The organism is Massilia terrae, assembly GCF_024753145.1.
Taxonomy (GTDB): domain Bacteria; phylum Pseudomonadota; class Gammaproteobacteria; order Burkholderiales; family Burkholderiaceae_D; genus Telluria; species Telluria terrae.
The window spans coordinates 1-57671 of the sequence record NZ_JANUGU010000010.1 but is presented as its reverse complement, the minus strand read 5'-3'; the positions used below and the strand labels follow the sequence as shown (position 1 = coordinate 57671).

Here is a 57671-nt window from a genome sequence, read left to right as displayed (position 1 = left end):
CGATGAAACCGTCGAACGCGGGCGTGACTTTCGGCCTGAAACTGCCGAGCGGCCGCACGACGATCGCCAACGCGGCCGGCGCCGAGGCCGAACGCAGCATGCAGCCGGGCACCGGCACCACCGACCTGATCGTGGGCGCCTTCTACCACCAGACCCTGATGGAGAGCGATGCCTCGTGGTTCGCGCAGACCCAATACCAGCACGCGCTGAACAGCCACGACGGCTACAAGGCCGGCGGCCAGTTCACGGCCGACGTGGGCTACCGCCACGGCTTCGGGGAGCGCTTCGGCGCGATGGTGCAATTGAATCTGGTCCATAAAGCGGCCGACAGCGGCGTCAATGCCGAGCCTGCCGACAGCGGCAGCCGCTTCGTCTACCTGAGCCCGGGCCTGACCTATGCGGTGACGAGCAATGTGCAGGTGTACGGCTTCGTCCAGCAGGCACTGTATCGCCACGTGACCGGCGTGCAGCTGACGGCGGACCGCGCGTTCATGGTGGGGGTGACCGGCCGGTTCTGACCCGCGCACGGTTGGCGGCGCTCAAGGATCGCCGCGCCGGAAGGCGCACCATGGCGCGAGTCCCGCACTCGCCAGGAGCCCCATGAGCCTCGCCGTCCTCCGCAGCCGCGCCCTCGCCGGCATGGAAGCGCCCGCCGTCAGCGTCGAGGTGCATCTCGCCAACGGCCTGCCCTGCCTGACCATCGTCGGCTTGCCCGATGCCGAGGTGCGTGAAGCCAAGGACCGGGTCAAGGCAGCCCTGCAAAATGCAGGCTTCGACATCCCCGCGCGGCGCATCACGATCAACCTCGCGCCGGCCGAATTGCCCAAGGAGTCCGGCCGCTTCGACCTGCCGATCGCGCTCGGCATCCTGGCCGCCTCGCGCCAGATCCCGTCCAAGGAGCTGGGCCGTTACGAATTCGCGGGCGAGCTGTCGCTGTCGGGCGAATTGCGTCCGGTTCGCGGCGCACTGGCGATGGCCTTTGCGATGCAGCGCGGCGCCGTTTCCGCGCCGTCCTTCATCCTGCCGCTGGCGAATGCGGACGAGGCGGCGCTGGTCGCCGATGCCGCGATCTATCCCGCGCGCACACTGCTGGAGGTGTGCGCCCACTTCGCCGCGCACGACGAGAACGGGCGGCTCGCACGCCACCGGCGCCGCACCGACATCACGCACCGCAGCTACGCCGACTTCGCGGACGTGAAGGGCCAGCTGCACGCCAAGCGCGCGCTGGAGGTGGCCGCCGCCGGCCTGCATGCGGTGTTGCTGATCGGCCCGCCCGGCACCGGCAAGAGCATGCTGGCCTCGCGCTTTCCCGCCCTGCTGCCGCCGATGAACGACGAGCAGGCGCTGGAATCTGCCGCCGTGCAATCGCTCGCGGGCAGCTTCTCGGCGGAACAATGGAAGCAGCGGCCATTTCGCAGTCCGCATCACACCTCGTCCGGAGTAGCGCTGGTCGGCGGCGGCGCCCTTCCACGCCCGGGCGAAATCTCATTGGCGCATCACGGCGTGCTCTTCCTTGACGAGCTTATCGTTAGGTGCAGTTCCACTGTCTGTCTGCAAGCATGCAGAGTTAGGAGAGTTCCGCCTCTAAAGCCTGACCTTCTTGACATGCGCATTCAAAACGCTTCGCCAAGCGGCCCTTACTCAAGATGGCGCTCGCCGTTGAGAAGCGTCTGCTCCACAGCTGCGAGTACGTCCGGTTCAAAGCCACGACTTGGCGAACCGTTCAACGGATCTAATTCGACGTCGATAAGCCGCATGAACAGCCCCGGCCGGTGGCCGAGCCGCTCGAACGCTTCCCAGAGCGGAGTCACATCGATGGGTTTCAAGTGCGGGAATGACTGCTCAACCAGGTTGACGACATTCGTAACGAATTGCCGATCCAGCAGCGGCATGCGTGTGATCGCCGATCCGTAAAATGGCGCTGCGTTTGAGGTCACCAAGCGTTGCAGCTTGTCGCGATCGGAGCCGGACATGATGACCAGGAGTCGGCCTTTGCGTTCCATGTTGAGCTGGTCGCGCGCGGACTTCAGCGCCGTCAGCGTCTTTTCCCCTTCATCGCTGATCAGCGATTGCTGCGCTTCGTCGATGATCAGGGCCACCGGCTTCTTTGATGTGCTAGCCAGTGCGTTCAGCGCCTGGGCAAGTGTAAGCCCATCCAAAGTGCCAATTTTGGTCGTGTCGACCGTCAGCAATCCTAAGGCGATGTCAGTTTCTTGACTAGAGGCCTTCGCCACCTTATTCACATTGTCCAGATGCTTGCTCAGCTCGACGCCGATCGCGTCGGCGATAAGCGTCCCTGGGTTACACTTCCTATCGCACCATAGATCGATGTACACGACGACATATCCCGCCGACTCGAGCTTGGGTCGCAGATCATTGATCAGAAAAGTGGACTTGCCGGTACCTCGCGGCGCAGCTAGAAAAAGGCCGTTCGGCGCATCACTGAACTGGTTTATACCCGTCAGGTCGTCCACCAGCTTTTGGGCCAAGGCTGCACGCTTGAAATAAAAAACCATCTCGCTATCCTAGCAATTCGGCACGAAAAAAATCCCTCCAGCACGAGAAGAAGGTCAGAAAACCGAAGACCGGTTTCAGTCTACCTTCTGCTCCAAACATCAACAGTTTTCAGCGCTATCCGAACGAGTTTAAACTGTTAAGCGACTCGAAGTATTTTTTTGTATGGTGCTTGGCTAAGTTGCATTGGTTGCAAAGTGTTACGCCATTGGCATACGTAGTCTTGCCTTCGTCCACAAATGCCTTTATGTGATCCACTTCCAGGTGCAACCCGAGTTTCGCTAATGTGCCGCGGTCACGTAGACAACTTTGACATCGATATCCGTCCCGTTCAAAAATAATTTCCCGCAACTGTCCTGGAAAGCATCGAGAAGCGTACACCTTATTTCTGAACAAGCTTATTCTCTGAACCAGACTGACCTGAGTTCTGTCGTTCTTTTCTCGTTCAGCGTTACTCTGCTCCAGTCGATCGAGGAAATACATTGGTACGTCTACTTCTCTATATTCGGCGAATTGGTTTTTGAGACTTCCCTCGCGCAGCCCAATATAGAACTTGGCACGTATTCGCTCCATACCATCCTGCTGCAACTGCTTATGACGACGTAGTTTGACATCGGCCCATCGTGCTTTCCGGAAGCATGAGATGGTGTGCCTAAGATCGAGAACAGCGCCGTCCCTGCCTTTTTTATTCAGTATGATAAAAACCTGCATGCCAAAGTCGGCGCCGGCGCATAAGAGAAGATGGGAATTGTCCAATTCCGAAGCATGTCGCTGCTCATGAGCGAACGCAGATGCCAAATACCGAGGGAGACCCACTTGTTACTTTGCCAAACTGGAGGGTAGGTACGAAAAGGAATAGCTCTTCGCCGAAAATTCCCAATATACTGGGAAGACTGTATGGTACAGCAACGCCATGATTCTGCCAATATATTGGGAGATCACGGTTGGATCCTGGGATCGCTTTTGGCATCGTTCTGCGGAGGGCACGGAAAGAGGCGAAGCTCACGCAAGAGGCACTCGCGTTAGAAGCAGGGGTCGAGCGAAATTTCGTCAGCTTGCTCGAACGAGGCGCAAATCAGCCAACCATTCGAGTTCTCTTCAAGCTCGCTGCAGCGCTTCAGACGCCCCCATCCACGCTCGTCAAACTCACGGAAGAGATGGCCGAAAGTCAATGACCCTGCGATGGCCGCGACGCTGCAACTAAACTCCGTTACCCACGCCAAACACATGTGCCATCGACTTGTATGAGAAGTGTTCATATCGGTCGAGCGTGAGCGTTGACGGCCAGATGCATATCTTTTTCGGAAACTCGGCCTTTGGGAGAAGATAAATTTGCGCGACGTGATCATTGAGCTCGTCCATTCTTACCAAGATAACGAAGTCGACCGGTAGCGTATGCACGAGCCCACGCACCGGCAAGGATGGCTACGTTCGTACCGGCACCTAGTACACAGCATACGCAAGACAACTCCATTCATTCGATAGGTCCGATGCGTAAGCTGGTCGAGTTGGGCGCCGGCGGCTATCGCGCAACGCTCCATCTTGGCCAACATGTCTTTAGTGATGCACCTCAGTCTGAACCGAGTGATAGTGGAACGGGAAAGCGATGGCCCAGATACCCCTGCAGCTTCTTATGCTGCGACCAAGCCACGAAAACGCAACGCATAAGACTTTGCGGCAGGAAGACCGCTCCCATTGATCAGCTCTGGCGTAACTTTGCCATGCTCAACTAGTAAATCAGGCGGCGGCATCGGTTAGGCTATCAGCAACGTGGACGTTGCGCAAACGCAATGAAAGTTGTAGCATCAACACGGCTATTGCCTACGATCCCGTCTCTTCTTGTCGAGAAAATGCCCCAGCGATATTCCGTCACCCCGCACCCCATCGACACAATCCTGACATGGGTCAAGTCTGGGGAAATTGCGATACCTGAGATCCAGCGGCCCTTCGTGTGGGAGGCGACCAAGGTACGCAACCTACTCGACTCGCTCTATCAGGGCTACCCAGTAGGCTACCTCATCGCGTGGCGCAACCCGACAGTAAAGCTCAAGGATGGCACCTCGTCCGCCGGCAAGCGGGTCCTTATCGACGGCCAGCAGCGCGTCACCGCCCTGATGGCGTCAATTCTTGGACGAGAAGTCCTCAACAAGGACTACGAAACCGTGCGTATCAGAATTGCCTTCAATCCGCTGCGCGAAGAATTCGAGGTATCGAATCCTGCCAAGACGAACTCAAACGAATGGATTGACGACGTATCGTCGGTGTTTGCCTCGGGCTCCAGCCTCTTTCGTCTGGCCGAGGCATACGAACGCGCCAATCCGGGCTGCGACAAGGAACAGATATATCCGGTCTTGGAGCGACTGCGAAGCGTCACCAACAACCACGTGGGCATCATCGAGCTGGATCATGACCTGGACATCGAAACCGTCACCGAAGTCTTCATCCGCGTGAACTCGGCGGGCGCGTCGCTGAGCCAAGCTGATTTCGCGATGTCGAAGATTGCTGCCAACGAAAGTTATGGCGGCAATCTGCTGCGCAAGGCGATCGATTATTTCTGCCATATGTCGGTGGCGCCCGATTTCCACGCCAAGATCAAGCATGGCGACCCGGTTTTCGCGAGCTCGGAATTTTTCTCCAAAATGTCTTGGCTGAAGGACGTGAACGATGACATTTACGACCCGTCCTATACCGATATGCTGCGCGTCGCGTTCACCTCCCGGTTCAACCGCGGCAAGCTGCAAGACCTGGTCGCTCTGCTGTCCGGGCGCAATTTCGAAACAAAGCAGTTCGAAGAAGCGATCGCTGAACAATCTTTCGGACAGCTGAAGGCGGGAATTCTCGACTTCGTCAGCCAGACGCATTTCGAGAGGTTCACGATGATCCTTCGCTCCGCGGGGTTTGTCGCCAGCTCGCTGATGAGCAGTCAGAACGTCGTGAATTTCGCCTACGTGGTCTACCTTAAGGGTCGCGCCGCCGGTGTCCCACCGGCGGAACTGGAGCGAACCGTTCGCCGCTGGTTCGTGATGACTGTCCTGACGGCCCGGTACTCCGGTAGTGCGGAGACGAAATTCGACGAGGACGTGCGTGCTATGGCCGCACAAGGCATCACGGCGTACGCCGATGCCGTCATCGCATCGCAGCTTTCCGAAAGTTACTGGTCGGGACTACTGCCGCGCAACCTGGAGACATCGTCGGCATCGAGTCCCTACTTCCTCGCGTATCAGGCCGCTCAGGTAAAGCTCGGCGACAAGGGCTTTTTATCGCGGGACATCACTGCGCTCGACCTCATCCTGAACCGCTGCGATGTGCATCATCTTTACCCGCGCAACCATCTGAAGGGACAAGGCTTAAGCAAGGGAAAGTACAACCAGATCGCCAACTTCGTGCTCACGCAAACGGAGATCAATATCGCGATCGGCGACAAGGCCCCGGAGCGCTATTTCGCAGAGCTGCTAACGCAATGCAAGGGCGGCGACAAAAAATACGGTGGGATCGACAATCTCGACGAGATGCGTGCCAACCTGCGCGCCAACTGTGTTCCCGAGTCGATGCTTGATGGCGAGATCCCGGCGTTCGAAGACTATCTCGAGCAACGGCGCAAATTGATGGCAGCCAAAATTCGCGCCTACTTCGAAAAGCTGTAGCCGTTAAGAACGAAAGCGGAGCCGCGGCTCCGCTTTCATGGGTAGACCGGCTCCGTGCGCTTGCAACGGACACCTACGACGTCCAAAAAGATTCAAGTGGCCATTGTTTCGTCCAAATAAAGCCTTGAATAGGATGTCAACGAAAACAAAGACTTACCGGCGATAGCAAGGCATGATCCTGACTGCAATTCCTTGAACAGGATGCGCGACAAGCGGAGTCTTACTCTACCAAAATAATAAACTCTTGAACAAACTGGATAACCGCCGAGGCAATCCAAAAGATCCGTCGGGGCTGAACAACTCGACAAGTTTGCGTCCCTCGGCGTCCTTACTGGCTTTGTACGAATTGGGATGGACGGTCATCTGAACGACCGTTTCTGGCCGTCGGAAGGTCTTCGTAGCTCAGCGAACGGCGTTGCCGCTCGAAAGACAAGCAAGAGGTTTTGTTAGGCGTTCTTAGAACGCCTAACAAAACCCCTTTGGCTCACACGGCAAGATGCCATGTGCTGAGTCTTTATAGGAAACGGACGGTAGTCTATGCACGTTGCCACTCCTCAACCAAGGTACGCATCAGCTCCGCTGCCGGCAACTCTCTCGCAAGTGGTGCCGCTTGTCCTGCCCAATGCGCGGCGAACTCATGGTTGTCTAACTTGGACGCTGCTGCGTGGAGTTGCTTAGCGGCGTCATACGCAACAGGATACGCGGCAGGAAGTGCGCTGCCTTCGATTGCCCCGTGAGTGATCAGGCGATTTACGATGCCCCGCGCGGGTCTGCCGGATATTGCCGTTGTTATACGTGTGCTCGCTGCGCGCTCACTCTTCAAATTTGCGCGATAGCCTGCGTTTGCCGAGCTTTCCGGACACAGGATAAATGCGGTCCCAAGCTGCGCCGCTACTGCACCTAAGTCAAGTGCGGCCTTGATCCCTTGACCGTCCATGATGCCGCCGGCCGCAATGATCGGAAGCTGAACTCGTTCCAAAAGCAGGCGCACAAGCACTGATGTGCTGAGTTGTTCGTCAACTTCTTCCGGGTTGAACATTCCGCGATGCCCCCCCGCTTCAAAACCTTGGGCAACGATGGCATCGATCCCTGCGTTTTGTATTAGGCGTGCTTCCGGCAAGTTCGTCGCCGTTGCCATCATGTATATGCCGGCTTGACGCAGCGCGGCAATGTGCTCTGCCGACGGCAATCCAAAGTGGAAGCTAACAACCGCCGGCCTCGTTTCAAGGAGTAAGCGGTAAGTATCCTCATCAGCAACGAAACTTTTATAGATTTCCTCCAGCTGCTCCGGCGCTGGCAAGCCCACCTCCGCGAATAACGGAGCAAGGTGCGCCAGCCAGGCGGCCTCACGCTCGGCATCGCGTTCGGCCGGTGCATGGCAGAAGACATTGACATTGAAGGGTTGGTCGGTCAGACCACGGGTCTTCTCGATCATCTGCCGAGACTGTCCCACCGAGCTCGCTCCCAGACCGATTGATCCGAGCCCCCCTGCATTCGAGACTGCTGCTGCTAGTTCAGGTGTTGAGACACCAGCCATTGGCGCCTGGATGATCGGGTACTGCAATCCAAGTCGCTCCAAAAATTGCTTGGTCGAGTTCATAACGGCCCCCTTTCGTCTGATGAGAGATGATTCTTACATTGAGAACTATTTTATAGTATCATTCTTTACGGAGGAATGATATGGATTCTGAGTCTCTCAAGATTTTTTGCGCTGTAGCTGCAGAGCTAAGCATCACCCAAGCTGCGTTGGCCTTGGGGCGTGTACCGTCCAATGTTACAACCCGGATCCAACAGTTGGAGTCTGACGTCGGCGTTGAGTTGTTTGTCCGTACAGGCAAGCGGATGGCACTGTCCAGTGCAGGAGAGCGCTTTCTCGACTACGCAAGGCGCCTGCTGGCTCTTGAAGAAGAGGCGAGACACGTCGTAACTGGCGGTGTCAGCGGCGGGGCACTTCGTATCGGAAGCATGGAGAGCACCGCAGCAAGTCGGCTCCTACCGGTATTAGCCGACTATCACACAAAACATCCAAACACGCGTGTCGACATCATTACCGGGCCAACGCGGCATCTGATCGAGCAGGTACGTACCGGCACGATTGACTGCGCTTTCGTCGCGGTTCCGTTGGCCCGGAAAGAGTCTCTTGCGGAGTCAGGTATCCAGCAACAATTAGTATGGCCGGAAGAACTCGTCCTGCTACTCCCGACAAGTGACGCTGGCGCCCGTAATGCGGCTGAGATTCGAACCCGAAACTTGGCGGCCTTTGCACTAGGATGCACCTACCGTCATCTGGCCGAGGAGTGGCTGAGTATTGCCGAGTCGACAGACTGGAAGATCAATGTGGTGGGTTCTTATCACGCGATGGTCGCCTGCGTTGCAGCTGGCTCATGTGTGACGCTTTTGCCAGAGAGCGTATTGAAGCTGACCAGTGCGCCGCCAGCGTTAAGAACACTACATGTCGGACATGCCGATACCTATCTGATCTGGCGCCAGGGTTTCAACGTGCCAGCATTCCAAAACCTGCTCGCCCGGCTTTCTGAGGAAAGATGATGATGACTGCAAGTATTGCCACCAAGCATCAGCGACGTTCTGCCTTGGATGCAGCCGTCATCCTCATCATCGGCATGGGATTCGGCCGTTTTGCGTTCACCGCTGTCTATCCCCACATGGTCGAAGAAGGCCTGTTGAGTCTTGGCGAAGGAAGTTGGGCTGCGTCCGCAAATTACGCTGGCTACCTATTGGGAGCGATTCTGGGCATCCGTGTTCAGGCTCACAACGCTCATCGTCTATGTCTGGCTGCTACTGCAGGCACTGTTTTATGTCTCGGTTTTCTGGGCGCCCTGGACTCGTCGAGCATTGTCATCGTGGTCCGTGGGATAGCCGGCATATTTAGCTCGTTGGCAATGGTTTCGGCATCCTTATGGTTGCTCGAACACCGCCGCCATGCGCGCGGCGCGCCCATGCTGTTTGGAGGTGTCGGGATCGGCATTGCTCTGTCGGCCGAACTGCTCGTGCTGGGTTCACGCGCGGGTCTGCACAGCCATGGGCTATGGCTGCTGCTCGCCGTGGTAAGTCTCTTGCTCGCGCTCTCGGCAGTACCAGGCTTGACTGCAGAAGGTACCGATACGTTGGCGTCGACAAGTGGTGGCGCGAGGGCAAAATCGACCATCGGAGCGTGGCCGTTGACTGCAATCTACGGACTTGCCGGATTTGGATACATCGTCACGGCGACATATCTTCCCTTACTCGTGAAAACTGCTTTGCCAGATGTAAATTCCGCTCATGTGTGGGCCGTATTTGGATTGGGTGCGGCGCCCTCTTGCTTACTATGGCACCGTGTGGACAACCGCATGGGTACCCGCAAATCGCTTCTCATCAATCTCACGGTTCAAGCAATTGGAGTCGCTCTGCCGGTGGTTATCCCCAACGCAGCAGGCTACCTCATCAGTGCCTTGTTGGTCGGCGCAACCTTCATGGGAACCGTGACGATCGCAATGCCAGCCGGGCAGCGCCTTGCCAAGGCGAGCGGTGCAAATTTGATGGCCAAGATGACTGTTGTGTACAGCGTGGGCCAGATAGCCGGACCACTCGTCGCTAACGGCTTTTATGCGCGCACGCATAGTTTTTCATGGTCCCTCATCACTGCTGCTGTTGCTCTCGTTTGCGGTGCACTCATCAGTGTGTCAGCACCTAAAACATGAGCTTTCTTACGTATCTTTAATTCATTTTTTTAGGAGCCAATCATGCCCTTGCTAAAATTCGACCTGATCGAAGGTCGCGACGAAAACCAACTTCGCACGCTGCTTGACGCGGCTCACAGTGCGATGGTGCAAGCCTTTAATGTCCCGTCAAGTGACCGCTATCAATGCGTTACACAGCATCGCCCTGGCGAGTTGATCCTCGAGGATACAGGACTTGGCTTTCAACGTTCCAAGAATGTCGTCTTGCTTACCGTAGTATCCAGGCCTCGATCCGAAAAAGAGAAGATCGACTTCTACCGTCTATTGGCAGAAGGACTTCAAAATTACTGTGACTTATCTCCGAGTGATCTCATCGTTTCACTGATTGAAAATACCGACGCTGACTGGTCTTTCGGTCAAGGGCGGGCGCAGTTCCTGACAGGAGAGCTCGAAGCTATTAAACGTGCTGAACAATATGGTGCGGACAAGGTAGCGGAAATGCTTGTCGGTTATCCATGAAGGGCTGCTCCACAACCGCCTCGAGCCTACGGGCGATGTCGATGTCCGTATTCGTCCGTAAGCTCTGCCGCGAGAGGCGGGTTTCGCGTCGATAGTAGACCCACACCGCAGCAGTTCGCGTATTAAGATGAGGGCCTGTTCGCAGACGGACTGATGCCATGGCCCAAGCACTTCTTCCCGAAGACCTTTGGTCGCTCATAGCAACTCATCTCCCGACCCATCGCAAATCGCCGAAAGGCGGACGGCCACGTCTCGACGATCGCGCGACCCTGACCGGGATTTTGTTTGTGCTGAAGACCGGGATACCGTGGGAATATTTGCCGCGCGAACTCGGCTGCGGCAGTGGAATGACTTGTTGGCGCCGGCTCCACGAATGGATGAAAGCTGGCGTTTGGCAGCGAGTCCACGAGGCGGTGCTCCGACGGCTGCGCGAGTATGACCAGATCATGTGGGATCGAGCCAACGTCGACGCTGCAAGCGTGCCAGCACCGGCCGGTGGCGAGCATACTGGCCGAAATCCGACCGATCGTGGCAAGCTCGGCTGCAAACACCATGTGCTCGTGGATCAACGTGGGTTGCCGCTGGTAGCCCAGATCTCAGGCGCTCATGTGCACGACTCGCGTTTTCTTATCCCACTCGTAGAAGCCATCCCAGCTGTTAAGGGACTTTGCGGCCGTGCGCGTAAGCGTCCAGGTAAGCTGCACGCTGATCGAGCATACGCTTCACGAGTACATCGCGTTTGGCTGCGTCAACGAGGTATTGCAGCACGTATCGCGCGATACGGCGTGGATTCGCGTGAAAGACTCGGCCGATGGCGTTGGGTAGTTGAGCGCACGTTAGGATGGCTACACCGCTTTCGCAGACTGCGCATTCGGCACGAGCGGAGAGCAGACATTCATCAGGCGTTCCTTTCACTCGCTTGCTCGCTCATCTGTTGGCGATATGTCGAGAGGTTTTGTTAGGCGTTCTTAGGCCTATGTTCTCGCTGGTTATATGTCGCGACAACGAAATCCACGAAAGCGATTGCTGACGCGACAGCCAGTCTTGCATGCCTCGGCTGAAGTCCCCGATGTTGCCCATCGCGGCCATGTCCCGTCCCATAGAGGCCTCGCAGCTGAGCAAGATTGTTAGTCAGTTGCGTAAGGTTGCGCAATACGAGGCGGATGTTGTCGGCACCCTTGGTCTCATCGGTTATACCCTCGGGAACCAAATGAAGCTCCTTTGTCAGCTTCTTGGTGAGCTCCCCAAGATCCTCCGACTTCGTAAACGGGATGTTGCGCCTAGTGAGGATGGTCTTGCAGCACGTCTCTACGAGCTCCTTCGCTGTACCGATGGCTAGAGCAGGATCACGTTCTACCGCGCTCTCAAGGCGTTCTATTTCCATTGCCATCCAGCCAGCATCTAATGCGTCCGCGACCGTCCGGCCTCGAGATACAGATCGATCGGCATTCTTCGGAATGCGCCGGTACCAGTACCGAGGTCTTCCAGCGATTCTCTCCTCCTCGAACAATTCCCACTTGCATTGGCGCAACTGGTCGTTAAACTGCGTCACCAGCTTCTTTACTTCGTCCTGCTCCTGTCGAACAACCGGGTGAACTACTTCGCAAAGGAAGCGAAGGAACATGTCTGCCGGACCATCGATGAGCTGAAAACGCTCGTCGTCGTACACCCAGTCACGCTCCCAATCATCGTTGTTGATGCGATGCTGCCAAATATCTCCTGCAGCGTCCTTGAATCTGCTATCCCCTGAGGGAAGCGTCTGGAGATCGTATAGCCTGCCCAAGAAATCTACGTCGTCGAGCCGACCGCTCCAGTCAACGTTTTCAAGACGCATACCATCAAAAATGTTGATTCGCGCTTGACGCGGTAGGGAAAACTCCTGGACACGCCAGTCGTGGCTCGTAACCTTCGCTGGCACGAGCTTTGCCGCGTAAGAGTGCTGATTGTCGTGCTCAAGGACGATCCGGAATTTTTCACTGATCTGTTCCTCTAGGACAGTCCGGCTTGTTCCGAGACGCGAGAATTCGGCGACGGGGAGCGCAAAGTAGACATCCCAAAACTCCGTTCCGCCGTTCCAGTTGTCGTACCCCGTCTGTTCTGCCTGTGCAGAATACTCGCGTACGATTTTCGCAGCATCGTGCTGTGCGTCCGCCTGCAACATGGCGTGAGCGGTTGCCAGCAATTGTTCCAAGTCTTCTTTGTCCACGTTTCACCTTACGCCACAGAACTGCGATGGGTCTCAACCCTCCATGTCCTGCGCGAAAATTAGTAATATATCCAGTCTGGACCAAATGCTATCTTCCTAACTAGTGCAGCAGTCGACCCGAAGCGCGCGTTCATGCTCTTCCTTGAATTTGCGATATGCGCCGGGTCGTCGTCGTTTTGGGACGTCCAAAACTGGCCCATAGTAAATTGTGCTGAGATCTATTTCTCGCTGTCTGTCTTTCACCATAGGAAGCTAGACCAAGAGCGATCCCTCGACTGCTTTAGGTACAGGACGGGCTAAGTTGCTATATTAGCTGTTGCGGCCAAATTAGCTGTACAGCTAACTTGGCCACAAACCCTAGCTGAGAGCCAAATAACTATATCGCGTGTCCGCTAGGTATCGCCATGGAAGAGCTATCGCTGCGAGAGAGTCCGTTTTGAATCGAACAAAGAGATGTCTGCATCGAAAAGTCGCTTCGTTGCCACAACCGATTTCTCTTCGCATACGGCAAACTGATGCGCGAATCTGATTCTATAGTCCTTTCGGTACCTCTCTATCTCGGCGGACAAGAAACCTCTATTCTTAATGCTGTCGCTCTCGGGCATCGTTACCTCAAACGTTACCTAAAACCATGGTCGTGTTGAACAACGGAGTACTTTATCAAGAAAGGAAGAACGGCGACGCCAGTGGTCGGGGCGAGACCCACGCAGTCTCGCGCGCGCTCATGCTCGCAGCATCAAATATGTCTGGCATATGACGTATCTGGTTAGCATCCATAAGTCCTAAAGAAGCTGGCTAGCGAAACGTCGGCTTATGGCCCAGGCCGTGTAAAAACGTTGGGTAAGGTAAACGGGATCGGCCGGGTAAACGTTGAGTTAATATCTCATCGATATGGATGCCCCATGAAGCGTTTTATCGAAGGCCAGGATCGCGGGCAAGGTTCGCTGCTTCCCGAGCATCTGGACGACTACGTGGACGAGGAGAATCCGGTGCGCGTGGTCGACATCTTTGTCGATGAGCTCGATCTTGCCAGGCTTGGATTCGGACGTGTGCAGCCGGCAAAAACAGGCCGCCCGGCATATCACCCAACCGTGCTTATCAAGCTCTACATTTATGGCTACCTCAATCGCATCCAGTCGAGCCGCCGGCTCGAGCGCGAAGCCCAGCGCAATGTGGAGCTGATGTGGCTGACGCGGCGCTTGAGCCCCGACTACAAGACGATCGCCAACTTCCGCAAGGACAACGGCAAGGCCATCCGCAATGTGTGCCGCCAGTTCGTGGTCGTGTGCCAGCAGCTGGATCTGTTTTCGGACGCGGTCGTGGCGATCGATGGCAGCAAGTTCAAGGCCGTTAACAGCAGTGATCGGAACTTCACCGATGCCAAGCTCAAGCGCAGGATGCAGGAGATCGAGGCGAACATCGGCCGTTACCTGGCCGAGCTCGACACGGCCGACCGCCAGGAGCCTGGCGCCGCCCAATCGAAAAGCGTGCGTCTCAACGACAAGATCGCGGCATTGAAATCCCAGTTGGGCGCGCTTAAGCAGATCGAGGCCAGGCTGGAAGAGACGGGCGAGACGCAGATTTTCTTGAGCGATCCGGATTCGCGCTCGATGATGACGCGCGGTAGCGGCATGGTCGGCTACAACGTGCAGACGGCCGTCGACGCCAAACACCACCTGATCGTCGAGCACGAGGTGACGAACAATGGCAGCGACCGCGACCAGTTGTCCGGCATGGCCGGCAAGGCGCGCACCGCGATCGGCACCCCGACCATGACCGCGATCGCCGACCGCGGCTACTTCAAGGGTGAGGAAATCCTGGCCTGTCGGGAAGCTGGTATCACTGCCCTAGTGCCGAATACGAAGACGTCCAACGCCAAGGCCGACGGCCTATTCAACAAGGCCGATTTCATCTACGACCGGGACAAGAACGAATACCGCTGTCCAGCCGGCCAATCGCTAATCTATCGCTTTACGACCATCGAAAACGGGATGACGAATCGCCGGTACTGGAGCTCGAACTGCAAGGGTTGCGCGCTCAAGGACCGCTGCACGCCGAGCCAGAATAGACGGGTGACCCGCTGGGAGCATCAGGACGTGCTCGACGAGATGCAGGCCCGCCTCGACGAAAATCCCGACGTGATGCGCATCCGTCGCTCGTCAGCTGAGCATCCGTACGGCACGATCAAGGCCCGGATGGGCGCCACGCACTTCCTGACGAAAGGACTGGAACGCGTGAAGACCGAGATGAGCCTGCATGTTCTGGCCTATAACTTCCGACGTTTGCTGGCACTGCTGGGCATGGCGGACATGATAAAGGCGATCAGGGCTTACGCCCGAATTTTGCGCCGATATGCAACCGTTTGGGACGCGATGTTGCTGGCTCTGTCGAAAAGGTCGACCGCAATTTTCGCAAGTCTGCGAGGCGCCACAGCGCGCTTCTCAATTGGCCTTGGCTACTTTGCAGGCGCCCTCAATCCGTAGTTTTGTGTTTTTCCACAGCCTGGACTAGGAGCGGCCGTTGCCAGGCTCATCCATGGTAGTCGATGTCGCTGCATGTCCCGTCTATATCTTGAACAAGGTCGACAGGTGGCTTTTGAGAGAGAGAAGTACTTTCGTGGCATACGCAGAGTGAAAGAAGGGCCCCCAGAACCGGCACAAACAGGATCATCGCGCCCTGCGCCACAAATTGATGCGTTTCGTACAGTTCTGAGACATATATCTTGCGTATGGCATAGGCATCCAGGCAAAGGGTCGCTGTGCCTAAAGCCAGTAGTATCCAAGCTGCCATGGTCATCTAGCTCACCTTCTGCTTAACGAGCCCCTGTCAGGTCGCGGAGCTATTAGATTAGCACAGTGCGAGATAGCTGCTTTGAGGTTTGGGATTGATCGTTCAGGCCGCAGGAACCTCAAGCCGCAAGTAAAGTGCGACTTAGTTGAGCGGCTTAAACTGAACGCATGACCCGTCAGTAGAAAGGAGGCTTCGGACTAGACCAACAGTGCTGAAGCTTGCAGTCGGCCCTTTGAGCACGCCAACGCTGGTCAGTGCCATCATTTACGGTTGTTGTGGCCGAGCACGTGCTGCCCAACGTTAGGCCGATGTCACCGCCCGTGATGACGGCGGCCAAGCATGACTAGGCCGTTGCGCTCGTCCAGCTCGACATCTCAAGTGAGCACCACTGGCGCGCACGTCCCTGATGCGTTGCGAACGGTCGGTCACTTGTCGTAAACTTTTCCTAATGCGCTCAAAGGGCTTCGCATGTCTTGCCGACAGTCTCTTTGGAGACAGCGCATGTTCCGGCGCGCTCCGCGGATGCAAAGTGAGACCTATGCCAACAGATTACTTTGTTGCTGATGACCTCCACGGTTTTTCCCTAGACGCGATTTTGGCTCGCGCGCACGCGCGAGGCAAGCTGTTTGTTTGCTTGTTTGCTAATGGACTGGAAGACGGCGGGGGTTCAACAGAATGCAAGCCGCCACCGCAGCCGCTCAGATGGCGCGGCGCGCGAGCGCAGAGGTCGTCGGGGCCCGTGCAGCGCTCGTGGATCTGTTTGAGCGCAAATCCATTGCCGCAGCACTTTCAACAACGAAGGCCTTCTCGTGTGTATTTCTCGTACGAAATAAACAATTGTTCAACGATTCCTATATCTGGAACAAACACAAGTCCACAGATAGCAAGAAGACCTTTTATCACAACATGAAGCCTGTCCCAGAAGAAGGCAGCTACCGAAATTCCGGCTAGCCACACCAGACACAATAACAGCAGACGCAATCGATAGCGGAGATACTGATTTCTTGACATCTTCGGCGGAGGTGGAAAGTGTTTGAAGAGCATGACGTTGTTCCTATTGAGGACATATTACCCAAGGGCTCACAAATGATCCGGCCAATGCGCCCGTCGCAAAGGCGCCCTTTACAAGGACCGAGGTGGCGACAGAAGTCATTGCCGCGGCCGTGTAAGCGTTAGCCGCCAAGTTCGTACCAGCATAGGCGGCGGCCTGGCCCCAAGAGAGGCCACCGATGAGGGGCGCAACGCCGCCGGCTGATAAAGTCACCATAGGGTTTGCGCCCGGTATATTCGTCCAACTTGGAGAAGCTGCGTCCATTGTCGTGTTGTAGTTGTCCATGACCCTTTTCAGGTAGCTCTTGTTCGTATTAGTACACCTCGAATCGAAAAATGAAATCGGCGCGGGCCGTGGTTGCACTTGCCGCGGCTGGGGCAGCGGCGGAGGAGACGCAGCCGGTGAAGGCGGTGGAGGCGGTGGAGGCGGCGGCCGCTTTGCCGTAATCGTGACTGTTTGGATCGGTTCCTCATCTCGCCCATCAGGATCAACATACCCAAAGGGATTCTGGCGTGCATATCCGAATCGATTAAAGCCGTCGCCGGTGTTCGCATCCGTCGTCACCGGATCAATGCTCAAGAACCGTCCCGCCACCGGATCATAGTACCGCTGCTGCATGTACGTCAGCCCCGTATCGGCGTCGTTCACGTGGCCCGTGAACCCGATGTCCGGTGTTGCGCCCGACGAGACATACCCGTAAGGCTCATAAGTCGTGCGGCTGATCAGGTTGCCCGAGGCGTCGGTGCGTGCCACTGGACTGCCCAAGGCATCGGTATGAATATAGGTCACGCTGCTGCTTGACGGCTGCGTGGTCGTCATCGTCTCCGAATACGTCGCGGTGCCGCCACTACCGGACGCGGTCCAGGTGCAGCTCGACGGGTAGCCCACCCAGGCCGACGATGGCGTGATCGAACGCGAACCGCTGACCGCTACCGACTCGTTCACGCTATAACCGGTGCCCGAGGCGGTGCAAACGTGCGTCAACGAAGTCGCGTTGGTCGTACTCCAGCTTTGCGTAACAGTCTGCCCCGCCACAAGCGCAGGCGTCGAGACACTGATCGTCGGCTGCGGCGTCGGCGCAGTCGTCGTCATCGTCTCGCTGTAGGTCGTGGTGCCGCCGCTGCCGGTCGCGGTCCAGGTGCAGCTCGATGGGTAGCCCACCCAGGCCGACGATGGGGTGATCGAACGCGAACCGTTCACTGCGACTGACTCGTTGACGTTATAGCCGGTGCCCGAGGCAGTGCACACGTGTGTCAGCGAGGTAGCATTTGTCGTGTTCCAGCTTTGGGTAACAGTCTGTCCGGCCACTAGCGCAGGCGTCGAAACACTGATGGTCGGCTGCGGTGTCCCGGCTGCCGTTGTCATCGTCTCGTTATAGGTCGTGGTTCCGCCGGGCCCGGTCGCAGTCCAGGTGCAGCTAGACGGGTAGCCGACCCAGGCTGACGATGGCGTGATCGAACGCGAACTGTTCACCGCGAGCGACTCGTTCACGTTGTAGCCGGTGCCGGCAGCAGTACACACGTGCGTCAGCGAGGTCGCATTGGACGTGGTCCAGCTTTGCGTGACAGTCTGCCCGGCCACCAGCGCGGGCGTCGAGACACTGATGGTCGGCTTCGCGACGACAGTCACTGTCGTATTGGTGGTGCCACCGAACCTGAAGTTGTACTCCCAAAGCATGCCCCAGTCGAACAGGTAGCTGCCTCCTGTGGTGGGGGCGGTGACCTGGAAGTTGAAGGTCGTGCTGGACCCTGGGGCCACCGTGGAAACCGGCATTTCGACCCGCTTTAGGCCCCATGTAAGGTTATCATCCGGACTGGTCGAACCAAGACGATAACCGCTAGCCTGGCTCCAGGTTACGTTACCCGTGTTTTGCAGGGTCACCGATACGTTATAGGTGGAACCGGGATTCATCGAGGCTGGAATGCTTAGCCCCGTAATCTGCGCGTTGTACACCGGAGTTGGCTGCGAAACCGTCACAGCAAGATTTACTTGACTACCGAACCGTTCCCAGCCTTCCGCCAACATTCCCCAAGTAAAGTAATAAGTGCCGGCCGTCGAAGGTGCCGTCACCTGGAATGAGAAGGTCCACATGTCGCCGGGATAAACAACGGCACCATTCAGGAGAACTCGATTGAGGCCCCAAGTGTAGCTATCGTCAGCATTTGCGAGCCGATAGGGATATACCGTGTCTTCAGACCACGTCGTATCACCTGTGTTTTTCATCGTCACCGAAACCGTATAGCTACTGCCTGCCTGCATGCTGGTTGGCACGGAATAACTAACAACGGACGCCTGGTTGCCACTTCCGGGAGGTGGAACCGGCGGCGCAACCGGCGTGGTCTGGGCGCTGGCCAGCCTGCTCAAGAAGATCAGCGAAATCAGCAGACCGATCAGCAAGGCAGCATGCAATGTCCGACTCAGGTGGCTATAAGCACGCGCGCTCGTGCGCATCAGTAATCGCATGGCGAAGGCACTCATTATTTAACCTCCGCAATCACGTGATTATCGAGATAGATAAATTTGGTTGGCGATGCAGTACCGGCGGTTGTGTATAACAATTGACCCACCCGACTGTAGACCTGCACCCGAGTTTGTCCGTCGGTACCTACAACAGTTGAGCGACGCCCCCATCCGTCGTAGGTGTAAGTCGCGCGACCTGGCGCTGCGGACATGCGGTTTCCGAGGTCGAAGGTATAGCTTTGAGCACCACGGGTCGTAATATTGCCTCGGGCATCATATTGATAAGCAAAGTTAAAGGCTGCCGGTCCGTTCGTAGTACTACTTAAAAGGTTCGTGGTTGGATCGAAATTGTGATTGAGCGTACGTGCCGAGGATCCAGTGGTAATGGTGGTCGAGGTAAGATTGTCCAGGCCATCGTAGGTATAGCTTGCCGTTCCCCACATGCTCGGTGCGCTGACCGTCTTGAGCCGATCCAGCCCGTCATAAAGCATGGTCCGAGTAGACAAGCTTTGAAGCTGGTCGCTAATTCCCGAAACGTTAGCGTTCTCGTCATAGGTATATTGGTCCTTGATGACGTTTGTGTCCGTGACCAAGCCCGGTAAGCCGCGCGCGTTCTGGGTCGTCGAATGGGCGATGCCATTACCATAGGTAAAGGTCGCGACAGCCCCGTTCGGATAGCGAGTGATTCCGGTAGCATAGGTACCGACCTGGGTTGGCTCACCCAGGGCGTTGGGTGCGTATGTCACCTTCAGACCATCCACCGGATAAGTCAGTTGGGACACTGAACCGTTCGCGTCGTATTGGCGGTCGATGTTGTAGGTAGCGCTGCCATATACGAGGCTTTCGCGTTCGTTCAGCCGGCGCTTGTTGTAGGTGTAGGTCCAGACAGCTCCGTTGGATGAGACCGTGTAGGGCAACCCGTCGCCGGTGTAGTTGATCGAGATCGATGGGCTATTGTCACCATACGTCGTCGAGGTAAGCTGATTAACGGCGTTGTAGCCATAAGTTATTTTGCTCGCGGCGGGAACCGAACTTGTATCGCAACTGGTAGTCGACAGGAGATTCTGTCCCGGTGCACGCCACTGGACATTATTCGCCCCATCATAATCTTGGATCGTGGCCTTGGTTTCCGGCTCGATCGTCTTGCACAAGCGCTGATACCCGTCGTAGACATAATTCTTCGTCTCGGTTTTCGTCCCGTCCGTGCGGGTGATCGAAAGCGCCTTGCCGAATACATCTCTGGAAATATTGACGTTAACGTTTTCTTCGGACTGGATCGACGTGATCGCATCGGTTACCGGTTGATCAAACGCCTGATAGCCATACGCCGTATGGTGGCTGCGGTTATCGGTATGGCTGCTCTGGAAACCGCTATTGTATGAATACGAAGAAGTGAGCGTACCGAGCTCGCTATCGCTGCTAACCGTCAGCGGGCGGGACAAGGCATCGAAGGTAGATGCAACACCAGTCGTGGTGGATGCCGCACTGCGCTGAGGATAGGACTCGAATGTCGTGTTCCCGTTGAAATCATATTGGTATTTGACGATGCGACGGGTTCCAGCGGAATTGTTCGCGTCCCAGCGATCAGTGTAGACGGGTCTCCAAAACCCATCATAGTGGTACACCGTGTGCCCGGTGCCGGTCACGATTTCCTGTTGCCAGTGGCCGGCCGCCAGATCGTTATATGCAGTGGACGCCTTCGAGAAAGTGACCGTCGTCGGGCTCCACGCGACAGTATCTGCGGATGGATACGTAATCGAAGTGAGACGTCCTAGGGCATCATAGCCGTACCCAAATACGCTGCCGGCCGCGTTGGTAAAGGACGTGATCAATCCAATGTTATTAACGACGGCACTCTCCGCAGTACCATTCGGATAACTGATATTTTGCGGGATGCCGCGTTTGTAGTTTGTGTACGTCGTGACGTAGTTGTTGCCATCTTGCTTGGTATATAGGGTCCCATCCGCGTTATAGGCGAAGGTCTGGTCGAGATGACCAAAATGGCTCACAGACTTCAGCGTCGCAGTCGAAGGGTCATAGGTGTTCGACACCATTGTTACGCTCAGTGCTGGCACGGAAACTGAAGCGGTCTGGCTAAGCACATACTTCGCAAGATTGTCTGAGTACGCGATGCTTTCCGTGCGTGAATACCCAAGCGTACTGGATCGTGTCACATTCACCGGACGTGGCAGACTGATGGTCGTGTCCCAAGCGTTTACTTGCCAGGTGAAGTTCGTGCCCTGCTGGGTGAACGTGGTTTTTTCGAGGGGCCTATGGCGCTGTAGTTGGTCACTATCGCCCGCTGACGAAACATTCGAATAGCCCGCGGTGTCTGGGTACGGGCCGCTTCCTGCGGCACGATATTGATTGCTTTTGGTCTGGAGCGCACTTGAACCATTCCACCCGACATCGACTTGCTGAAGTAGCCCTTCAGATTCGCCATAGCGATTGCCATAGGTATATACAGTCACATTCCCAGCCGGGTCCGTCACGTTCACGGATTTAGTACTTTTACAGGTCGTGCAATCAGACCAGCTCGCATCTTGCGTAGCGTCGCTGTAGGCATAGCTCCAGCTCATACTCGGCAAGCCTGGCCCGGTGATCAATTTTTGTGTCAGTGAATTTGAGAAGAAATATTTTGGCGTAACCGGGACCTGATATCCGTCGGCCGTCATATTGCACTGTTTGAGAACGTTTGATCGGCCATGCAGCGTCGGAGTAACCGTAAAAGTGCCGACCGCCCCCGATGGATGAACCATGCTGCCCGTTTTAGGGCCGCTGGAAAAATTGTATCCCTCGCAACTTGGCCCTCCGCTCGTCAATACGTCGCCTATCAACGTATCGGTATTTGCAAAGCTCCAGCTCGAGCTATCTGGCAGTACTACGCTGTCGAGGCTAACGAAGCCTGTATTATGGTAGTTGTATGTCCATGACCTTGTGCCATCAGAGACACTGGCAATGGCAGCCGCACTTCCGGTAACAGCGCTGTTGTAGGTAAAAGTCAGCTGCCGTCCGTCAGAGGCAGTGATCGATAGCAAATTACCCGGATTGGTCGTATCGTAAGTGTAGGTAACGTAATTTCCGAAACGGTCCGTGATCTTGGTGGGAAGGAGCCAGACCTCTTTCCGTTGCAACAGAATACTCCCTGACACATTCGGAACTGACGGTTCACCGCCGGGCGCCGGCCCGCTCCCCACGGTGGAAGATTGCGAAGTTGCCCCTCCCGTTGGTGCCGAGAGACCGCTGGTCTGGGACTTTCTCAAGCCTAATGCTGGAAACGAAACGATCTGGTCAAAGCGATATTGTGTTCCGTCTGGCGCCACCGCAAGGAAGCCTTCTCCCTGCGTGCTGTCATTCGCGAGGGTCGAGAGACAGCTTAATGACCAAGATTTTGCGGTAACAACCGGATAGCTCGCCACCGCCCCTGGCGCGACGGTATTATTCTGCGAACGTTGTAGAAGTAATTGATCCCCAACACCGGGGATATACATGAAATTACCCTGCCAGTACTCCTCAGGATCCCAAGCACCTATATTGTTTGTACCGGATACGCTCGGCGGTGGCCCGAAGTTCGAGCATCGCGCACCCGTGCTGTATGGTGACTGCCACCCCAATTTATACGAGAACATTCCGTGCAGATGCGGAATTTCGAGGTCCCAGAAACCAAAAGCTCTAGAACCGCGATTGTCGACCCCAGCAAGAAGCCTGCGCCCTGCCATGACCTTCAGCGAGTTGTTCCCCGGCAGGTCGACATCAATCTGGACGAACTGCAGACTACCGTTATAAAGGTTGGACTGATCCCCAAACAGGTCTGCGCCAATTTTTGCAACTGCATTGGGGGCTTTAATCCGGCTGGACAATTCCAAAAAACTCGTGGTGTCGGATTGGGCAAGGCTTTTGTCAGCGAATGTTAATAAGCATGCCATCGCCATCCATTTCGCATAATTCGCTCTGCCGTTTAATTTAGATATTGTTGCTTTACTAGGTTTGGCGATTTTTTTCTTCATATTTATTCCCAGTTGACAAAAGCAAATCGGAGTCTGAAAGCCGCACTGTTCCCTGAACTTAATATTTCTAGTATGCACTAGTTGCATCCAAGAAAAAATCGCAAATAATCTGAACCTAGCAGTTCTGCTAGGGATACCCATTTGGTATATAAATGCGTAGCCCGATCTGAACTTGCTGAATAAGAATATTTGGTCGATGCACGCCAATCGTGAGCGCCACGTGTCATGAGTCGCATCATCGATTTACAAGAGGCGCTGGTCCCCATCCCTATGAATTGACGGGATGAGAATGGTGGTAGGCAGGCTGGAAGCTAATGATGGGCAAATGCCCTATTTCGTGAAAGGACTGAGTGCAAAACCGGCCGACTCGATTTCTCCCCTAACTTGGATGCGGAACAGACGACACAAAAATGCTGCCTGGGCAGCGCGAACCACGTGCCTGGCTTGGTTACTGTCCTGCACTGTCGCCGTGCTGGCTTATAGTCTGCCCTGTCGCGGCAAACTTCCAATCTGAGATGTGTTCCTTGTTTTCAAAATTCGGAAAGCGTCCGTCGAAGTTCGCTATCTTCAGCGGCCGCGCGCTGGACAGACTGTAGACCGCAAGTACGCCGCTGCCATTGCCTTGCACGCCGCCGGCATAAACTACGCCCCAGTCCGCTTTTCCGGTAACAGGGTCAACGAAAATTTTGCGCAGGTGGCGGCGTTCGCCCGGATACCGAGGGTCCTTTAGAAGGTCCTCCAATGAGCGTGGATGTCGCGGCTGCCCGGGCGCGGTCGCGTCAGCATAGCTGCGGAGCGCGTCGCTAAATGCGGCACCGATCTCCAGCAGTTGACGCTCGGCGGCGGCGCGCCGCATCAAGGCATCGACCTTAAGTGTGACGGCGCCAACCAGGCCAACAATCGCGACCAAAATTATCACGCCAAGATAGGTGAACCCGTTTTCGATCCGTGGTTTCCGCAAGACGCGGCGACGCTTCTCCTCGATTATTGCGTGGCTACCACTGTGCATACGGCACACCATTGCGCCCCCTGCCAGCCGCGCTGCTGTGGAGGTCGTATACAGCGCCCTTGCCCGTGTCCTCAGGCGGGATGATGGACCATGCATCATTGCTGTCACTGATAGGGTCAAAAGGCAAGGTCGGGAGATACCTCTTTTCGACAAGTTGGTTCAGAGAATCCGGGTATCGCCCGGTGTCGGTATAGAACTGATCGATGACAGTCCGCGTATTGCGCAGGTTGTTGGCCAGGATGGTCTCCTTGGCGCTGTCGACGCTGGGGAAGAAGCGCGGCGAGGCCAGAGTGAGCAGCAGTGCCACGATGCTCAACACCACAAGCAGCTCGATCAAGGTGAAGCCGCCACGTACGCCGCGGCAAACGCGGACGGCCAAGGGCTGCTCCGGGCGGGAAAAACACAAATGGTCCACTTGCCGCTTCATGCTGTCACCATCGGCTGTAGGGTATGCCATTGAGGCCGACCTTGCCCGAGACCGAGTAAACGTCGTAAACGTCAGCGCCCTCCTTCGGGTCGTTGGCTTCGCTGGCATAGCTGCGCTTCCCCCAGGTTTGAGCGTCGGTGAGCTCGGGGTCGAGATTGAAAGGGTCACGCGGCAGCCGGCGCAGGAAGAATATTTTGGCCTGCTTCGGGCTACGCAGGTCGGCCTCGCCCTCGACCAGCAAATCGAGCTTGGCCGGGTAGCCGGTCGCGCCGGCGGCCCTGGTGATGCGACCTTCATCGGAAGCCCTCTTGTAGTTGTCGATAGCGGCCCGGATCTGGTGCAACGCTGCGCGTAGTTCTTGTTCCTGTCTGCGCTGGATCGTCAGCTGAGCCACAGGTGCGATCAACGTGCCGAGCAAAGCAAGGATCGCAAGCGTGACCAACAACTCGATCAGGGTGAATCCGCGTGCGCCAAACGTTCTCATTTCTGTTGGCCGACTGGCGCAGTCACCAGAGGCGCGACCACAGCCGCTGGCAACGGATTGATATGTGTCTCCGCCCCGGGTGGCAATGTGTCGGTTGGGCTTGAGTGCGGGACGGACTGCGGTGTGACGCTGGCGCTGCCGAGCACACTTGGCGGCGCCATTGCTATATCCTGCCCTTGCGCCGGCGCAGCTATCGGCACGTTGATGTTTTGCTGCCGTGGTGTCTGCGGCAAAGCGCGGACACCCGGTAACTCAGCCGTCTGGCGCAGCGACGTGTTCGGCCGGCGCCGGAAGCTGGTCTCGGTGCCGGCGCTGAATTCCGAGCTGGAGGCCGAAGGTCGCTGTAGGTTGCGCACAAGGTGCGGCGTGATCGACAGCACTACCTCGCTGCGGTTCCTGGTGTCCTGAGAGCTGCCGAACAAACGCCCCAGCAGTGGTAGGTCACCCAAGCCGGGCAGCTTGGTGCCGCTGCTGCGATCGTCGTTCTGGATCAGACCGGCCAACACCTGATTCTCGCCGTCCTTCAGCTGCAAGATCGTCGCTGCTGAACGCGTGCCAATCCGGTAGGCCGTGGTGCCGGTCTTGGTCGTGATCGTGTCGATCAGGTTGCTGACCTCGAGCGATATCCGAATCCCAATCTCGTTGTTCAGATAAATGGTAGGTTCGACGTCGAGTTTCAGCCCGACATCCACATAGTTCACCGATTCCGATGCGAACCCACCGACGCCTGACGAAATCGTCGTGGTAATGGTCGGCAGCTTGTCGCCGATGACAACCTTAGCCTTTTCCTTGTTACGCACACGGATCCGTGGCGCGGCCAACGTATTCGCATCGCCATCGGTCTTGCTAGCCGTGATCGCGCCGGACACCCCAGTTACGCCGATAGTGGAGGTACTTAGGTGACGCAAATCGTCTATCGTCAGCCGTGTACCGGAGGCACTCTGAAGTGGAGCGAACTGCAGACTGGTCGGCCAGTCTATACCGAGATCAAGCAGGCGGTTGCGTTGCACTTGGAGCACCTCGACGTCCAGCATCACCTCGGGCTCGGGCACATCCTCCAGTGCGACCAGACGCGACGCTAGCTGCACTGCATCCGGGGTATCGTGCAGGATCACAAGGTTGAGTTTCTCATTAACTACTACGTCGCGAGATTTTAGGATGGTCTTGAGCGTGTTAGCCACGTTCTTGGCCTCTGCGTTGGCAATGTAGAAGGTCTTGATCGTCATCTGTTGGTATTCCTTCTGCTTTGCCGGCAGGTTCGGGAAGATCAGGATGGTATTTCCATCCATGACCTGTCGCTCGAGCTGGTTGGTCATTAATAGGAAGTAGATTCCTGCCTCAACAGTTGTGTTCTTCAGGAAGATCGACGTACGCTGGTCAGTCTTGACATCTTTGTCGAATAGGAAGTTCAGCCCCGAACGGTGCGCGATCACGTCGAAAATTTGTTTGAGTGGGGCGTCACGAAACTCCAGGCTGATCGGAGTTCGGAAGATCTCAGCCAACGCCTTTTCGGCCGGTGCTGCCGAATCCCTTTCGTTGACGTCCGCCAGCAGTCTGCGCGCCGGGTCCCATGTTGGGCGCTCGGTCAGGATCGCTTCTAGCTTCTGGCGCGCGCCGTCAAAGTCCTGTCGCTGGGCCAACTTGCGTGCATCGCTCATCATCGCGGTATGGCGGTGATCTGCCTCGACTTGGCGCAAGCCGCTCCGCGCGCGGTCGTTGACCGGATCGATCGCCAGCACGCGCCGAAAGTCTTGTGTCGCCAGTTCTACCTTGCCTTCAGCTAACTCACGATCAGCTTGCGTCAGCAATCGGTTGGTGGCGCCGTCGCGTGCGCGCAAGTACGCCATCTTGTAGACCAAGTTGGATGGATCGGCTAACAGCGCCTCACGGTATTTCAAGAGACCTGCCTCGATTTTGTCGTGGGCGACCAACTCGTTACCCGCGCGATAGGCGTTCTCGGCAGCACAACCGATCAACAGCAAAGGCATCAGGACCGAGACCAGCAGGCGGAACGGGATCACTCGCATCAGTCGAATACTCCAATATTTAGCTGCTGAGTCTGCTTCAGCGGCAGGTAGGTCAGGGTCATGAGCGGGGGCGCAATTTTCTCTATCCGATATGTCCCTTCGATCAGGTCATTGTCATGCACGACATAGGTACGCTCGCCCTGCGACAGGTAGACCTCCAAAATCCCACCCGCGACCGCCTTTCCGATGAAAGTGAAAGGCAGCGGCGGCGCCGAGGGAGGCGGTGGTGGCGGTGGTGGCGGCGGAGGTGGCGCTGGGGGGATCGGCGGAGCCCAGTCCTGGTGACCGAACAATGTGTTGGCTCCTGCGCTTGTACTTTGCTCGCCTTGCCCGAACTGAGCTTCACCTTCCCCGAGAGGAGTGTCGCGCGGCACCAGCGCCAGAATGATCTCGCCATTGTCTTTGGATGCAGTGGCGCCCTCCCCCTCGGTTTGCCCCGCCGCGGTCCGATCGACGCGCCGATCCAAAGCAACGTGCGTCGTTGATAACAAGCCCCCTCGTGCCGTCGATCGCTCGACGGGTTCGGCGATCGCGACAGCTGAACTGCGCTCGCCGAAGGCTACGAGCGCAGCAGAGCCGATGAGCGCTGCAACTAGCACGAGGTGGCGAGACTTCATTGAGCACCTCCGGCGCCAATGTAGGAGTCCGCCGCGCGATCACTCAGGTACAGGGTTAGCTGCAGCCGGGCCTCCACCTGCGGGTCGCTAATCGTATCGCGCTTGAACCCGATGTGGTCAAGCGACGCAAAGGGAATAGCGCGCAGCGCGTCCATCGCAAAACGCCAGATCGCCTCGTAGCTGCCTTTGACAGGCAGATTGACCTTATAGGTGGCCACCTGGGTGTTGTGGTCGTAGTCAGCCTTGTACTCTCCCTGCGCCAGCGGGAGACCATTCTTCGCGGCTAGCCCGAACAAGGTCTTGATCTGCTGCTCGGCGTAACGGCGCTCGCCGAGCGCCTTATAAAATTGCGCCAGATGGTCGGGGGCTCTGGCCGGGGGCGCCGGAACCCGCAGGGCGGCGGCTCGCGCCGCAAGCTCGTGCGCTATCTGCGTACGCCATTGGTCGCGCGCGGCCTCCAGTCCTAATACAAGGTGCAGCATCCATAACGTTGTGCCCGACGCTGCGACGAGCACCACAGTGGTAATCAGAGTGACCGGGTTAACTTGCCGTATGATCAGACGTAGGCACAGCACAAGTACACCCAGAGACGACCTGCTCATGGCTTGGTTCTCCATTCCGCCTCGATCTGGAAGCGAATCGGGCGGTTCGGGTCCTGCTGATTGAGCTCGTGGTGCACCAAGGAGACGGCGCCAAACAAGTCCTGCAGCCTGAGCTGCTCGACGTAAGTGATCATGTCGTCGCTGTTCTTGGCCTCGGCCGTGATTCGCAAATTACGCTTCCTTGCGTCGGGCTCCAGCGACAGCAGCGCAATGCTGGCCGGCGTAGCTGTCTGCAGGGCGTCATGCAGGGCTAGCCATGGAAGGTTAAGCTGCAACACAGCAGCATTGATTTTGCTCGCCTGCGCCGCGGAGAGTGGGGGAGCCGCAGGCCGCGCCGTGGGCACGGATCGGACAGCAAGGGCCTGAATCCTTGCTTGCTCGTTCACCTGTTCACGCAACAGTGCATGGTATTTCATGCTGCTTCCAGCGAGTGAAGGAACCATCGCCAGGCTCATGAAAAACATCGCCCAAGCCAGACGCGGCGCCTTCAGCATGGCACGGTGCAGGCTGGGCGGTGCGAAATCGATGCGCATCACCCTCATAGCAGTCTCCCTGTCAGGGCCAGTCGCGCGGCGTCCGACCATAAAGGATCGACCGCATCCTCGAATACAGTGCACGCAAACTCTAAGCGTTCTGGGTTTACAGCCCAAGCTCTCGGCGTCGGACCGCAGATCTCCAGACGTCCTGGCCGCTCGACGCCGATCCGCAGCGCCTCACGCGCGATATAGGCGTTCAACCAGTCGCAGTCGGCGCCGGACGGGAAAGGGGTGGCGCGTACCGCAGTAAAGGCCTTACCGTCAAATACGGCGAGGTTCAGTACCCCACCGTGCGACAGACCGAACCAGGCATCGGGCCGGCGGAGGCGGCGGTACTGGTTGAGTGCCGCGACCAGCTGCGGCACGACTTCGGTCAGATGGCAGCGCCGCGCCCGTGCGACCCCGAAAAAACCATCGAGCCAGGCCTGAGGCAGCGCCGCCGCCAGAAAGGGCCGCGTAGCGCTCCAATCGGCCTGGATCCGCCAATCGGCCGCGCTGTCGCCGAACAAGGTCTGGAAGCGCAGTGCGCTCGCGGCTTTGAGGTCGGACAAGCGTGTGCTGCCCCTCGGCGGCGTGACCTGCCATAGCCGCACCAGTTCGTCCGCCAGCACCAAAGTCAAAGGCCAGCCACGCACTGGATGCCGGTCTAGCAACGCGTACAGTGCATCTGTCAGCCCCTCGCGGCCATCGCCCTTCACGTGCACGTCCTCTAGTAACAGCGCGTGCTCATGGCGCCAGATACTGGTGCGCACCAGTGCCAGCGCGCCGGGGGCAACCCCGATGCGCAGCGCGTATCCGGTCCAGGGTTTGAAAGAATTAAGCATGCAGGGTCACCCGGCGGATTTCTTCAATGGTGGTGACGCCACTTCTGACCAGCTCGAGCGCGGCCATGCGCAGGCTGCGCGTGCCGTTGGCGGCGGCCGCGGCCTTGATTCGGCGCATCGGCTGCTTGTCGACGATCAGTTCGCGGATCTCGTCGTTCAAGGTCAGGATTTCGGCGATCGAGCGGCGGCCCTTATAGCCGGTTCCGCGGCAGTCGCCGCAGCCCTTGCCGCGCATGAACAGATAGTCGACGACTTCCCCTGCTGACAAATGCACCGAGGCCAATTCGGTTTCATCCGGTTCGCAGCGCATGGCACAGTGCGGACAGTTTATCCGCACCAAGCGCTGCGCCCAGATGCCGTTCAGCGCTGACACAAAGGCATATGGGTCGATATCCATATGGGTGAAACGGCCAAATACGTCGAACACATTATTGGCGTGTACAGTGGTCAACACCAAGTGGCCGGTCAGGGCCGACTGCACTGCGATCTCAGCGGTCTCGCGGTCGCGAATCTCGCCGACCATGATCTTGTCAGGGTCGTGGCGCAAGATCGAGCGTAGGCCTCTTGCGAAGGTCAGGCCCTTCTTTTCATTGACTGGGATTTGCAGGATGCCGGGGAGGTGGTATTCGACGGGGTCCTCGATAGTAATGATCTTCTCGCGCCCGTTGTGAATTTCGGTAAGCGCGGCGTAGAGCGTAGTGGTCTTGCCTGAACCGGTCGGCCCAGTCACCAACAGCATGCCATACGCTTCGCGGGCCAGACCGCGTAGCATCTGGAGCGAAGGCGCATTGAAGCCGAGTGCGTCCAGCGTCAACGCCCCGCAAGCCGCGAGCATGGCGCGCTTGTCAAGGATGCGGATCACCGCGTCTTCCCCGTGAATACTCGGCATGATCGACACACGCAGGTCGATCTCGCGTCCGCCAGATTCGACCCGGAAGCTGCCGTCCTGTGGCACGCGACGTTCGGCGATGTCGAGCTCCGCCAACACCTTCAGCCGGGAAATGACGTGTTCGGCCAGTTCGATGCCACCGACCGAAGCCCCATGGTCCAGCACGCCATCGACACGATATTTGACGGCCAGACCGGACGCCGTGCTTTCCAGGTGAATGTCGGAGGCGCCGCATTTTAGAGCATCGTACAGGGTCGAGTCGACCAGCTTGACCGCCGGGCTGGCGGCTTCGGACACCGACGCGAAGGTTAGGACCGACGCGGTCTTGCCCTCGCGGCGGCCATATGTGTCGCCGGCTCGCTCCCCGACCACGGTATCGACCGCGCGCACTGATTCTTCCTGCTTGCCGAGGTAGGCCAGAATGTCGGACTGTAGCGCCAGACACAGGCGCAGAGAGGCGGGGGGCGTGCACCCGGCTTGGACCTGAAGCCAGGTTTGCAGGTCGAGATCGAACGGGTCGGCAATAACGGCGGTCAGCAGACCGCTGGCGTTCACGCCGCCGGGCTGGCGAAGCAGAGCGCATTGGCGCGCCATTGCCTGGGCCAGCGGTAGGCGATCGAAAGCCGGCTCCTGGTCGAACATTTCGACAGTTTCCATGGTCGCCAGACCAAACAAGTCGGCCAGCTTGCCCACCACTTGGCGCGCCTCCAGACTGGTCAGGCCTTGCAACTCCTCGATCAGTGAACGCCGTGACTCACTGCTTTGAGCACGCGCACGGACCAGCAGCGCCGCGTCGAAAGGCGTATCGAACGGGGCGTTCATGAGAGGTCTCCGGCGAGGTCGAAAATTGGCATGTAGAGGAGTACCACGATCGCACCCACAACTAGGCCAATCGCTGCCATCAGTAGTGGCTCGAACGTACGAGTGAAGCGGTCAATCCAGCGCCCGATCTCGCCGTCGTAGAAGGCTGCCGAACGAGTCAGCATGACGCCCATCTCCCCGGTACGCTCGCCCACGCGCAGCATGCGTAACGAGATCGGTGTGGTAAGGCCGTTAGCCTCGAAGGCGTCCGACAGCGGGCGACCGGACTCGATAGCAGCGCGCGCCTCGCGCAAGCCCTTCGCAATCGCAGGTGATGCCATGGCCTGCACGATGTCGATCGCCGTCAAGACTGTGATGCCCCCCTCGCTTAACATGCCGAGCGTTAGATATAGACGCGACAGTTCGTAAACGCGGGCGCGATCGCCGATGCCCGGCAGGTGCTCCAGGAGGCGTGCAACGCTTCCACGCCGGACGAGGCGCGTCACGAACCTTAGCGCCACCACAAGCGCCGCGGCGATCGTGAGCATAAGCGACCCGGTGTGGCGCGTGGCAAACTGGCCCCAGTCGAGCATCAAGTGCGATAGCAACGGCAACCTACGCCCGGCACCTTGATAGACCTCGGCGAAACGCGGTACAACATAAGTCATCAGAAAGATGCTCACGCCCCCACCGACCAGAAGCAAGATAACGGGATAGATGGAAGCGCTAAGGACCTTGGTACGCACAGCGTCGATGCGCCGTTGGTATTCGATGTAGCGCTCGAGTGCCCGCGGGAGATCGCTTGTGCCTTCGGCAGCGCGTACGATACCGACGAAGAGCAAAGGGAACACGGTTGGCTGTTCCGCCAATACCCCTGACAGCCGCTTGCCCTCGCGCAGTCCAATGACCAGGCGCCCTAATATCGCCTGCGTTGCCAGATTACCCTCCTTTTCGAGCAGAGCCTCAAGGCCCTCGACAATACCCAAGCCCGCCGTAAGTAGGGCCAGGAGCTCTTGACTGAACAACACTAGCGACAAGTTGCCCCTATATCGAGCTATTGGCAGCGCCATGGCCGGCTCGACCGCGCTGACGTACAGCCCGCGAGCCTCAACCTGACGCCGCGCGTCGGCTTCGTCTGAAGCATCGACGACAAGTTGAGCGATGCTCATGTCGGAAGCGAGGGCGCGTACCGCGAACTGCATAGCAGGTGCCTTGACGTGCGGAGATAGACTACGGTGAACTAATGTCGGCGTCTTCGCCGCTGCCTCCAGGCTGACCGTCCTTGCCAAGCGAAACGATCACGTAGTCGCCCTTGGTGCCCGGCGCATGGTACTGGTATGGGTGCCCCCACGGATCTAGCGGAATATCCTTCTTCAAGTAAGGGCCATTCCACTTGGCAGCCGCTGCTGGCGGTGCCGTGACTAAGGCGATTAGACCTTCATCGGTGCTCGGATACCGGCCAACGTCGAGACGGAAGGTGTCAAGCGACTTTTCGAAGGCGTCGATCTGCGCATGCGCTACCGTCACTTCCGATTTGCCAAGCTGCGAAAAATACTTAGGACCAACATAGGCCGCAAGTAACCCAATAATTACGATTACTACTAAAAGTTCGAGTAGCGTGAAACCCGGCTGTTGAACGTGCAGGATTTTTCGCACAGACCTAACGCACATTAAATCGACCTCTTCGTTTCTTATTGATGAGCTTGGTTCAGAGGCTATCATGGTACGCAAGGCGATTAGCTCGGACCAACCTATCACTTTTGCTAGCTTGTCGGCGTAATTCTCTTCGGCTCAATACAGGGTAGTTCCCAAGTCAAAAACGCGGAGAAATGGCAACTCTGATAGCTACCAAAACTCAAATACGAATAAATGGACGGCTGGACCATTGTATTACTGCAACCGAGTTCAATATTTTTGCTTTTATGCGTTTTGGGTACTGCAAGTCGTTGATATCTGCCTACTCAGTGCGGTTGATCCCGAACAGAGTCGAAGAATGGGACCGCACGGATTTCCCATGCAATGAATTTCCACTTCAAAAGCTCATCGTTACTTTTGGATAGTCTTTTTAAATCGATCAACTGTTATGATTATGTTGCATTTATGCAACTTAACAGGAGATCATATGACGTTCCGGAAAATGTTGAGCGCGATTGCGATAGCAGCAGCTTGTCTTCTAAGTTCAAACGCCAATGCAACGATGAGCGTCGGAACTGGGCAGTTTTCATCCAAACTTTACACTGAGGGATTAGGCCGGATCCCTGACCAAGCCGGCTGGGGTGGCATCTTGAATTATTGGAATGGAAATTCCTGTGGCGCCGCAACCTTGCAAGCCAACGCGCGCGACATCCTTACCTCATCCGAGTTCTTAAGTCGTTCGCCTTCTGGTCAGGAAAAAGCCTTCCGGCTTTACCGCGCAGCGCTAAATCGCGACGCGTCCACGTCTGAGTTGAACAGCGTAATTAATCAACTGAGCTCGGGGGTAAGCTGGACCACTATCGTCAACAATTTGGTGGGAACAACCGAGTTTCTGAACCGCACATCTATCTATTGTGGCAACTCACCGATCGGCTGGCAGAACGTGGTACCCGCTAATCTTGTCGTCACGAGCACAGGAGCAGCGACCAACGAGTCTAATCTGCGCTCTGCTCTTAGTGCCGCAACGTCTGGCAGCACTGTTTATATTGAACAGGGTGCTGTCATCTATCTTTCGAGCACCTTAACGATACCATCGGGGGTGACTTTGGCGACTGTCGGTTTGCCCGGCAAAGCAAAAGGACCGCTGCTCGGTCGACTTGCGAGAAACGGCACCTTCACCGGTCCGTTAGTCGAATTGCTCGACAATGCCGGCCTGAAGAGTGTTTGGGTAGACGACCAGCGAAATCGTTTTGGATTTCCTTTAGATTCCAATCACCACGCAATCAACTCACCTCCGGTTTTTGCTCACGGATCGAACGTTGCTGTAACAAACAACATCATTTCTGACTCGACTAGCTGGACCCATCTCCAGTACTTAAATTCCGGATCAACCTGCGACGGTGGAGACGTAGAGAACAACCTAATAACTGCCTTCGGCTCGAATCATTGGGACTCTACCTGGAGCGACGGTATCAGCATTGCATGCAAAAACGTGCTAGTTGCTTACAATGAAGTGATCGATGCGACGGATGTCAGCATCATTGTTTTCACCGTGTATCCTGACGTCCAACATAGCCAAGTGAGCAACAATACGATCCTCAATGCCGGCAACTCCGCATGGGGAGGCATTGTCGCCGACGCTCTGAGCAATTTGCCAGGCACTGGATATTCGAGTCTCCCGTTGAGCGTCCAGCATGATTTCACGGGCACCCAATTCCTCAACAACGTGGTTTGGTCCAGCCCGAGTGTTCACCTCGATTTTGTCATATCAACGGGAACCCGAGCATGGTTTGGCTCGAATTCTTTTACCGGCAAAGGGGCGAAGTTCAATGGAAACAACAGTGGTAACCAGAATGTCACTACATATGTAGCCATCGCCGTTAGCGGCATGGTTGGCGCAAGCGTCCAGTCAAATGCGTTTTTAGCGTTGCAGCCTCCAACAAACGTCAACAATTGCGGCCTACGGGCTGTCGCCGTTGCCCCACAACCCTACGCTGACAACTTCGATGTGCAACCGAATATTGTCGTTCCTGTGAACGATCCAATAGTGATCGGTTGCGCCTGGCACTAACGTCCTACGGCACCCCTACCTATCTTGCGTCCCAGGTAGGGGCACGGAGCGCCCCGCATTACGAGTAACTAGCTAGGCAGAGTTAAAAATCCGAAGCCGTGCCGTCATCTCGTGCTTTGGTGGACGTCACGCCGGTGCCTGGCTCAAGTAAACTAGAGGGAACTCTCGTTTCAAGGCATAATTCCCGCGTGAAATCACTGATCCGCCATATTGCACCGCAAGTTCTGCTCAAACAAGTACTGAGCGCAGCCGTCGTTCCGATCATATTCTTTACCGCTCTGGCAGCCTGTTTTGTCGGAACTCGCGTGGATGGCGACGGTGGCGAATACTTCATGACGTCAGTCGCCTTCTACAACCATTTATCACCCGACATTCGATCTGAAGATTTTGCAGAGCTTAAAGCAATACCTTCCGAGAAAGCCCGAAAATCGGGTATTCCTCAGGTCGGAATATTAGAAGTGCCAAACGGCCTCGCCCAAGGCCAGCGCATCTACATGGGATTCGCAAAGGATGTGCGCGGGGACATACGATCCATACATTTCTGGCTTTACTCGGCGCTCGCCGCACCGTTTTGCGCAGTGACTTCAGCGCTACATGTTAACCCCGCCTATGCATTTTCCACTCTGAATGCGACGTTAGTAATCCTGACGCTACTCGCAATTGCAAAATGGATCGGGCGTTGCCGCAATCAACTAGGTTTGTTCTTGCTCGCGAGCGGTACGCTGTTCTATCTGCGTTGGACAGGGCCGGAAGTCTTGACGGGTTGCGCTGTTCTTCTGGCTACGCTTAGTCTTATGCGCCGTGACTTTTCGCTCGCGATCTTCTGCGGTGGAGTGGCCGCCTCGCAGAATCCCTCGGCTGCTGTACTTATCCCCGCCGCTGCTTGCTACTACTGGCTAGCAACCCGCTTTCCCTGGGTAGTAATTATTGCTATAAAGCGGCGGTCGAAGATTGTGGCGTCTGTAACAGTAGCTGCAGGTGTAATCACAGCAGTTGCACCTTACGTTTATTCATACATTTACTTTGGTGTTCCAAGTATCATTGCACAGCATTACACATCAAGCTCATTGGTATCTATAAACCGCGCCGTTTCATTCTTTCTGGATCCCAATCAAGGGCTGCTTGTAGGTTTACCAGCGCTATTTGCCAGCTTAGTTCTTTGTGTCAGCAGCCTACCATCTAACATTAAGTCCCGTTGGGCGATTCACGCCATTTTTGCATTAGTTCTCTTGGTGGTGATGGTCGTTCCGACTTTCACAGCAACAAATTGGAACAGCGGATATGCCTTGGTAATCAGATATGGCTACTGGGCGTCAATGCCCGTAGTAGCGCTCTGCTTGGCAAGCTTCCCGCACCAGAGCGAAAACAGGCGGACACTAATCCTGACGCTAAGTATCGCGCTTCAGCTAATCGTTGCGTGGGAGGCCAGATGGCCTGATGGCGGTTATCTTGAAAACACTAGATTTGCCAACTTCTTATTGAATAAGTACCCAAAAATTTATAACCCAGAACCCGAAATTTTCTTGGAACGTGAGTTTCACAAAGAGCGTGTGTTCACCCCAACTGATATAGCCGTACATTATGATGGGCCGGTGCCAACTAAAATTATCCGTCACGAGCTTAACGACGGATGGTCGGAATCGGGCTTGTGCAGTGATACGCAAGAAGTTGTGGCTTCGAAGGTTTCCGATAGCGTCAGAGGTTGGGTCTACTACAGCGGTCCATTCTCTTGTGAATTAGGTAGGACCATCCGACGTGAGTGGCGTTTGGGGCGGCGAGCCGAAAATACCAAGCTATTGGGCGAGGGTTGGTCTGGAATGGAAGATAGCGGAGTCTGGACAGACGGTGATCGCTCAACCATAGTGCTGGAAGCGGGCGAGCGCGCAAACGTTCAATTTATCATCCTAAGCGGACATTATCTCGTCCCGGATGAACGTACACGTGTATTTGTCAATGGGACAGATCTGGGAGTTCTCTCACTAGATCAACAGCGTATCGTAATTCCTAAGGGCGTAGCCGTCCAAGGTGGCAAGCTAAATATCAACTTGCAAAATCTGAATCCAACGTCGCCTGCCCAATTCGGTGTGTCGGACGACACCCGTAAATTGAGTTTTTTCTTGGAAAAGGTTGAGATGGCATTTACCCCCGATCATTGATCGCGCACGCTAAACGGTGGCCGGTTTGACTGGCAGATAATTCCACTAGCGGCTATCGCAACCCGGTACGGATGGGGGAACGTCCAGTTGTGGCCAAATTAGCTGTACAGCTAATTTGGCCAAAGCGCCAACATTGTCAAATTGATATTATCTCTTCACTTAATCCGCAAAGGATTCAGCCCCGCGGTTTGATTGGCAGGAGCCGAGAAATACGGTCCGAATCAAGCATTTTTTTGCTTTCACGTTGTCTGCGCGGCGCAAGACGGCCACAGCCCAGTCGTATCGCACTGTGTTGCACAATGGGCGCTAGCCGAGCACGTCAGTATGTCGCCCGACGAACTGTTCCGGATGGAGCCCAAAGTTTTGCAGTTCGGCGAGCACAAACTCAGTGGTTGCGAACACCGGCCCCACTTGATCGACGTGGGGTACCGGCTAGCCACGCTTGTCTACAAGCTCATCTTCTTGCAGATCGGCTACAAGGGGAAGTTTTCGGATTACGGCGCTCACGATCGGCCGGCACGAGATTTTATCGCCGACCTAGCATTGATTTCTTCTGCTGCAGGGCTGGCGCCAAGTGGACCAGTCGCCGGGCCTGCCCCCGCGGCAATCGCCCCAGCAAGTTCGACCGCACACACCTCTGCGGCTGCGCCCAGGCCGCCGACGACGTCTGACGCGTGAGCTTCGAAGTCGTCCTCATTCGAGCAGCCACTTGAACATGCGTTTTACTATTCCAAGAGATGACGCCAGGGCATCTTAGTGGATGTTGGCTCAGCGCGGATCTGCGAATGACGATACCGTCCCAGGCAATGCTAGCGGCGGAAAAGGGGGCGCTCCATGAACCGGCATGACAGATCGGGCGGTCCAGGTCTTTGAACATGGGAGGCAATCTTGCGCGTTCCGATTCTGTCCGCAACCTCAACCATGATAGTGAACGCGGACTCGGCCAGCCACTCGCCGGGAAGGCCTCGAGCAGCGTACAATTTACCGTGAGAACAAACCGAGGTGATACCAACAATGAAGCATTCGTTTGGAGGGCCATGGACACAGATCAAGCTGGACATGCTGCGCCGTTACCTGATGGCTTTCAATACGGCGCTGCAATACAAACCCTACCCTGCCAACCCGTTCCGGCGTATCTACATCGACGCTTTTGCGGGGACCGGTGAATGCGAGATTAAGTTCAACGAGCACACGGTCGAGTCGATCGCTGGTTCCGCTAAGATTGCGCTCCAGGTGGAACCCGCCTTCGATGAAATCCACTTGATTGACTTGAACGAAGTACATGTGGCGGAGTTGCAGCAGCTTGCCGCAGGCAGAGGTTCGCATGTCCACGTACATCGCGAGGACGCCAATGTGGCTATCGACACGATCCTTGGTCAGATCGACTGGAAACGCAGCCGTGGTGTGCTGTTCCTGGACCCGTACGGCATGAACGTACCTTTGGCGACCCTACAAAGGGCGGCAGATACGCGCGCCTTAGATGTGTGGTACTTGTTCCCGCTCTCGGCCGTCTACCGGCAAGCTGCCAACGACTTTTCGAAGATTGACGACAGTAAGCTTGCGGCCTTGGATTCGGTCCTAGGCACCCGCAGCTGGCGCGAGGCGTTCTATCAGACCGAAGGGCAGGACAACCTACTTGGCGTGCCGCCGCGGCTAGTGCGCGTGGCCGATCCCGAGGGAATCGCGGCATTCGTCCAAGCACGCTTGGCCGGGGTCTTCACAGGGTGGGTGAGCGATCCGCTCTTCTTACGCTCGAGCAAAGGTGCCCCGCTTTTCGCTCTATTTTGTTGCATCTCTAACCCGGCCGAGAAAGCCGTCGCCCTGTCACGCAGGATGGCCAGTCACATCTTGGGGAACTTTGACAAGGCGCCCGCGCCAGCCAAACGCCCTACCGCTGCCAGCCCGCCACCGCAAGGCGATCTGTTCGGCTAGAAGGTAAACAAAGTCCGCTGCAGCGGTGGCACGATCCGGTCACCTGCTCGGATCTGGCGCGCCGAGCGGCGCCTTTCGCCTGCTGAGCCAAGCACCTCGACAGTCCCATGGCCAAGCAGGCGCTCGATCGCCTCCTGGTAGATTTCGCTGGTCGCGGGCGACTCGTTGCAGGTGCTGACGTAAAGCGACTCGTAAGTCACGCCCTCGTCATGCGCGAAGACGATCTTAGGAATCTGTTCCATCAGCGCCCTGGTGCTTTTTTCGCGGGCCGGCCCGTCGAACTCAAAGCCCAGCACCCCTTGCTTCGCATGCTGATGGTCGAACCGCGGGTCATAGCCAAGCAGGTTGAACATGTCCAGTCCCGCGCCGGCATAGTGAATGAAGTAGTTTTGGTTCTGCCAGTGCACGTCCGTCATCACGTCACGGGCGCGGTGGTGCTGGGACAGGTGAATCAGCCAGTAGTCCCCGTGGCCTTGCTTGTTTCGGATGAAAAATGGTGTGAAGTGCTTTGCTCCGCACTGCCGCACGAGGGATTGATAAAGAGAGGATTGAATGAAAAGGCGCCAGTCCTTGTCGGACTCCTTGATCTCTCGGATGGTTTTGCCAGACAGGAGGGTTGGGATACCGATCTTGCGCAGGCTGTTGGCGAAATTCTGCTCGTTGGCGTAGTTAAGAAGTGAATCGACGCCGAAGGTTAGAATGACCTCGGCGCCAGGTAAGCTGTGCAGGATCTCGCGAATGACGGAGGTCGGCACGGCGTTGTAGCCGAACTGGTCCAACGCGAAGATCGAGCGTCCATTGCGCGGACTCTTCTTGGCGATGAACTCGATGATGGCCTTGGCCTCGTTCAAGAAGTCAGCTCGCTGGACAAAAATGTCCTGGCCGATCCGGTGCCCATGCTGGTATTCGGTCAGCACCTTGAGCAGGTGTTGGTGGGCCGCTCGGTTGGACTCGATGAAAAAGTAGCTCAGATCGAAGCGTACTGGATGAATACGATCACGGTTGACTATGTATTCCGCCTCACGCGCCGCATCGAGGAAAATTAGTGGAGAGCCGCGCACTATCTCCTTCGTGTCCTCATGGTAGTACAGCCCACCTCCAGCGAAACCGTCCACAAGCGTGAGCTTGAATTCGTCGCGGCGACCGCCAATCAAAACCTGAAAGTATCGAGCCAGATATGCTTGTAAAATCCGGTGCTTCGCGATGCTGTGCTGCGCGATTGCGGCCGGCCCGTGCTCCCAGGTATATTGGCTCTGCATCAGTGGATGGTCAGGCGGCCGTCGCGGGCATCTCGTCGTAGGTACGCCCATTAATCAGGCGTCCGTTGGACTTCTTCGCACGGCGCTTACCATCGGCACCCCAACCTCCCCATTGCTTGAAGAAGAAGGCCGCGTTCTGCTCTTCACATTGTTCCTGAATCGACTCAACCCATTCCTGGCGCATGGGGCGCGCCTTTGGACCGGACTCACCGCCCACGATGACCCAATGGATATTGCGTAGGTCCATCGCCCCCAAGTCCTCAAGCAACGGTTCGACCGACAGAAAGCGCACCGTCGCGTTGACTGTACGCAGGTGGTTAATGCGCGGCAGGCCGTATTTGCGGTCCTCGACGGAAACTCCGAGCCAGGCGTTAGCCGGGGCCACGCGACTTTGGAAGTATTCAGCCATACGATCCGCGCGCTTCGTCAGGATCTGGAATGTGTGCCAGTGCGCTTTCACGATAACTTCGAAGACAAGGTCGATGTACGCAAATGGCACGCCTTCGTGGAATAAGTCCGACATTGAGTTGACGAAGTAGACAGTCGGCTTCTTGCGACCCAGTGGATCGTCAAGGCGCTTGGGCAGCAGGGTCAATTCGAAACCGTTCTCATAGCCCGGCGCTCTCATGGCGCGGAGCCGTTCAGCCATCTTCTCTGCGTAGCAGTTCTTGCAGCCCGGGGAGATCTTCGTGCAGCCTACAGTGGGGTTCCACGTCATCTCGGTCCATTCAATCTTCGTGCCAGTAGTCATGCTTCCTCCGCGCGTCCACGGTTCTTGAGTTCCTGCCTGATCGATCGGATGATCGCCTCACGTTGCGAGATCCCGTGACGCTCGCAAATTGCCTTCAAAGCGTTCATCGTACCTTCCGGCAACCACTCTTGCAGTCGCCGAAATCCTTCATCGCGCATCCGCGCACGGTACGCATTCTGAGCGCTAGCCAATTGTCCCGCGCGCTTATTCGCATTCACCACTTTTTCCTTTGCCACGCTCGTCGCTATGTCCGGTCTGATTACACGGTAATCATACATCCATTTTTCTGGAACAAGAGAAATTTCAAATTTTCTGGAGCAGAGACGAATAGCAGAGCACGCGCTTTGAACGTGATTCAGCGTAGGGTCGCACTAGGGCGAGGAATCAACCGATCAGCGCCCATGACGACCGCATATCTCGCCAAGTTGCTCCGTTGACTGATGAATCCAACCACTGCAGTTCGGCATTAGAACAATTTGGCTTGAGATGCGACATACCTCGCATTCGGAAAGTCCAAATCAAACCATTCGATGTCGTTACGTAACAGCCATTTGAACGACCGGCGCGCGACAATGCAGAATTCACTCCGCAATGGCAACGCACAGCCTCCGTAAAATCCTCTCCTTGTTACTTCGTTCGAGCTTTTGTTCCATCGAATGTTCTCTCAGCCAATTTGAGATTCCAGCAGCCGACCAGCTGTTACTGAAAGGTCTTCACCAGACTTGCGCTCAAGATAGAGGCGTGCGTTGAGACGAGTACCCTAACAGTCCGCTTCTGGCCCAGGCCGTGTCAAAACTCGAGAACGAGACGCGGTCGCTGAGTTGTACAGTTTGAGTGTAGTTCTGGGGTATAAGGACGCGCTCCAGGCGATGTAATCCAGTTTCTGCATCCTCAGCAACGCAGGAAGAGAAAACGGCCGAAGCAAGCCTTGCAGCGTCAGAAAATGGGCGTATGCCCTGATCGCGGCAAGCATTCCGTGCATGCCAAGCAGGGTCATCAAGCGTCTGAAGTTATAGGCGAGCCCGTGCAAGCTCATCTCGGTCTTCACACGCTCCAGCCCTTTCGTCAGGAAGTGCGTCGATCCCATCCATGCCTTGATTGTTGCATACGGGTGCTCGACGGTCGAGCGCCGGATTCGCATGGCATCTGGAGTCTGCTCGAGACGCGCTTGCATCTCGTCGAGCACGTCCTGATGTTCCCAGCGGGTCACCCGCCGCTGCGAACTCGGCGTGCACTTGTCCTTAAGAGCACAGCCTTTGCAGTTTGAGCTCCAGTATCGATGGTTGGTCATGCCTTTCTCGACACTGGCGAAGCGCCATATCAAGGATTCGCCTGCCGGGCAGCGATACTCGTTCTTTTGCGGGTCGTAGATGAAGTCGGCCTTGTCGAATCGGCCGTCCGCTTTGGCCCCGGAAGTTTTCGTAGGGCACCAAAGCGCAGATGCCCGCCTCATGACAGGCCAGGATTTCTTCACCTTTGAAGTAGCCGCGATCAGCAATTGCCGTAAGGGTCGTCGTGCGGATTGCAGCGCGGGCTTTCCTGGCCATGCCAGACAATTGGTCACGGTCGCTGCCGGTATTCGTTACCTCGTGTTCGACGATCAAATGATGCTTGGCATCGACTGCGGTCTGTACGTTATAGCCAACGATTCCTGAACCGCGCGTCGTCATCGAGCGCGAGTCCGGGTCAGTTAGCGAGATCTGCGTTTCGCCAGTCTCTATCAGCTTCGCTTCAATTTCCTTGAGCGTGGCCATTTGAGATTTCAACGCTGCGATCTGGTCGTTCAAACGAACGCTTTTCGACTGCGCAGTAGCCGGCTCTTGCCGGTCGGCCGTGTCGAGCTCCGCCAGATAGCGGCTGATGTTCGCCTCGATCTCCGCCATTCTGCGCTTGAGTTTGGCATCGGTGAAATTTCGGTCGCTGCTGTTGACGGCCTTGAACTTGCTGCCGTCGATCGCGACCACCGCATCCGAGAAAAGATCCATTTGCTGGCACAGCATGACGAACTGGCGGCAGACTTTACCGATCGCCTTGCCGTTATCTTTTCGGAAGTTCGCTATCGTCTTGAAGTCAGGCGCCAGGCGTCCCGTCAGCCACATCAGCTCGACGTTGCGCTGAGCCTCCCGTTCAAGTCGCCGGCTCGACTGAATGCGGTTGAGGTAACCGTAGATGTAGAACTTGAGCAGCACGGCTGGGTGGTAAGCCGGCCTGCCAGTTTTCGTCGGCACTATCCGAGCGAAACCCATGTTGGCCAGATCGAGCTCGTCGATGAACGCATCGACTACACGAACCGGATTGTTCTCGGCCACGTAGTCGTCCAAGTGCTCGGGCAGCAGCGTGCCTTGTCCGCGTTCGTCGCCCTCAATAAAGCGCTTCATTTAGCACCCAAAGTGATGAGATACTGGCTCAACGTTTACTGATGCGATTTCGTTTACATAGCCCTACGTTTTTACACAGCCTGGGCCGGCTGCTACCGTTCAGTGTACGACAGCTGTCGTATGCAGACTGTAACGTTGAACCTTGGATCCGCGAAGCTAAAAGCCTTTGACACCGCAGCAATGCGATAAGCAGGACACTCTACCGCTCTCTCGTCTGCAACTTCCGGGGTTACTGTATCGAAACTTTGGCTCTTGATAAGCGCGAAAGACTTTGAAGAGTCTTGTTCCTGCGCTTTACTGGCAGTAGGCGTTCGCGCAGGCGCTGACCGCTGAACCCCAGCGCCACCAGTAGCAGCACACTAAGCAACTCGCCTGATGAAATGACGTGTAAGGACTGTGTCGCTGAAAGCGTTGTAAATTTTACACGCAGACGAAAATTTTTGTTCAGTGAAGACAAAATTATTGTACTTTTGCTCATTCATGCCTTCGCTTGTTTTCGAGGGTTGGGGAGTATGTCAAAGTATCGCGTCTTATTCGTGTTGCATTGCTGAGTACTTGTCGAGTAAAAGGAGTCAACAATGGAAAATCACAATACCCATTCATCCGCAAAACTCTCTGTAGGCGCTGCGACGAATATCCCTTGGGATCCATTTTCGGACTGTGTTGCTTCAACACGACCTAAAAATGTGGTAACGATTTCAACCACGCGGTATTGGCAAGAAATTATCGCCGGTGCTGTTGCCCTCGCAAATGCGTATTCAATGATTTCAGGGGCTGCAGGTAGTGGAAACGAGGCCCAGTTTCGAGCCATTCAGCAAGCGCTAGATGATATTCGTCGGGCGATTGATCAGGTAAATAACAGTCTTATCCGAATTATGGAAATGCTGTCCGATCTTCCATTGCGTATTAGAGGAATAGTTGACGAGTCCCTTTTCAAAACGACAATGGGGTACGCACAGGCGTATGCTGGTGATGTTTCAGACTTTTCAAAGGATGCCGTTGTCGATGAGCACCAAGATGAATTGGCCCAAGCCTTAATTCTTCTCAACGGTGCTCTGGGCGGAATAAAGGGTGTAAAAGGTCTCACTGGTGTATTTTTAACCGGACCTTTGCTTTCGACATGGTTATGCGGTGCGGTTGCGTTAGAGCGATCAAAAATGCGTGCGAAGCCGGGCAATGTGCCGTTATCACCTTGGACAAGAACTAATATACTGACGGCTAAAGATGACTTCGAAAAATTTTCGTTTGACGTACACGATCTAGACCCGCATTATCGAACGGAGACGATTCCGAAGTTCCCAAAACATGGTCCATTGCTCGCCAGGGTCGTTGAACCCGACGGAACCTTATTTCTAAGGAACCGTGGTGCTCAAGAAATCGGCGATAAGCGTGATTATAAGCTGCAATGCCCCAATGGACATGACGTAGAAAGGCTGCAGCAGAGAGACGTTTTTGGAAACTGGATTGATGTCACTGATCCTTTGTCCAGGGAACTAACTGAAAGGATTCAGTTAAGACGCGTAGAAATACTTTCATTTTTCGACTTCTATCCGCAATTTACTGCCGTCGAAGCAAAGATGGCGAACGCGTTTATCGAACCGCCCAATATTTGGAGTTAAGTTTACGGTGTGTTGCAAGTCTTGACCTGAAACTGCTGTTTGCACTTCATGGTTGTTAGCAAACGTTGCTACCCGTGCTGCTTACATCCGCAAGACCGGTAAAAGCTGCCCAAATAGTCTCAGCGCGAACGACAATAACGAGCACCCAAAATATTATCTATGTGGGTTTTCTGTACTATCAAGCGCAAATGGAAAATTGCGTTTGATAACGATAAGTGGCTTCATCGATTAGGTCCGCTTCGGGTCGTAAGCCGCCGGTCGCTGACGCAATGTATAAGGTCAGATCTGAGCTACTACAAGTAAAATTAGTTGTTAACGCGGACAAACGGGGCGGAAAACGCTTCCTTTCTCTGCCTGCATCTCCTGTGCGAATCATTGACGTTGTGCGTGAGCAAGTTGAACTCTTCCGTCAGGGGAAACGGTAAACTAAAGGCGGCGGAGCTAGCTCGACACCGGCTATCTGCGAAGATTTATCGCAGGCAAACTGCGTGTCGCTTGACCTGAGTGGTTGTCCGAATCTAACCCTTACGTCTGCGCTTACGATGCTGCTGGGATCGCGCTTGTTGTAGGTAACGGTGATGATGCCTGTTCCGGTATTCGGGCAATATTAGGGATTTTAAATGGCTCCGGCAACGATGTTCGTTTTTGACTGTTCGACACCGAGCACACCGATTCCTGTAGGTTCGTTCGACCTAAAAGCCGATGGTGATGGCCTGTTCACCTACGGAAAAACCTACCTTCAGCGTCGCAACGCGTTCAGCATCGATCCTCGGCATCTTCCTCTACGAGGCGACGAAATGCAGTTGCCGAGGCAGCCAGACAACACGTACGGAGTGCTTTCCGATTCTGGACCGAATTCATGGGGGACAAACCTTACTGCTCGGCTGCTCCGGAAGGTTCACAATCCACTGCCTCGGAACGCCGTCGAGTGGTTTCTGCAGTCGAAGCACTTCGGCTCCGGCTGCTTAGCCTTCGTCGCCACACCACATTCGCAGCTGCTGCTTGGAAAGGTGCAGGTTCGCTCGAATGATCTCTCGCCCAGGCTGTTCGACGCGTTGGACGATTATCTGACCGATCCAGATCAAGCCTTGGATGCCGAGACAGTGACCCTGCTCGTTCCAGGGGGCGATCTGGGTGGCGTACGGCCAAAGACGATTGTCATGCACGATGGGCAGGAGCACATTGCGAAGTTCAGTAGGCCCGACGATCTTTACGATGTGCCAGCCGCTGAATACGCAACACTGCGGCTCGCGTACATGACTGGAATCACGGTCCCGAACTTTGAGCTGCGTTCGATCGGCACACGGTCGGTCTTGCTGGTGGAACGGTTCGACCGGACCGAAGATGGCGGTCGAATCCATTACCTGAGCGCCAACAGCTTTCTACGGCCAAAGCCTCTTAGCGAAGATAGGCGGGAGTACCAGACATCCTTTTCGTACGCCGCGATTGCCGAAGCGCTCCGCACCTATAGCGACACTGCACTTGAAGACGCGCACGAACTCTTCCGTCGGATGGTGCTGAATATCGTGGTTGGGAACGTGGACGATCACCTGCGTAATCACGCCCTACTAATGGCGAAACCTGGTGTTCTCCGGCTGTCGCCGGCCTTCGATATCTGCCCGCAGCTGGAGGCCCCTTTTCGCGGCCAAAACATCGGCGTGGGGTCTCACGGCACTGCAAGTACAGTTGAGAACGCGCTGTCTCAATGCGAACGTTTTTTCCTTAGGCGTGAGGAAGCACTGAAGATCTGGGCCGAAGTGAAGGCCGTTACGTCAACGTGGCGCGACGTGTTTGCGGAGGCCGGAATCAGTCAAAAAGACCGTAACCGTCTGGCGGGCTGCTTTGCAGTCGCTGACGAAGCAACGGCTGTAGTGGTGAATCTAGGAGACGCGGGAACACACAATGAAGTACTTGGACAGATCAAAGCTCCACTGCCCAGCACCTAAGCTGTAGTCGACAGCCGCTCGCTTGGCGTGTCCACAAAGGAAGGAGCGACTCGCTGGCGGCTGTTCTTAGCGATGCGGTAATAGCGAAGCAGCGGCATCGATCCGGTTGGCCTTACTGACCCGGTGTAGCCGCAGATTCGGGTCCTTGTGCGACCGTTTTCGATGGGTCGTTTGCAGCGGGCTTAGTATTTGGCTGCACTGCTGATCGGGCCAATTCAATCACTTTGTCTGCAAAGCCAGGAACACTCCTCATTGCCGATTTCACAAAGTCTGAGGACGCCAGTTCATGCCACGGCGTGCCGTGATTGTCCATTTCGACAAAGCGCAATGGCTGTTCATCGAGTCTGGTCAGCGCGGACGCCAACAGACGTGCTTCCATGTCTTTGTCAATTCGAGCTGCTTCTCTCCGATATCCTTCATATGCACGTGAAACTGAAGCTTTGAAGGCGTAATCCTCTGACAGGCGGAAGCGTTGATTAATCTGTTTTGTTGCCATCCAACCGAACCAAATTGGAGCCCCGACCGATAGTGCTGCCAACAGCAAGTTGATACTCAACGCCCAATTTGTCATTGCAGGACTCTTGAGAAGCTCACCAATCTCATGTACCCGTTGGGCTCCAAAAAAAGCACCAGCAATCAGCGCAACTATAAACGCCGCTGTCCAGATCCACATCGAGGTGGCCAAAGCCTTCGAGCGCTCGGTAAATGCCGCTGCTAGGCCTTGGCTCGTGGCTGCCGCATAGGCCGAGTGACAAGCCTCGAGAACGGACTTCGCTTCGGCTTCGTTCGTCGACAGCCTGGCCATCACTGCCGCCACCGCTACCTGATCCTCCGAGATAGAATCCCTGTCGATTTGGGCTGCCTCCAAAATTGCAGAAAGCTTATTCCTACCTTCGGACAGTGCGTCCAGGTCGAGCGGCAGTTGATCTGCGGCTTGGTAAGCTTTCTCGATCCGCTCGACCATTTCTGTCAGTTGTTCGGAGCGTGGATCGGAGTCATTTAGTCGGCTTTCGATTGCTCGCAGTCGCGTAGTAATTCGCTTCGTTGCCTGGCTGATCTCTTGCGCGACTTCGTTGTCTGTCTTCAGGGCCGGCGCAAGCGCTTTTGAAAGACCATTCAGCGTTATGAAAAATGCAGGTGCGCCAGCGCCCGGATTGCCGGGAAAGTTTGGAATTGTGGCCTGCCGCAAATAAGCTAGCCGTCGAACATAGTCTCCAATCGGCTTTTCATGGATTCCGAGATCTGTCGGTGCGCGCGTGCGGATCAAATCGATTCGCTCATTGACCTCAGCAACCAGCTCATCTTTTGTAATCCCTGGAAATGTCCAGTTATTCTGTGCGATTGAAAACGGTTGGTCACCGGGGAACGCTTGGAGTGCAGAAACGATTTGCGTTAGTTCGTTCAGAATGTTTTGCAGGGTCTGATTCACGATAATTAGCCTCGAGACAACAAAAATCAAAGAATAACATCTCAGGGCACCATTCGTGGCAATAATTGCGATCACTAACGAAGCCAATTTGGCCTATGTTGCTGAGTGAGCGATGTCACTTATTCCTGCGTCGGGATTCATTGAGTGCTCAGCTAGACCAAGAGTTACACGCGCAGTAGCCCAATCCTCTTCGTCCTGCTGGGTAACATCGTCCCAATAAATATCATCTGGCCCGACGCCACAGTCGCACCATCCCTCCCGTTTGATTAAGTCCGCAAGCGCCCAGGCTGGTTTAACGCACTTCAGAGACCCCGCCTCACCACCTTGAATGCCGGGGGCCATCTGCCTAAACCATTCAGTTGGCAGCGCTAGGACGCTGAATCGTTCAACGTCAAAAACCCGTTCCGCAGCGTCTACAGCGACAGTGGAGAGATACGGGATCTGTGTGATCCAGCCGGCGCGCCGCAAGGCCTCAATGCCCATAACTACGGTGGATGGCATGATCATCCGCAATGCCGGTTCCCAATTTGGATATTTCGAGGCGGAGAGATTTGCATAAACGTCTGTGGTAGAGCTGAGTCGTTGAACTTGGCCGACGAGCATCCAATGGTGGAGACGCTGTAGAGCAACCTTCGAGCTCCAACCTAATCTAAGAGTCAGGTCGGCAACGTGAAAAACTGCCGGCAAGGAGTGTAGGCCACCTTGTTCGGATCGAACTTTGTTTTGAATATATTTCATCTTGTTCAGTTCCGGAGTCACCGATTGGATGGCCGAGTATAAAGCGTTAGTGCACTCGCAAGGAAAGGGCGAGATAGTTGGCGGTACAATTCAAAGGCCACAAATACATATCGCGATAGCGACATGACGATCAAGCTAGTGTACCCGAGCACCGACGAGCTGCAGGCTTATCTCGACGACGGAATCACCTACAGCAACAATGACCAGCCCCACAAGGGCAAGATGTGCTTTGGGCGCACTCCGGTGCAGCCCCACATCGACCGAAAGGACGCGCCGCGCGACAAAATCCCCGTCGGATAACTGCCAGATTTGGTCGCGATACCTACGGCTAATCCTGGTCCAAGCCGTCCGTATCAGTCCGTTTTCTTCTTGAGTGCCCAAATTTTTTTAGTTTCCCTTCTAGCAACAACACGCGGGACTCCAATTTCTCATTCCTCAACTTGAGGTCCAAGCACAGAAGCGACAAAGTCTTGGCCTTCAGTCGAAGTTCCTTAAGCTCCGCTAATAAGTCCCGGTCGCTTGCAGTCTCTCGCACCGCGCCTCGGCCGGGCGACTTATTCGTCCCGTTTATCTTGTTTACTAAATCTGGATGGGAGCTATAGAGATTGGCTCGGCTGACGCCGGCAAGCCTGCAGACCTCCGAGACTGAAATGTGTTGCCCAGGGGACTTATTTAGCAAATAGGTAAGTGCGTTCTCGACCTTTAACCTAACATCATATTCAGATTGTATAGGCTGCGAGCTCATCTTTGATTTTTTGTTTTGATATCGCAGGGAGTCTCGTTGAGTGAACGAAGTACTTGCGCGGATTCGCTAAGACGACACTGCACGAGGACCTTTGTCTGCTCAGGTACTCCTGTTCTTTGCAAAAATTCCTCTTCCCTCCGGTAGCGTTCCTCCCACCACCCCCGAAATTTCTCAGTTATAGCAAAGTTCTGACAACTCGAGCATGTACTCGGACATCTATTTATCGGGTTAGGCCCAGCCGCAGTTCCCCTACAAGCCGACATATCCTGCTCATAAAGGCAGTAACCCCAATCACAAGGAGCAAGCTTGACCCCTTGTTCGATCATGCGATCAACGATCGTTCGGAGTGATGTTCGTCCGCCGAATTTTATGGTGGCCTCCGCTGCCTTGCGAGCTCGTGCCAACGACGCAGCTCCTTTGCCGCCAAGCGTTGCACCCGAAAGCATATCCATGAGACCCTCTGCAAGATCTGCGCGATTTTCCTCGTTAAGCATTTCTTGAAGTTCAATATCGCTACCTACGTACGCGCCGTCCAGAACAGCCCCATACAAGTGACCATAGTGTTGAACTAGAGCCCCTAGTGCTCGCTTATCGCGACACATTACAAAACGAGCAAAGGTTTTTCTTCCCTGATGCGGGTGAATGTGTCCGTGGAATGGTAAAGCTCGATGTGATGATCCCGCAAAATTTACCAAGAGTTTGCTCAATGTTGTAAACGAGGGAACAGTCATACGCGTCGAGGATCTAGCTCGAGCTCCATTCCCAGAAAATGACCTAAACAGATGAGGCGCATTCTCTAGACTGCCTCCCGCCGACTTATGCCGAGCTTCCAACAATGCGATTGCATCAACAACAACCTCAGGTACAACCCAATGTCGAGAACTGCCCTTTTTCTTCGCTGCGATGCCATTAATGTACCGATAAGTGGTACCTGTATCGTGGCGCTCTTCGGTAACACAACCCGATTTTAGAGAGCGGGCCTCACTTATCCGAACACCGGTAAGGAACAGTATCAAGACGATCGTGGCTCCATCGGCTAACTTTGTGGCGCGGCGCAAGACCGCTACGACATCCTCTTCCGAAGATCTTAGGACCTGTCGTAGCCGAGCGTAGTCCTCGCTGCGTGCGATCTCCTGATAAGCTTGGTTTGTACACCGATAGATCTGCTTTCGTGTTAGCCCCACTGTCCCTCCAACTCGTCGATGTACCTCGGCCAGGATATTGTTCAACAATGGGGCAGCCGTTTCTATCCACTGCAACGCATCCTGGATGAGTGGTTTCGCTACTTCAAGCTGGACTGGTGACCAACGCTTCAAATCGCTACCAAGCCCCGTCAACGCCAAGAGTTCTTCACATTTGTCTGGATCGATACGGATGGGGGCAGTGTAGCTTTCTCGAACTATCCAAACATCACGAAAAAAGCTGATCAGGGAGGAAATACTTTTGGATCGAATCGACGCCTTTTCACTCAATCTTCGAGTGATAATTTCCTGAACATATTCGATGAGGTCGAACTCTTCTAGCTGACTGAGTAACCAAATTTCCCTTTTCGCCATCCACGAGGCAAATGCCCACAGGCGCCGTTGCTTATTGCGAACCGTGTTGGGGCTAAGCTGGCCAACCTCGCTCTCCGACTTCTCGAGTAGTGCTTCCAACAATTCGCGCAAACTTTTTTTTAAATATAATCGCTGATGTTTAGTCCCCGCACCCTCGAAATCAAGGTCATCCCAGATTATCTCTCCGGCCGTTTCAGAGCCAGCATATGGAACCAGTTTCCAACGTTTCGTCGATACCTTAACTACGCTGAGCATGCTTACTCCAAAAATGGCACTTTAACCGTACCCACTAGAGCGTGGGCCTTTTCAATCATCCGCGGGCTGGTTTGGGGGAGCAAATCCTCCTCGATAATTTTCTGAATGCCACCATACAGTTTCCTAAAGCGTTCCTCCCATCCTTCGGCGATTGCCCGGTTGCGTGTTTCCGTTAAGACAGAACACGTCTTTAGAAGCTTCGCAATCACCACAGCATCGTCCAGCACAACAACGGCACCTGGACAAGTTGCGCATCCTTCAAACTTCATGCAACGCTTTCCTTGTTTCGTTCCCTCAACTATTCCTGCAAATGGATCCTTGCATTCAAATCCAAAAACAGTTTCTGCATAGGTGGTTGGTGATGGAGCCTCGGAATTACGAACATCGCGTATAGCTATCGGCGCGCCAGTTTTTGACTCCCTTACCAATTCCCCTTGGAACCTATTTATTAATCGATCATTACTCTGAGCCAATGATTTCTGAACATAGGCGGTTGTTGTACTGCGAAAGCGATGGTTCAGTCGCCCTTGTGCTAACCCTATTTCTCCAGCCTCCTCAACGTGATATACAGCGCCGGTAGCTCGGAACTGCTTAAAATCAAAAATAGGTAACTTGTTTCTGGCTATGAACCTTTCCAACAAGTTGTGCAACGTCTGGTGACACGGCAAGGTTGCGCCACTTCTTCCACTGGCCAAGAAAAGCATATCGCGTTCACTTGGCTTAGCTCGATCAACTAACAGGCCGTTAATTTGCAGCAACTGCTCGACAAGCAGAGGTGCGCTTCTCGGCTTTATGATGGAAAAATCAGCCACTTGCTCGCGGTTCGAACGTTCTTTCATCCATACTATTCGTCGACGGTCATCGCGCAAAGGATTGGGTCTGACACAATCGCGTTTTAGCTCACGCATTGACATTGGGTTGCCGCTACATTGAATCAGGATTGCGAGATAGAAAGGAAAAATATCTTCTGGGGAGGGTTCTACTAGTCGCTTGAAATTATTATGGCCGTACGACATGAGGATTTTTCTAGGAACTCCTTTCTTTCCTGCAAGCTCAGGCATGCTTGGGAAATGGTTGCCGCCTAGCAATAAAAGCTGTGTTAGGGCCACATTTAGTCTTTTGTCGCTGTCGTTGAGCCCCTCGCCGGCAAGTATGCGCCTCCCATATTCCATGCGTTTTACGACATCATCGATTTCATCGTAGCACGCCGCCAATATGGTTTTTACGACGGGCCGCCCAAGTACTGGAAGAGACTCAGGCTCATTTCTAGGAAAAGTAGGAACATTTAAAGAAATACTTGGGTCAAGTATCTTTGTCGTATTTCGAGAGATCCAAGCAATATGTCGCTTGACATCATTAATGTGGGACTGACGCGTCGAATCGATAAGCTTTTGATTTGATAACCATGTTCGAAAGTGCTCCAGAATTTTCCTATCGAGTGGAGGCAGAACAACAGGTTCGCCAATCTCGACCAAGAAGCTTGCAAACTTTCTTATGCATCGCCAAGTTTGACGCCTGGATTCTAGCGAGTTCTGGCCTGTCAGCGCTTCGAAAGCATCCTTTAACGCTACTGCTAAGTTTGCGTCAATCCCAAGAGACCCAAAATCAACTTCAGTTCGCGTTTGGCCGTACCTATCTTCGATTTTCACAACGAGTGTGGCCGCTACATTCTTCATATGGACGCCCCGTAAAGAAAATCTAAGGCCTCAGCAACCTCATCAGAATAGACGTCAAGAGCTCGAAGATAGATCTCTGTCGAAGCTAACGTAGAGTGCCCCATTAGGACCTGTAGCGTTTTGAGTGGGTTAATCTCTGCCCCAGCCTGCGCCTGTTGCTGAAGAATCTGCAAAACTGTAACAGCAAATGTGTGGCGAAGATGATGTAATGTCGCCTTACTCCCAACCTCATCTGCGCAGTCACGAAAGACCCTGGAGACCTCTTCTCTTTGTAGGCTATGGCCGTTTTTCGTGAGAAATACTCGGTGCTCCGCGCCTCGCCGCGCCTGGGGACGCGTCGTATGGATGTACCAACGAGTATCGTTCATTAATGGAGCCGGCAAATATGTTGAAACTAGACGTCCTCCCTTTCGCAGGACGTCTAGCGTCATCATGCTTCTGTTATTGCCAGCGAAAGAAACGGTATCAAGCTCCTCCTTGGTCAAGTGACACAATTCCATTCGTCGAAGCCCGGTTGTAACGGCCCATTTGAAGAGCAGTGAGTAGGGTTCGGGGGCAATAGTTATCAGTTTCTTTAAGTCGGCAGCGGAAAGAATTTTGGGGAGCCGCTGTTCAGGTCGTAACGCTGAGAGAGGACGAGAACACCTACGGAACGAACCATGACCTGTGAGCTTCATAGAACCAGCATGTGCGTGGGCCCACTGTCCCAATGGGCTTTCAAACCGGTTTGTTCTTACGCCCCACTCGTGAAATCGCCGAGCGGTTTCCACTCGAGCAACCACGGTGCTCTTCGCAGCTCGAAAATTCGACCCATGAGCGGAGGCTCGCCCCCATATCTCATTGCGGAACAGTTGCAAGTCTTGCTCCGTAACATCAGTCATCTCTAACTCTTGAAGCTCCAGATAATTCAACCATGAAATGATGGAGTATCCGTATGAGCGAACGGTATCGCCAGTCAGACTCTTGCTTTTCAATACAATCTCGGCAAGGAAATGCGTGCTATGCCAGTGCACTTCGCCAATTCGATTCATGACGATACAGACCACCGGGACCTGCCTCAGCCACTGAACGTGGGTTTTTACGCCCAAGTCCTTACAAATCCCCTCCAGGAAGTGAAGGTCAGAGGATGGATGAACGATCGTCAGACTGTACTTGCTCATGCTATTCATTCCGTTTGTCGCGGTGCACATGGTGGATAGATACGATCCGTTCAGACAAAAAGTCTTGGGCCATACCCTCCGGCATCTGGCCCAGCTCGGCATGTCTCAGGACAATGCGCGCTTTTTGATACTTGCGACCGAAGCGCGCTGACACTTGGGAAAACTGATAGATCGATAAGGTGTCGTTCGAGTCGCTGAAGATCGTCCGGGCCGCGGCAGGTAGCCGAGCAATCATACGGGAGGTATTTTTCCAGTGCGCAATACAGACAGAAAAAGTCATGTAATGCCGGAGTTCGACCGCCGCGTCATCGAGGTGCTGCGCGAACCGCTCGAATCCGGCCACATCACCGTCTCGCGCGCGGCGCACCAGGCCGATTTTCCGGCGCGCTTCCAGCTGATCGCGGCGATGAATCCCTGCCCCTGCGGCTGGCGCGGCCATCCTTCGGGCAAGTGCCACTGCACCACGGATGTCGTGCAACGCTACCAGGACCGCATCTCCGGACCTCTGCTGGACCGGATCGACATGCAGATCGAGGTCGCATCGATACCGCCCGAGACCATGTCGGCCAAGGCCGATGGCGAGACCAGCGAGGAAATCGCGCAGCGGGTCGCGCGCGCCTACGCCCGCCAGCTCGATCGCCAGGGCAAGCCCAACCAGCAACTGTCGACGCGCGAGATCGACCGCTACTGCCGGCTCGATACCGTCGCGGACCAGCTGCTGCGGGGTTCGATGGCGCAGTTCCAGTGGTCGGCGCGGGCCTACCACCGCGTGCTCAAGGTCGCGCGCACGATTGCCGACCTGGCCGGCTCGCCACGCGTGTTGCACGACCACGTCACCGAGGCCGTGCAATACCGGCGCGGCCTCAAGGAACGTTGAGCTGGTTGTCCGCGCGCGGCCCTGCTACCATCCACGGATGCGAATGCGTTCACTTTTAGTCATCACCACGGCCGTGGCCGGCATGGCGCTCGCCGCCTGCAGCCCGAAATACAACTGGCGCGACTATGCGAGCCCCGAAGCGCCCTACCGCGTCATGTTCCCGGGCAAGCCGGCGACCTATACGCGCGCGGTCGACCTGAATGGCTTGAGCGTCGACATGACGATGACCGCCACCGAAGTCGAAGGCGCGATGTATGCGGTCGGCACGGCGCAGGCGCCGGACGCAGCGCAGGCGGCTGCGGCGCTGTCCGCGATCCGGACGGCCCTGTTGCGCAACATCGGCGCCACTGCCACGCGCGAGAAGTCGAGTGCGAGCGCAAGCGTGTCCAATGGCACGGCCAGCGCATCGTCGTCGAGCGATGTCCGCGCGGACGGCGTACTGAATGGTGTACCGATGCGCCTGATCGGACATTTCGAATCGCACGGCCGGCGTATTTACCAGGTCGTCGTGATGGGACCGGCCAAATCGATCGAGGCGGAGCCCGCGGACCAGTTCATTTCCTCTTTCAAGGTTCAGTGAACTGCGCAGGCGTGCGCGTGATGCCGCTTCACGCCAGTCATGTTATCGTTTCTTATCCAGACATTAAGGAAAGGCCGCCATGCTAATCACATTCAGATCCAAAGCGTCTCCCGATGTCATGATGTACAAGGAGCACGCCAGGCGGATTCTCGATTTGCTGGGGAAGGACGTCGACCGCGGCGTCATCACGGCAGCGGAAGCGCCCAACGCCGTCACCACCATCGAGCGCGAAATCGCGGAATCGCGCCAGCATCAGGCAACGTCCGACGTCGAGCAGGATGTGCGCGCACATGGCGACGACGACAAGGAACACGAGAGCATCGAGACGGTGAGCTTTTCGACCCGTGCCTATCCGCTGCTCGAAATGCTGCGCCAGGCGCGCGACCACAAGGCCGATGTCATGTGGGGCGTGCTTTAATAGCGAGTGCCTTCCTTACGCCGCATACGAAAAAGCCCGTCCATGTTGAATGGACGGGCTTTTTGCTTCTGGCCTTCAGGCTGATAGCGCCGTTGGCTGGTCCTCGCATATCACACGGTCGCGGCCATTTTCTTTTGCGCGGTACATCCGGCGGTCGGCAATCTCGACCAGCTCCTTCCATTCTCGCGCGCGATCCGACTTGCGCTCGGCAATGCCGACGCTGGCGGTAATCGGACCGCCTTCCGGACGTGTGCCAAAACCTGCGGCGCGCAAGCGCTCGATGGCGACTTGCGCCTGCATCAGCGACGTTCCCGGCATGAGCAGCATGAATTCCTCGCCGCCCCAGCGCACCAGCGAATCGCCATGGCGCATGTGATGGCCCAACTGCGAAGTCATGGCGGTCAGCGCGCGGTCCCCTTCCTCATGGCCGAATTCGTCATTGATATTCTTGAAGCGGTCGAGATCGAGGAAGGCGACGGAAAATGGCGCATGCGCGCGCGCCGCATTGGTGAAGTGCAGGTCGAGCAATTCCATACCGCTGTTGCGTGAAAAAGCCCCCGTCAGCGGATCGCGAATGGCTTGGCGCACGAGCGCAATCATGAAGGCGAGCTGGCAAATGCCGGCCAGGCCCGCAACGCCGGCGATCAGCAAGAGCAGCCAGAATGCGCCGGCAAACGATGGCCAGTCCATCGCGGCCCAGCGCAAATAGCCGGAAACGGCCTGGCAAATCAGGATGGGGCTGGCGACGACGAAGGTTTCGATCAGCGTCAGCGGAAAAATGGCGAGGCCGCCGAGCAGCACGAAAGGCAGAAATGCATAGCCGGCGCCGATCGCGGCTGAAATGCCGCTCAGCTGGTAGAAGGTCAGCAGCGTGTGGGACGCGACATAGAACACCGTGGGAATCGCGAACAGCAGCGCAATCGCTCGATAAGCGTTGAACAGGTCGCCGTTGGAACGGTAGCAGACCACCAGGCAGGCGAATGCCACGCAGGCGGCGAAACGCATCAGCGCCAGTTCGCTCCACAGCTGGAAAGGGAAAACCACAAAATCGACGATGCTCCACAAGGGAGTCAATACCGCAAACAGGAAGGCGAACAGGCGGACCCGGTTCACGATCAGCACGGCACGGCGGCGCGCCAGCAGCGACAAATGGCGGTGCGGCGACACGAGCCACGCCAACTCACCTTCATCCAGTTCGCCTGGCATCAGGCCGCCAAGGCGATGCCAGTGGAGCGCAAGCGTGGAAATCATAGGCACTTTCGGTTGCGGCTTTAGCGCAATCCGCGCCTCGCCCATTACTCAGTCAGGATACCAAGCTGGCAATGGTAGTTTGTGCAGAGCAATAAGTCATTGATCTCTGGTCAAGATGCTTGAGTAAATTGCACGACTATTGGTGCAGTGCGCAG

At 55.7% G+C, this 57671-nt stretch carries 43 protein-coding genes and 4 pseudogenes (1 of these 47 running past the window's edge); 19 read left to right on the top strand and 28 right to left on the bottom strand.

What is annotated here, in order from left to right:
- Both NX778_RS22280 and NX778_RS22275 read left to right on the top strand, forming a co-directional pair.
- Positions 1–518 carry the 3' portion of a transporter gene (locus NX778_RS22280; protein WP_258814000.1) on the top strand. 442 nt of this gene lie to the left of the window's left edge, so the window shows 518 of its 960 coding nt (coding positions 443–960); its start codon lies off the left edge, out of view; it ends in the stop codon at positions 516–518.
- 82 nt (positions 519–600) lie between these two features.
- Complete coding sequence (locus tag NX778_RS22275; protein WP_258813999.1) at positions 601–1914, top strand: YifB family Mg chelatase-like AAA ATPase; 1314 nt, start codon at positions 601–603, stop codon at positions 1912–1914.
- Between the two features lie 59 nt (positions 1915–1973).
- Here NX778_RS22275 and NX778_RS22270 read toward each other — a convergent pair.
- Positions 1974–2516, bottom strand: a pseudogene (locus NX778_RS22270) (ATP-binding protein); the annotation flags it as partial.
- Between the two features lie 115 nt (positions 2517–2631).
- Complete coding sequence (locus tag NX778_RS24670; protein WP_370661367.1) at positions 2632–2997, bottom strand: HNH endonuclease; 366 nt, start codon at positions 2995–2997, stop codon at positions 2632–2634.
- 461 nt (positions 2998–3458) lie between these two features.
- Here NX778_RS24670 and NX778_RS22265 point away from each other — a divergent pair, with 461 nt between their 5' ends.
- On the top strand, positions 3459–3689 hold the full coding sequence (locus NX778_RS22265; RefSeq protein WP_258813998.1) for a helix-turn-helix domain-containing protein: 231 nt from the start codon (positions 3459–3461) through the stop codon (positions 3687–3689).
- A 615-nt stretch (positions 3690–4304) separates the two neighbouring features.
- Positions 4305–6158 carry a GmrSD restriction endonuclease domain-containing protein gene (locus NX778_RS22260; RefSeq protein ID WP_258813997.1) on the top strand — a complete coding sequence of 618 codons (1854 nt, stop codon included), beginning with the start codon at positions 4305–4307 and terminating at the stop codon, positions 6156–6158.
- A 535-nt stretch (positions 6159–6693) separates the two neighbouring features.
- On the opposite strand, the gene NX778_RS22255 is transcribed toward NX778_RS22260, so the two are convergent.
- Complete coding sequence (locus NX778_RS22255) at positions 6694–7758, bottom strand: NAD(P)H-dependent flavin oxidoreductase (protein ID WP_258813996.1); 1065 nt, start codon at positions 7756–7758, stop codon at positions 6694–6696.
- A gap of 80 nt (positions 7759–7838) precedes the next feature.
- On the opposite strand from NX778_RS22255, the gene NX778_RS22250 reads away from it, so the two are divergent.
- The 4 genes from NX778_RS22250 to NX778_RS22235 all read left to right on the top strand — a co-directional run bounded on the left by NX778_RS22250 (position 7839) and on the right by NX778_RS22235 (position 11316).
- Positions 7839–8705: a LysR substrate-binding domain-containing protein gene (locus tag NX778_RS22250; RefSeq protein WP_258813995.1), complete on the top strand. Its 867-nt coding sequence runs from the start codon at positions 7839–7841 to the stop codon at positions 8703–8705.
- Positions 8702–9856: a YbfB/YjiJ family MFS transporter gene (locus tag NX778_RS22245; protein WP_258813994.1), complete on the top strand. Its 1155-nt coding sequence runs from the start codon at positions 8702–8704 to the stop codon at positions 9854–9856. Before NX778_RS22250 ends, NX778_RS22245 begins: the two co-directional genes overlap by 4 nt.
- Positions 9857–9898: 42 nt before the next feature.
- Positions 9899–10354 (top strand): tautomerase family protein, encoded by a 456-nt coding sequence (locus NX778_RS22240; RefSeq protein WP_258813993.1) that lies wholly within the window; start codon positions 9899–9901, stop codon positions 10352–10354.
- 158 nt (positions 10355–10512) lie between these two features.
- A complete protein-coding gene (locus NX778_RS22235; protein WP_258813992.1) occupies positions 10513–11316 on the top strand; it encodes an IS5 family transposase in 804 nt (267 codons plus the stop codon).
- Here NX778_RS22235 and NX778_RS22230 read toward each other — a convergent pair.
- Positions 11313–12560: an abortive infection family protein gene (locus NX778_RS22230; protein ID WP_258813991.1), complete on the bottom strand. Its 1248-nt coding sequence runs from the start codon at positions 12558–12560 to the stop codon at positions 11313–11315. The two genes, NX778_RS22235 and NX778_RS22230, sit on opposite strands and share 4 nt — an antisense overlap.
- 902 nt (positions 12561–13462) lie before the next feature.
- Here NX778_RS22230 and NX778_RS22225 point away from each other — a divergent pair.
- Positions 13463–14890, top strand: a pseudogene (locus NX778_RS22225) (IS1182 family transposase); the annotation flags it as partial.
- Between the two features lie 199 nt (positions 14891–15089).
- On the opposite strand, the gene NX778_RS22220 reads toward NX778_RS22225, so the two are convergent.
- Positions 15090–15356 (bottom strand): hypothetical protein, encoded by a 267-nt coding sequence (locus NX778_RS22220; RefSeq protein WP_258813990.1) that lies wholly within the window; start codon positions 15354–15356, stop codon positions 15090–15092.
- 669 nt (positions 15357–16025) lie between these two features.
- Between NX778_RS22220 and NX778_RS22215 the strand changes: the two genes are divergently transcribed.
- A complete protein-coding gene (locus NX778_RS22215; RefSeq protein ID WP_258813989.1) occupies positions 16026–16301 on the top strand; it encodes a hypothetical protein in 276 nt (91 codons plus the stop codon).
- A gap of 103 nt (positions 16302–16404) precedes the next feature.
- On the opposite strand, the gene NX778_RS22210 is transcribed toward NX778_RS22215, so the two are convergent.
- The 13 genes from NX778_RS22210 to gspG all read right to left on the bottom strand — a co-directional run bounded on the left by NX778_RS22210 (position 16405) and on the right by gspG (position 32740).
- Complete coding sequence (locus tag NX778_RS22210; RefSeq protein ID WP_258813988.1) at positions 16405–18879, bottom strand: RHS repeat-associated core domain-containing protein; 2475 nt, start codon at positions 18877–18879, stop codon at positions 16405–16407.
- On the bottom strand, positions 18879–22868 hold the full coding sequence (locus NX778_RS22205; protein ID WP_258813987.1) for an RHS repeat domain-containing protein: 3990 nt from the start codon (positions 22866–22868) through the stop codon (positions 18879–18881). Before NX778_RS22205 ends, NX778_RS22210 begins: the two co-directional genes overlap by 1 nt.
- 448 nt (positions 22869–23316) lie before the next feature.
- Complete coding sequence (locus NX778_RS22200) at positions 23317–23877, bottom strand: type II secretion system protein (protein WP_258813986.1); 561 nt, start codon at positions 23875–23877, stop codon at positions 23317–23319.
- On the bottom strand, positions 23864–24304 hold the full coding sequence (locus tag NX778_RS22195) for a type II secretion system protein (protein WP_258813985.1): 441 nt from the start codon (positions 24302–24304) through the stop codon (positions 23864–23866). The genes NX778_RS22200 and NX778_RS22195 overlap by 14 nt, the downstream gene beginning before the upstream one ends.
- A 4-nt stretch (positions 24305–24308) precedes the next feature.
- Positions 24309–24788 carry a type II secretion system protein gene (locus tag NX778_RS22190; RefSeq protein ID WP_258813984.1) on the bottom strand — a complete coding sequence of 160 codons (480 nt, stop codon included), beginning with the start codon at positions 24786–24788 and terminating at the stop codon, positions 24309–24311.
- Positions 24785–26815 (bottom strand): secretin GspD/PilQ domain-containing protein, encoded by a 2031-nt coding sequence (locus NX778_RS22185; protein ID WP_258813983.1) that lies wholly within the window; start codon positions 26813–26815, stop codon positions 24785–24787. Before NX778_RS22185 ends, NX778_RS22190 begins: the two co-directional genes overlap by 4 nt.
- Positions 26815–27432, bottom strand: a complete 618-nt coding sequence (locus tag NX778_RS22180; RefSeq protein ID WP_258813982.1) for a hypothetical protein — start codon at positions 27430–27432, stop codon at positions 26815–26817. Before NX778_RS22180 ends, NX778_RS22185 begins: the two co-directional genes overlap by 1 nt.
- Positions 27429–28049, bottom strand: coding sequence for a hypothetical protein (locus NX778_RS22175; RefSeq protein WP_258813981.1), 621 nt, complete (start codon positions 28047–28049; stop codon positions 27429–27431). The genes NX778_RS22180 and NX778_RS22175 overlap by 4 nt, the downstream gene beginning before the upstream one ends.
- Positions 28031–28567: a PilN domain-containing protein gene (locus tag NX778_RS22170; protein ID WP_258813980.1), complete on the bottom strand. Its 537-nt coding sequence runs from the start codon at positions 28565–28567 to the stop codon at positions 28031–28033. Before NX778_RS22170 ends, NX778_RS22175 begins: the two co-directional genes overlap by 19 nt.
- A gap of 5 nt (positions 28568–28572) precedes the next feature.
- Positions 28573–29394 carry a hypothetical protein gene (locus NX778_RS22165; RefSeq protein WP_258813979.1) on the bottom strand — a complete coding sequence of 274 codons (822 nt, stop codon included), beginning with the start codon at positions 29392–29394 and terminating at the stop codon, positions 28573–28575.
- Positions 29387–31105, bottom strand: coding sequence for a GspE/PulE family protein (locus NX778_RS22160; RefSeq protein ID WP_258813978.1), 1719 nt, complete (start codon positions 31103–31105; stop codon positions 29387–29389). The genes NX778_RS22165 and NX778_RS22160 overlap by 8 nt, the downstream gene beginning before the upstream one ends.
- Positions 31102–32286 carry a type II secretion system F family protein gene (locus NX778_RS22155; protein ID WP_258813977.1) on the bottom strand — a complete coding sequence of 395 codons (1185 nt, stop codon included), beginning with the start codon at positions 32284–32286 and terminating at the stop codon, positions 31102–31104. The genes NX778_RS22160 and NX778_RS22155 overlap by 4 nt, the downstream gene beginning before the upstream one ends.
- A gap of 28 nt (positions 32287–32314) precedes the next feature.
- The gene (gspG, locus tag NX778_RS22150; RefSeq protein WP_258813976.1) at positions 32315–32740 is read right to left on the bottom strand and encodes a type II secretion system major pseudopilin GspG; all 426 of its coding nucleotides are present in this window, start codon (positions 32738–32740) and stop codon (positions 32315–32317) included.
- Between the two features lie 466 nt (positions 32741–33206).
- On the opposite strand from gspG, the gene NX778_RS22145 reads away from it, so the two are divergent.
- The 3 genes from NX778_RS22145 to NX778_RS22135 all read left to right on the top strand — a co-directional run bounded on the left by NX778_RS22145 (position 33207) and on the right by NX778_RS22135 (position 38878).
- Positions 33207–34790: a DUF4214 domain-containing protein gene (locus NX778_RS22145; protein WP_258813975.1), complete on the top strand. Its 1584-nt coding sequence runs from the start codon at positions 33207–33209 to the stop codon at positions 34788–34790.
- A 188-nt stretch (positions 34791–34978) separates the two neighbouring features.
- Positions 34979–36946 carry a hypothetical protein gene (locus tag NX778_RS22140; protein ID WP_258813974.1) on the top strand — a complete coding sequence of 656 codons (1968 nt, stop codon included), beginning with the start codon at positions 34979–34981 and terminating at the stop codon, positions 36944–36946.
- Positions 36947–37960: 1014 nt separating this feature from the next.
- Positions 37961–38878, top strand: coding sequence for a three-Cys-motif partner protein TcmP (locus NX778_RS22135; RefSeq protein ID WP_258813973.1), 918 nt, complete (start codon positions 37961–37963; stop codon positions 38876–38878).
- Here the strand turns inward: NX778_RS22135 and NX778_RS22130 are convergent.
- The 4 genes and pseudogenes from NX778_RS22130 to NX778_RS22115 form a co-directional block, all read right to left on the bottom strand.
- On the bottom strand, positions 38875–40137 hold the full coding sequence (locus NX778_RS22130) for a three-Cys-motif partner protein TcmP (protein WP_258813972.1): 1263 nt from the start codon (positions 40135–40137) through the stop codon (positions 38875–38877). The two genes, NX778_RS22135 and NX778_RS22130, sit on opposite strands and share 4 nt — an antisense overlap.
- A gap of 10 nt (positions 40138–40147) precedes the next feature.
- Positions 40148–40888: a DUF5131 family protein gene (locus NX778_RS22125; protein ID WP_258813971.1), complete on the bottom strand. Its 741-nt coding sequence runs from the start codon at positions 40886–40888 to the stop codon at positions 40148–40150.
- The gene (locus tag NX778_RS22120) at positions 40885–41124 is read right to left on the bottom strand and encodes a RepB family protein (protein ID WP_258813970.1); all 240 of its coding nucleotides are present in this window, start codon (positions 41122–41124) and stop codon (positions 40885–40887) included. Before NX778_RS22120 ends, NX778_RS22125 begins: the two co-directional genes overlap by 4 nt.
- A gap of 716 nt (positions 41125–41840) precedes the next feature.
- Positions 41841–43266: pseudogene (locus tag NX778_RS22115) on the bottom strand (IS1182 family transposase); the annotation flags it as partial.
- Between the two features lie 578 nt (positions 43267–43844).
- Between NX778_RS22115 and NX778_RS22110 the strand changes: the two are divergent.
- Positions 43845–44885, top strand: coding sequence for a hypothetical protein (locus NX778_RS22110; RefSeq protein ID WP_258813969.1), 1041 nt, complete (start codon positions 43845–43847; stop codon positions 44883–44885).
- Positions 44886–45505: 620 nt separating this feature from the next.
- Positions 45506–46831, top strand: a complete 1326-nt coding sequence (locus NX778_RS22105; protein ID WP_258813968.1) for a type II toxin-antitoxin system HipA family toxin — start codon at positions 45506–45508, stop codon at positions 46829–46831.
- Positions 46832–46943: 112 nt separating this feature from the next.
- Here the strand turns inward: NX778_RS22105 and NX778_RS22100 are convergent, their stop codons facing one another.
- Complete coding sequence (locus tag NX778_RS22100) at positions 46944–48260, bottom strand: hypothetical protein (protein ID WP_258813967.1); 1317 nt, start codon at positions 48258–48260, stop codon at positions 46944–46946.
- 93 nt (positions 48261–48353) lie between these two features.
- Positions 48354–48998 carry a hypothetical protein gene (locus tag NX778_RS22095; RefSeq protein ID WP_258813966.1) on the bottom strand — a complete coding sequence of 215 codons (645 nt, stop codon included), beginning with the start codon at positions 48996–48998 and terminating at the stop codon, positions 48354–48356.
- 123 nt (positions 48999–49121) lie between these two features.
- Here NX778_RS22095 and NX778_RS22090 point away from each other — a divergent pair, with 123 nt between their 5' ends.
- Positions 49122–49298: a hypothetical protein gene (locus NX778_RS22090; protein WP_258813965.1), complete on the top strand. Its 177-nt coding sequence runs from the start codon at positions 49122–49124 to the stop codon at positions 49296–49298.
- 441 nt (positions 49299–49739) lie between these two features.
- Here the strand turns inward: NX778_RS22090 and NX778_RS22085 are convergent, their stop codons facing one another.
- The 3 genes from NX778_RS22085 to NX778_RS22075 are packed head-to-tail and all read right to left on the bottom strand — an operon-like array spanning position 49740 to position 54390.
- Positions 49740–51554, bottom strand: coding sequence for a site-specific integrase (locus tag NX778_RS22085; RefSeq protein WP_258813964.1), 1815 nt, complete (start codon positions 51552–51554; stop codon positions 49740–49742).
- A gap of 2 nt (positions 51555–51556) precedes the next feature.
- On the bottom strand, positions 51557–53230 hold the full coding sequence (locus tag NX778_RS22080) for a hypothetical protein (protein WP_258813963.1): 1674 nt from the start codon (positions 53228–53230) through the stop codon (positions 51557–51559).
- Positions 53227–54390: a tyrosine-type recombinase/integrase gene (locus tag NX778_RS22075; RefSeq protein ID WP_258813962.1), complete on the bottom strand. Its 1164-nt coding sequence runs from the start codon at positions 54388–54390 to the stop codon at positions 53227–53229. Before NX778_RS22075 ends, NX778_RS22080 begins: the two co-directional genes overlap by 4 nt.
- Positions 54391–54673: 283 nt before the next feature.
- Between NX778_RS22075 and NX778_RS22070 the strand changes: the two are divergent.
- The 3 genes and pseudogenes from NX778_RS22070 to NX778_RS22060 form a co-directional block, all read left to right on the top strand.
- A pseudogene (locus NX778_RS22070) lies at positions 54674–55267 on the top strand (ATP-binding protein); the annotation flags it as partial.
- 43 nt (positions 55268–55310) lie between these two features.
- Positions 55311–55847 (top strand): hypothetical protein, encoded by a 537-nt coding sequence (locus NX778_RS22065; RefSeq protein ID WP_258813961.1) that lies wholly within the window; start codon positions 55311–55313, stop codon positions 55845–55847.
- 79 nt (positions 55848–55926) lie between these two features.
- On the top strand, positions 55927–56265 hold the full coding sequence (locus tag NX778_RS22060; protein ID WP_258813960.1) for a DUF1840 domain-containing protein: 339 nt from the start codon (positions 55927–55929) through the stop codon (positions 56263–56265).
- A gap of 75 nt (positions 56266–56340) precedes the next feature.
- Here the strand turns inward: NX778_RS22060 and NX778_RS22055 are convergent, their stop codons facing one another.
- Positions 56341–57516: a GGDEF domain-containing protein gene (locus NX778_RS22055; protein ID WP_258813959.1), complete on the bottom strand. Its 1176-nt coding sequence runs from the start codon at positions 57514–57516 to the stop codon at positions 56341–56343.
- Positions 57517–57671 lie beyond the last annotated feature (155 nt).

Coding starts and splice junctions, on each gene's coding strand:
- NX778_RS22250 (WP_258813995.1), top strand. CDS start 7,839: ATGGATTCTGAGTCTCTCAAGATTTTTTGCGCTGTAGCTGCAGAGCTA.
- NX778_RS22215 (WP_258813989.1), top strand. CDS start 16,026: ATGCAAGCCGCCACCGCAGCCGCTCAGATGGCGCGGCGCGCGAGCGCA.
- NX778_RS22255 (WP_258813996.1), bottom strand. CDS start 7,758: ATGAACTCGACCAAGCAATTTTTGGAGCGACTTGGATTGCAGTACCCG.
- NX778_RS22275 (WP_258813999.1), top strand. CDS start 601: ATGAGCCTCGCCGTCCTCCGCAGCCGCGCCCTCGCCGGCATGGAAGCG.
- NX778_RS22220 (WP_258813990.1), bottom strand. CDS start 15,356: ATGACCATGGCAGCTTGGATACTACTGGCTTTAGGCACAGCGACCCTT.
- NX778_RS22160 (WP_258813978.1), bottom strand. CDS start 31,105: ATGAACGCCCCGTTCGATACGCCTTTCGACGCGGCGCTGCTGGTCCGT.
- NX778_RS22205 (WP_258813987.1), bottom strand. CDS start 22,868: ATGAAGAAAAAAATCGCCAAACCTAGTAAAGCAACAATATCTAAATTA.
- NX778_RS22260 (WP_258813997.1), top strand. CDS start 4,305: ATGAAAGTTGTAGCATCAACACGGCTATTGCCTACGATCCCGTCTCTT.
- NX778_RS22060 (WP_258813960.1), top strand. CDS start 55,927: ATGCTAATCACATTCAGATCCAAAGCGTCTCCCGATGTCATGATGTAC.
- NX778_RS22080 (WP_258813963.1), bottom strand. CDS start 53,230: ATGAAGAATGTAGCGGCCACACTCGTTGTGAAAATCGAAGATAGGTAC.
- NX778_RS22165 (WP_258813979.1), bottom strand. CDS start 29,394: ATGCTTAATTCTTTCAAACCCTGGACCGGATACGCGCTGCGCATCGGG.
- NX778_RS22195 (WP_258813985.1), bottom strand. CDS start 24,304: ATGAAGCGGCAAGTGGACCATTTGTGTTTTTCCCGCCCGGAGCAGCCC.
- NX778_RS22200 (WP_258813986.1), bottom strand. CDS start 23,877: ATGCACAGTGGTAGCCACGCAATAATCGAGGAGAAGCGTCGCCGCGTC.
- NX778_RS22185 (WP_258813983.1), bottom strand. CDS start 26,815: ATGCGAGTGATCCCGTTCCGCCTGCTGGTCTCGGTCCTGATGCCTTTG.
- NX778_RS22130 (WP_258813972.1), bottom strand. CDS start 40,137: ATGCAGAGCCAATATACCTGGGAGCACGGGCCGGCCGCAATCGCGCAG.
- NX778_RS22155 (WP_258813977.1), bottom strand. CDS start 32,286: ATGCAGTTCGCGGTACGCGCCCTCGCTTCCGACATGAGCATCGCTCAA.
- NX778_RS22210 (WP_258813988.1), bottom strand. CDS start 18,879: ATGAGTGCCTTCGCCATGCGATTACTGATGCGCACGAGCGCGCGTGCT.
- NX778_RS22245 (WP_258813994.1), top strand. CDS start 8,702: ATGATGATGACTGCAAGTATTGCCACCAAGCATCAGCGACGTTCTGCC.
- NX778_RS22135 (WP_258813973.1), top strand. CDS start 37,961: ATGAAGCATTCGTTTGGAGGGCCATGGACACAGATCAAGCTGGACATG.
- NX778_RS22105 (WP_258813968.1), top strand. CDS start 45,506: ATGGCTCCGGCAACGATGTTCGTTTTTGACTGTTCGACACCGAGCACA.
- NX778_RS22180 (WP_258813982.1), bottom strand. CDS start 27,432: ATGAAGTCTCGCCACCTCGTGCTAGTTGCAGCGCTCATCGGCTCTGCT.
- NX778_RS22065 (WP_258813961.1), top strand. CDS start 55,311: ATGCGTTCACTTTTAGTCATCACCACGGCCGTGGCCGGCATGGCGCTC.
- NX778_RS22175 (WP_258813981.1), bottom strand. CDS start 28,049: ATGGAGAACCAAGCCATGAGCAGGTCGTCTCTGGGTGTACTTGTGCTG.
- NX778_RS22075 (WP_258813962.1), bottom strand. CDS start 54,390: ATGAGCAAGTACAGTCTGACGATCGTTCATCCATCCTCTGACCTTCAC.
- NX778_RS22235 (WP_258813992.1), top strand. CDS start 10,513: ATGGCCCAAGCACTTCTTCCCGAAGACCTTTGGTCGCTCATAGCAACT.
- NX778_RS22085 (WP_258813964.1), bottom strand. CDS start 51,554: ATGCTCAGCGTAGTTAAGGTATCGACGAAACGTTGGAAACTGGTTCCA.
- NX778_RS24670 (WP_370661367.1), bottom strand. CDS start 2,997: ATGTATTTCCTCGATCGACTGGAGCAGAGTAACGCTGAACGAGAAAAG.
- NX778_RS22190 (WP_258813984.1), bottom strand. CDS start 24,788: ATGAGAACGTTTGGCGCACGCGGATTCACCCTGATCGAGTTGTTGGTC.
- NX778_RS22055 (WP_258813959.1), bottom strand. CDS start 57,516: ATGATTTCCACGCTTGCGCTCCACTGGCATCGCCTTGGCGGCCTGATG.
- NX778_RS22125 (WP_258813971.1), bottom strand. CDS start 40,888: ATGACTACTGGCACGAAGATTGAATGGACCGAGATGACGTGGAACCCC.
- NX778_RS22170 (WP_258813980.1), bottom strand. CDS start 28,567: ATGCGCATCGATTTCGCACCGCCCAGCCTGCACCGTGCCATGCTGAAG.
- NX778_RS22095 (WP_258813966.1), bottom strand. CDS start 48,998: ATGAAATATATTCAAAACAAAGTTCGATCCGAACAAGGTGGCCTACAC.
- NX778_RS22145 (WP_258813975.1), top strand. CDS start 33,207: ATGACGTTCCGGAAAATGTTGAGCGCGATTGCGATAGCAGCAGCTTGT.
- NX778_RS22110 (WP_258813969.1), top strand. CDS start 43,845: ATGGAAAATCACAATACCCATTCATCCGCAAAACTCTCTGTAGGCGCT.
- NX778_RS22090 (WP_258813965.1), top strand. CDS start 49,122: ATGACGATCAAGCTAGTGTACCCGAGCACCGACGAGCTGCAGGCTTAT.
- NX778_RS22240 (WP_258813993.1), top strand. CDS start 9,899: ATGCCCTTGCTAAAATTCGACCTGATCGAAGGTCGCGACGAAAACCAA.